We start from the raw sequence: 56951 nt of genomic DNA, 5'->3' as shown, positions 1-56951 counted from the left end.
TCAACTTGAGGAATCACAGTGTAAGCCAAGGTGAGCCTATGCTAGATCTCGATAACACCTTCAAGCAGTGGTACGAGAAGGTGAAGGGTATGACGTTCAAAGACCCTGAAGCGCAGTTGGTGAGGAACATCACTGAGAAGGGGATTCCTATCAAGAAGCTGGATGACCTCCAGAAGCTTTCTGGCGATGATTTCACTAAATCGCGTGAGCTAGACATGCCCAATACCTGGATAGCCCTCAATCCATACGTCAAAGGCTTTAAAAACGAATTCATTGTTCCCAACAGGTTTGCTGATTTTGAAAACTCTTTTGCTAAACGTGTGATGGACGTTTTTTCTGCGCCAGCCCCGGTTGAGCAAAATAAGCCTGATAGGCCAAGATTTAAGTTATGAAATTAATTTGCCTTACGGGTAAATTTTGCTAATTCGGTTTGGTATAATTTGACTCATAAACAAACCTACATTTACTATGAGTAAAATTAAATTCAAGTCTGATGACGAATATCTAACGCATTTTGAAGGGTTGATTGATTCTTTAAGGCATATAGCCCGTGATTACGGTTATTGCGCATATGGATTATCTTACAAAGATTATTCAGGAAGAACTGTAATTTCTTTGGACTACTATGATGTAAAGCTAGATTCGGTGGTTGGCTGGGATTTGGTCAAAGACGTAGGAATCGCTGTGAGAAGGTTCAAGGACAAAGAGGTGCAGATGTTTCGCGGAGAAACGGTAATAACTCATAAACAAATAAAACATTTAAAAGAAATTGAATTGCCAGCCTCCTAAATGGTGGTTTGGTTTTATCAAATGGTATAATTGTTTGTATAACAATTTATCCATTTATGACTAAAAGAAAAGCTACAAAAAATAAAGGTGCGTTACCTGAAAGTTCTCAGCCAGTTGCTGAAATGCAAAATGACGATCTAGATTTTTCATTCCTTATTGAAGAAGATCCAATAGGCGCAAAGAATAATAAGGATGACTGCATTGATTCAAATGATGATTTTGCTATAAACGGTCTTGAATATGACTGGTTAGAAAATTCAGTTAAAGAATATACTAAATTGAAAACAGAATTTTTTAGCTCATATTCTGAATCAGTAAGAGAAGAATTGGTAGAGGTAATTGCTAGTATCCGAAGGATCAAAGCTGAAAATTATGGTTATCAATTTGAGGTTAAGAAGGATCGGGTTTTAGGGTACTCTGAATATATATATGCTAAGTCCTTTTATGTTCCTTGTTTTCTTTTGAGGCTGCTTGAAGAATATGGATTTGAAGCAGAAGTTTCAGAGCTGGAAATCAAAGAGCCTGATAAAAATGTCACTTCGGATGTTATTAGGTTTCGTAAAGATCTGATTTTATCAAGAAAGGATGGTTCGTTTGTTTTTTCTTGCTGCTTTAGAAGGTCGCTGAAAAACTTTTTAGATATTTCTATAAGCTATGGGCACCTCGCATGGAGGTTTCCGGCATTCATAGAGGGTCTGTATAATGATAATTCGTGTAACAATAATTTGATAAAGTGCGATGAGGAATCCATTCGTACTCTAGATGTAGCTGAAGTTTCTCTTTTAAGTTATGAGAGGCTAAATAATAAAATATACGAGGATTGTAAAATTAGGTATAAATAACAATCTTATATTAAAAAATAAGCCTCCTTTTAGGAGGTTTTATATTTACTCATGCTCCCGGTCAGTCCGGGAGGGATCGGGCCTAAACGTGCTGGGCTGTCAGCTTCACACCTAGCGCATTCACAAGCTTCAACACTGTGTCATAACGGGGCTTTGCGCCCGGTGCCAATGCTTTGTACAGGCTCTCACGATTGATACCAGCATCCTTGGCAAGCTGGCTCATGCCACGAGCCTTGGCGACTTCCTGCAGAGCGCGAAGGAACACGTCAGGGTTTGGGTCTTCCAAAGAAATGGTCAGGAATTGAGCAATCTCGTCCTCGTTGGTGAGGTACTGGGATGCATCAAATGCTTTGAGTTCTCTCATTTTACGTCTCCTTGCTCGATCTCATCGAGGATGGATTTGGCAAGCTTGATGTCTCGTTTCTGTGATGACTTATTGCCGCCACACAGTAGCAGGTAAACGACCTCGCCACGGCGCGTGTAGTACACACGGTATCCCGGCCCGACGAAGATCCGCATTTCGCTGATGCCTTCGCCCACCGGCTCACAGTCACCAAAATTACCCGCCTCTGCACTCAAGATCCGAGAAACGATCCGTAGACGTGCCTGTACGTCTTTCAGACCTTTCAGCCAGTTATCAAATTCATGGGTAGTGATGATTGTGTTCATGAGGCAAGTGTAGCCGAACGGCGACACTCCAGCAACGAAAGGATGATCACTTTTGATCAGTTCTGGTGGTGCTTCTCTCTGATCATATCTTCCAGCTCGTTCTTCCTGTCATTGAGTGCCTGGAGAGCCTGTACAGCATCACGAGTCACCTTGTCGTGTGTCATGGACAAAACCAATGCAGTTGCTAAACCCATTTCGACGCAGGCGAGTAGCCCGCCTTCATATCCATAATTGCTGACACCATAGAGACCAATATTTTCAATCAAAGTCATGCCCTGGTCATCGTCAGTGAATCTAGTATGAAGAGTCACCGTCTTCGGATTGGGGTGTGCGCCAAAGTCGATGGTGCTTTCGTATAGCGCATACATCCAGGCACCCAGTACAGGGTCATGCTCATCCACGAGTTTTTGAGCGTCTTTCATAGGTTTATTGAAAGCGTTTTTGCAGGCTTTGAAGCCCTCTGGTGAGCTGTTACGACCTAACCATATGTCACACAGGGAATCGTTCTTCGACATCAGCAGTGCGTAACAAGCGGTTTCCAGTGCCGTGCGTAGAATGGGGAAAATCCCTGAAACGTGGCCTGTCAGGCCAATGCGAAACCCGGTCATCAAAAGAAAACGGGCGTTGATGCGCAATAGGTGGATTATCTGATTATCGATCTCGACGTTCGGGCCGCTCACATGCTGATTCAGGAACGAATCGAGGTCGTCCATCATGGTCAGGAACGGGGAACCTGCTTCAAGGATCTCTTCTAGGTTTTCTGTCCCTGCCGTGAGGTAAGCCCGGAAGGAATCATCACCATTGCTTCTGAACACTTCTTCCATGTGAGTCCCTAATGACAGACGAAAAAAAGCCCCGATAGGCCGGGGCTTCATGCTAGCAGTTTGGAACCATCAAGCGATGGTGTAACCATCGAAAGCGGTTTTCTCAGTGATAGCCCTGATGATGTTTGGTCGGGTAGCTGGAACCTCGGAGCCGTCTGTAAGCTTGATAGTGGCCGGGTTGAGCGTTTCCTTTCCGTCTTCATCCTTGACGATCTTAAAGCCCAAGAAGGTGAATGCTGGTTCGTCTTGAGTTAGGTTAGCAGCAGCACGGCCACGGCGAGAGAACAGCTTTTCAGACTTACCATTGTGCGTCACGGTGTGGAATGTCGGCTCGCCGGATGGGTCTTTCTCGCTGGTTTTGCGAGTGCCCTTTGTTTTGCTACCGGCATTCTTCAACGCTACGTGTGTGCCTTTGATGACCTCGAGGGAAATCTGATAGGCCAAGGCTTTGAATTCGTCTTGGAAAGCCAACAGAACGCGTTCAAAAGAAGTACTTTTCTTCAATTCTGCCAAGGACTTGAGGTTAGCTTTTTCTGCATCTTTCAGCTTTTTCAATTCTTCAAAAAGCTTAACCAGCTTTTCGTCATCGCCCGATGATGCTGCTGTGGCAATTTGAGCGTGGATGTCAGTCAAGGCTGATGAAGTCGTGACAGACAGCAGGTGCTTCAAAACCTTTGCGCCCAGCTCTTTCGCAGGAGCTGCGTGAAGATCAGCAGCAATGGCGGTTTCATATTCAGTTTGAGATGCTTTGTCAGTCATTCACTCGTTCCTTGCGTGCGTGTTGGTGTTTTTAATAAGAATTGCCTGAAGATAATTGATGGAAAACCTATTGTCAATTTGTTTGACGTGGATTTACAAAAGAAAATGATATAATTGTTCATATAACTAACAAGTCTAATATGAAGTATACAAAAGAAGAAGAAAAGCAAGCGCTGGCAAAAAGAAATCAATCCTCTGAAATAGATGATGCACAGCAAGTCAAAGATATTGATGCAATGCTTGCCAAGAAAGGTATCGCTAAGAAACTACCTGAACCAGATCCAGTGCCTCAACCAGAACAACAAGAGGTTATGAGTGGTGGTGTAAATGTTAAACGTACCCTGCCTTTGACTAAGCTTTCCAATGAAGAGGAAGAAGAGCAGCTTCCAGTGGATGAATTTATTTCGGCTCTACTGAAAATAGGTAAAAATTACGATAGAAAAGTAATGCAGAAGAAAGACGACATTCATGACGGCGTAGACCTTTACTTCATAAAAGTAGGGCAAGAACGCGCTATTGATGTGAGTGTAAAGCATAGTGGTGATATACGATTCAATGAGGGCGATTTGAATTGCCAAATGAACCAAGACATAGTGAGAGCAGTAGCCCCATTTAAGTTTCATCAGCCAGACACGGTGCTTGAGGTGTGGGTAGATGATTCCAAAAAAACTCCAGAAGCAATTGCTGCGCAAGAGGAATTCATTAAGAACACTATTGGCACGTTGATAGAGTCTGGCGTTAGCCTCGACCGTATTATTTTAAAAAACGAGCAATTCAACTCTATTCTTGATAAGTACAAAACAGACGCACAGGCAGCTAATCCAGAAGAGCCCGCTGTAGCTGGTGTTAATGTCGTGAGTCAAAACAAGCCTGTTGAAAAGCCAGTTGAACCTGCTGCACCAATGGCTGAATCCTCTCAAAAGGTCTCTCAACCAAAAGAAGAAATTCCTGCGGAGCAGAGCGCCGATGTAGTGAAAGATAGAATTGAAGAGATCTTTTTGGGCGAAGGGTTGTTCAGGAGGGGAGATTCTATATTGGATATGATAAATAGAGGGGTAGAATTAGATAAAACAGAAGGGCTAAAGATTAAAATATCACATGATGGCAGTACCTTTAATGTCACAAAGATTGGGGGTGATGCGAGCATTCCAGATCGAAATTTTCAATTTGATACTTCGAAGATGCCTGATGCTGAAGAATACAGAAGGGTCTTCAATTCGCTTGAAGGTCAAGGGCAACTGGCGATCATAAGATCAGGTATGAATCTCGAAAATTTTGTTAAGCAAAAATCTTATCTAAAGAAAAATGGGATTGATTTGTCATTTTCAGATGATTACCAAGACGTGGTTGTTTCGAAAGTAAATGGTAATACAAAAGAGAGGGAGACATTTCCTCTAAGTAGCATCGTGGTTGGGACTTCAAAATTAGGGGCGGGGTTGTTCAACGCACTGAATAATATTTCAAGCGCAGATAATCAGTTTAAAGAAATAAAGCCAAGCAATGCAGCCAAAGCAGCAAGCGCGGATGCTTTGTTTGAGCCAAAACCTGTGGATGTGGAAGAGAGGCAAACAAGTCGAAGAAACAAACCTTCGATGTGAATGAAATAAGAGAACCTTCGGGTTCTTTTTTTTGCGGATAATTTACTGATTGCGAAATGGTATAATTAAAGCATTAACAAACAAATCTAAAATGAAGTTTATAGACAAAATTAAAGATAACCTGAAAGAGGTTTTTGGCGGAAAAAAAGACAGTGGATTTACAGAAAATACAGTAGATGTCATTCAGTCATTTCAAGATTCAGATTCAACGCCCAGTGTCATCAATGATTTGCCAGAGAATCAAGAGCAGTATAGCGATGATATATTGAAGGCTTTCGCAGAAGAATCTAAAACCTTTGGCATGGGAAGCAATAGTCAAACTAAATATGATTATTTGACTGATACAGACGGGGCATTTCGTGACAAGGTTATTGCTAGTATAAATGTTAAGCGAGTACCAGAGTCTGAGCTGGCTAAATGCCCGGAAAATTCAATGGTTGAGGCAAAAGATTATCTAGCTGAGTTGAAGGTAATTCTAGAAAAATACAATATGTCTATAATGGAGTTTTCTAACTCAAAGATTAAGATAGCGGATGAAAGAAATAGAACTCAATTTGACCTCAATAGAACAGGTGGGGTTAGGTTTTATGTAAATATCAATGGTCCCTGGGTTCAAGAGGTTGTTGACTTTGAAGCAAGACATAATTATACGGGAAGTAAAAAAAGCATTGAGCTTTCAACAGATCCAGATTTAGTAAGCAATGAAGAACGTAAAAAATATTTCGTGTCATGTTATAAAACGCTTCATGCTGCGGGTATTGATCATAAGAGAATTGTCATTCTTGATAAAGATTTCAGATACCTTATGGATGAGTTAAAGCCTAAAATCGAGCCCGTCAAGGTTGGTGCGGAATCAACTAACAACGCAAAGCCAGTGAATTCGCAAGCCCCGCCCCTGACTGGCGGTGTTAAAACTATAACTGCACAAGAAGCATTAGAACAACGCACGTTAAGAATGCTGAAGGTTTTCGGTGGTGATTTGGATTTCTTGGATAGCAAAAGACCAGTCCTCGCAAGTGAACATAATTTAGAAATTACGTTCAGCAATGATGGTCAGCATGTCACAGGTTCGACTGTTGATAAAAAGTTTTCTGCAACCTTTCTTACAGCTACGGTAGAAAAAGGGGAGAGGTATATCGAAGAGCTGAAAATGACTGAAGAGCAAAGAATTGAAAAGGCTATTAGAAATGTAGTGTTAGCCAGCAATGGCAATCTCTCTACTTTTGAAGAACAAGCAAAGAAAGCAAGTGTAGATATGTCGATTACAGATGATTCAAAGAATGTCGTTGGTAAAAAGGTAAAAGACGGAAACATGCACGAAGTTTCACTTGATTTGAGTAAAATCGTAGGAGGTAAAAACCTTTCTGAAATGCACAAGCTTGAAAAGAATGAGCAAGACGACCACACAGTGCGTGAGGCAGTCAAAAGGGGGTACAAGCCATGATTTCCGTTAAGGGGCTGTTCTCCTTCTTCGTGGCTAACCAAGCTCAAAAGCCAAGAAGCAAGGAGGCTTCCAAAGCTGCTGATGAGCTGGTGGCGAAGCCTGAATTCCTCAACAGATGTCGAGAACGATTGATCAGCACCATGATTCGTGCGGCCCGGTCTTTGCCGCTTGTGGTGCCCCATTTAGGGGAAGAAATTGTAGCCCCGGCCAATGGCTTGTCTTCTGTACTTATGATGGGCAAGGGCTTCTGCGTCCTTGACGTGCGTACCCAGTCTGCAGAGCTAGCGCTTTCCCTCATACGTGATGTGCATCATGAATTTTCGGTGGGAGCATCGAACGAAGGCCAGATCATTCTCTCCCTGGTAGCTGATGAAGCTGTAACGCCAGAAGGGGGTCTTGTAAGGCTCTTCACTGACGTAATCCACAATGCGTGCCTAGATCTGCCTGATTCGGTCCTGGAAGCTGGGCGTGATTCCGTGGAGGGACAAGTTCAAGCTGTGATTGCGCGTAAGCTGGCTTCTAACCTCGGGCAGTACTTCGCTGACAATCAGCGCATACCGTTAGCTGTAGCTCGTCATGAAGCCTTGAAAGCACCTCACCTGATGTTGGGTGATGATGACTTGAAAAGCTTTTTGGATAAGAAACTACAGAAGAATGCAGATGTTCTATTCGATGAACTTTACACATTTGATACGACAAGCACCTACATAAAAGGCGATTAAAGGTCGCCCTGCAAATCTGTAAATATCTCGGCTAGCACTGATTTGTTCGTTGGAAATTTCAGGCAGATTGTTAAGATTTCCATGGGCTGTCTGTATTCCCATTTGACCTTTGAATAACCCATCTTGAAAATAATCCTGTCTAACTCGAATAGATTTTCTACAAAGTGAGTGTTGATCTTGTCGTTTTCGAAATGGGTGTACTTAAAAATACTATAGTGGTCGTCCATATGTTTCACAAAAGCCTTTACTTCCTCAAAGCATGTCTTCCATTCAGGGGAGCCGGGTTTGATTTTTGTGTAAGTTCTAATCATGCTCGTGACAAACATTAGAGATGCACATGTTTCGATTGGTTGTTTTAGAAAATTGCTTGTGATGATTTGATCAAATGCAGTGCAGTATTTATCAAGAGGCGCGCCTATTTTCTTCTTGATCCCGGAGTAAGATTTATCTTCTGGTGGAGGGTCGGAGTTAAAAAATTGATCTAGGATGTCAACGTTCGGATTGGGAATGTCTTTTTCATCATCACCATTTATTCCCGTATCTAGGTTTGCCATCATTTGATGTATTGCGTCTTCATCATATTCGTCTGTCATAATAGTCTCGCTATATTTGTTGGTATTGAAAGGATTTTCATAAGTATTCGTTGAGGTTTGGTAGCCTTTAGAAAGGCTCTGTATGACTTGGCTTTTTTATTCAGATACGTTTCATTGTATCTAGCGAAAAGGTGCCCATACCTTTTCAGAAATGGTTCATAAGTGATTAGCATGTCTTTATGAAGTGAGGGGTGTTCTGTCATGTAATCTAATGGGTATCTTAGCCACTCTGGCTTGTTCACGTAATGTGTAAAGTACCTTGCATAGTTTTTCTTTAGCAAAAAAACGATGTATTCATTGATACTATTTGGCCTAGCATTTTCGGCCCACTCATCAAATTGGCATAATTGAAAAGCATCAAATGCCAGCCAGTTTTCTTCATTCGTAGTGAAGTTGTTAAGTGATTCTTCGTTTGGAATCTGTGCCCAGTCATGTCTGATTTTAAAACGGTGATCTGTACAACGGCTGTTAGCTCTATAGCCGCTGACATTGAGTGCGTCAGTAGGAAAAGCGTATAGAACCTTTAGAAAGCCTTTGAGGTCTTTTTCATAGAACCACTTCAACCGAAAAGGCAGAGGTTTGTTAGCCAATCGTTGTGAGTAATCGTCAAAGATAAGCGCGTTGATTAAATCGTTGCGGGTCGGGCAATTCGAAAAGAAAAGTAGAAATTCAATTTCTTTGTTGTACTTGTAGAGAATGAAAGGATTACTCAGCTCTGTGTAATTTTTGGCACTATTGATTTCGTCAAGTGTATTAGGCTTTGGATCGAAGTCGAAAGTCTTGCTGTAAAGCAATTCGTTCAAATCATTGATCGGAATCTCTCGACCTTTAGTTAGGCTGGCTTTAAACATAGTGGCATTGTTTGTTTTTTCTTCTCTAATTATACCATTTGAGCGCGCCGAAACTTTACATATGGGATAAAGAAAATCAGGCATTAAGCCTGATGTTTTTTGTTTCTGTAAATGATTAGGTAGGAGAGGGTAATTGGTACTGCGATGTAAGCAATTGAGCCGCAAATAATTTGAGTTAAATTTGTTTTTTGAGAAACAACCTCTAACCAATTTATGAAACTAAAATTGCCCATGGAATGGCTCATGAAAATTGAGCAAGCTATCAATATAGCAAGCGCAAGCATTGCAAATTTTATGAAGCGTTCAATTTTATAGTATTTGGCATAAGCTTGGATTGTAGATGGTTTTGAATTTTGCATAATTGTTAAGTTTGTTTTTATAGATTATACCATTTTTTTAGGAGGATTCTTTTAGGAAGACGTTACTGAAATATGCGAGGTCTTTGAGATTTGATTCGGGGTAGTGTGCAAACACCTGGCAAGTGATCGCATCCACTGCGACCATGCAATGCAATTCTCCTAATGGGTTTTCAATTGCGACGAATAGCTTATGTGTTCTTGTTTCCATATCTTGCATTAACTCTACAAATGCTTCCTCTCCATTTGGGATGTATTTGATTACTGGGTTTTCAAGGTCTTTTGTTATTGAGCGTAAACCTTGAAGAAGATCTGTTTGGCTAATCTTGATGGCCGTTTCTGAAGGGCTCCTGTACGGCATGAATTTCCTATACGCTTTACTGTAGTCTTCGTTAGTAAAAGAATCCCAAGTGTCGTAATTCACCACAACCTTGAAAAAGCGGCAAAGGTGTAGCTTAAAATAATCTTCATTAGCTGTTTCGGATATACCATTATTGCTAATGTCGAATTCAAAGCAGAAGTGGTGTTCGTGTTCGATGCGTATAGCATCTGGTGCTGTAATACTGATGTGTCGTTCTAGTAGCAAGTCTCTTGTGAAATGCACCTGAATCTTTGTAAAGAAGCGTTTTCTTTGGGCCGTGTAAATCATCAGCTCACTAGTATTCGCTTTGTGCAGATCCGCCAGTGCCTGGATAAGATTCTGACTGATTAAAGGCTTTCCGTTTACTGTGAAGTCTTGAAATGTAAGTCTCGTGGCTGGCTTTAATACGTGAAGGTTTGAATTCGGCATGTGCAGGAATTTATTTATTTAATGTATTATACCATTTGAGCTAATCGCATTTGCTATAATGACAAAAACAACTGTGTAAAACATGAATGAATTAAACTTTAACGAACCGGCTGTGCAGATTGATTTACCAGATCTATTCGGTACAGAAAAATCAAAAGAGAACGTCGCGGAAAGAACTGACTCACTGATTCAAGCTTTAAGCTCAATAACAGAGAGTCGTGGCTTGAATGCATCACTCGCAGGGATCAAGCTCCCAGCACCAGCACCAGCACCAGCACCAGCACCAGCACCAGCACCAGCACCAGCACCAGCATCCACCGCTGCGCATTCAGTAGCTTCTGTTGAGGCTTCACAAGGCGTAGAGGATGATGAATGGCCTATCGGTGAGCCTGACGTGATTGTGCCCCTTGGTGTGAGCGAATCGTATGAGCCTCTAGGCATCGTCCAGGTAGAGGAAGAAGTAAGCTTAGACGTAGCTATAGCAATGCCACAGGCTACGCCAGCGGCAGAGAAGGGCGGTTCCCTGGCTGATTACAAGAGGTGGGCTCTTGAATACAAGAAAGAAGAAGAAGCGCTTTTGCGTGATGCTTTTAAAACAGCGCGTATTTTAGTCAGTTACGATTTTGACCCAGCCGCAACAGAATTCGACTATCTTGAGAATGTCCTGAAAATGGCTTTTATAAAGCGGGGAGTCTACAACGAATGTAGACATGAAATCTCAAGGCGTTTGTTTGACCAATTCATTCACGAGTGAAATCCATAAATTAATAAAAGCCCCATGTGGGGCTTTTTTATACTTCAAGTCCGAGTATTTTCATTGTGGCTTGTACTGTGGCAATTGTATGAACCAAATCGACTATTAATGTAGACGCGCAGAGCTGTCCTATAACGCCTATAAAGCTGCGTTGTCCTGAACCTGTAGAGATTTTGTGAAGGGCAAATAAAGCATTCACAAAAAACAGAAAGCCTACCATCTGTAGGCCAGATATTATGTTTTTAAGATTTCCTTCTAAACCACCAGCATTTTGGGAGTCAATCATTGATTTCACTTTGTCAAATGTTGGTCCAGATATTTGACTGCTTGCAACACTCCAACACATGTCTTTATTTTTACCAATCTTCCAATCTTCAAGTGCATCTTCATTTGTTATATAGCAAGCCCCCTTGGATTCTGAATTGAAAGTCTTAACAACCGAATCCACGGTAGAAGTGATGTTGAGCATTAAAACACCAATGATCAAACCGAATATCATCTTGTTCTTAACTGCGTGTTTGCCCTCTGCGCCGACTTCTGTGTAAAGAACCATGTTTTTAAAAGCTATGACTATAAATATTAGACCCCCGAATACACTGATGGTCTTTGTTAGCCAGATTATTATCGAAATTAAATTTTGATATTCGTCCCCGTTGGGATTATCTACGTCTGCGTCATATGCATCGTCGTTGTCATCTGTTCCTACAAAACTGCTTGTGCTATCTGATGCTGTTTGGCCTGTTATCGGCTCTGCATAGCTAATTTGGATTGTTGTAATTGAAATGCAGATGATTGCTAAAAGAATCATTAGCCATCTTTTTATTGTTTTCATTGTATTAGAAGTTTTGTTTCTCAAATTATACCATTTTGAAAATGCTATAATGGATACAAACAAACAAGCCATATATGAATGAAATAACTATTGAGGATGTGAATAAGTTAAATGCTTTTAGTCTTGAGGTCGAAGGTGATCAGCTAAAGAGACTGTCGATCCTGGTAAAAGCCAGAATCAAGGGAGATAAGTTTTTACGCTTCACCAAGAAGATGCAGAAAATCACTAAAATAAAGGTCATGAATTTCAAAGCGCCTATAGTCATTACGTTCAGCGAGTCAGCAGTTTCTGCGCTCCATGACTTAAGTCTTGAGCTTAACGGTAAGGAGGCTGTTAAATGAAAATAGGGGAAAAGAAGCCATTTAACTATTACGATGATGATTTGGAGCCAATTAAACATAAAAAATCAGATGACGAAATTGACGAATGTTTGAGTCTAGAAATGAACATCCATCTTGAGCGGAAAAAACATAAAGATTTTAGAGAGAATTGGAAACCAATAAATACAGACCTTTGAGTCTGTTTTTTTTATTTTTGCTTAATAGTAAATTTGATTAAAGTGAAATGCTATAATTCGCTTAACAACAAACTTTACTAAAAATGAATACATATGAAACGATTGCGTTAGAGCTGGAAGATAAGAAAGATAATGACTACGTTAAGGCTGTGAGGCTTCACAATCAAGAAGCCAAAAGAAGACGATTAGCAGAGGAATTGGCTAGATATGACTTGGTTGTTGAAGCTGACAGATTAGCTAATCTATATTTCCACAATTTTGAAGATGAATTTGCTCAAAGCCTTCCATCTACCAAGGACGCTTACCTTTTTGCAGTAGGTAAACTGTCTACAATGAATTTAACCCCCGATGAAAAGAAAATCATCAGATTGAAAATCATCGGTGGATAAGGCTTAATCTCGTTGCTTTTTAGAAGGCAGTAGCTTTGTTCTACTGCCTTTTTTGTTCTTAGAAAATCATGTCTTTGTATTTTTCCGTCAATGGAATATGGCGTTTAATCTCATTGACCTGTTGGAGCGGTGTTGTGCTTCCGTTTCTGTTTATCAAGTACAGCTTGTTGTCGGAATCCATTCCTAGGTCAAATTCATAAGGTCTATCATCGTCACGATCCATTTTTACGATTTTGATAGCGTTATTATATTTGCTTGGTGTAAACGAACTCACTTGAGTATGCCCCGGTGTACCATCTACAAAGAATTGCACCTTGATAAAGCGCACACCCTTCATATCAGCAGGGTTGCCAGTGTACTGAATATCACCTTCTGCATAACGAGTAATGGTATATGCGTATTCGGTTTTTTGTTGGTCGAACTTTATGTATTTAGATTTGCCGACTTGATCGATTACTCGGTTGCCAAAGCCCTGAATGTCAGCGCTGACTTGGTTTTCATTGTAGTTTTCGTTTTTAGAAAAGCTTGGAGCAGTTTCAGCATGTGCGAATGATGCTGTACAAAAAACCAAAGCTGAAATCAGAGTGGCGAACTTCATTTTACGATTCCTTTGATCATCATAGTTATTGAAACGACTGCAATAATGATGAGTGTCCACATGAACACTCTGTCCCTTTGTTCTTGCGTAAATTTGTTTACGAATTTGGTGAGAGCGTACAGACCCCAAATCATGGGGAGAAGAAGGACGTACCCCAAGCCACGCTCAAAGCCCTGCGCACCCGCAAACACAATGACGCAGACGAAAAGGTAGATTACTTGGACAAGGTTGCCTTTAAGGCTTACTTCCTTTTGATAGGTCTCACGCATTTCTCGGCCATGGGCTTTGTCCTTCTCGTTGGCCTGAAAATGGGTTTCGTGCTTCTGTCCATCGTGCGACCTGTAAAAACCATCATCATCCTTATCAGCCATTTCCCTAACCCTCGACCTGTCAGCCCCTGACAGACGGCATGGTGGCCGTCTGATACCTGAAGCGGATTCTACGCCAGCCATCGTATTCTTAGCAAAAAATCCGATGGCACAGAGCGTTTGTAGATAGGGATTTTTACTGTGAAGTGCTTGTTTGAAATGCGAACAGGCTGAAAGAACTGTGGTCCTTGCTAAAGCGATAAAGAAATTTCGGGTTGCGAAGGGAATCACACAAGCTGAACTAGGGCACCTCTCGGGTTTTGACCCTAAAACCATCAGCCGTTATGAGACTGGTGAGTACGTCCCAACGGTCGAGGCTGTCTACAAATTTGCTGAAATTCTAGGCGTGCCGGTCAAAGAGTTTTTTGCGGATCTGGATGGGGAGATTGAGCAGAGGGCGTTTCTCTTTGAAGTTATCCACAACGCTGATGCTGATGAGCTGAAAAGACTTGTTGAGCTGGTAGGGAAGGCACGTAAAGCCCCGAAGCCCTAGAGTGTTCCTGGGCGGGTTTTTGTACGGCGAGGCTTTCGTCTACCTCGTCCTCAACACCTGGAAGGAGCGAGCTTTCCAGCAGATCGATTGCTGCTTGCTCATCTCCAGTGGCTTCCATGCTGTCAGCTATGGCGAACAAGTTTTAGCGTTGCCGCAAGCAGAGATGTGCTTTTCATCAATCCCCTGCTTGGGGAGAGGCCCATTGATTACTCAAGAGAATCGGCCAACCCCATTCTATCGAATCCCAAAAGCAGATATGCCGATTAACATGTCTTGATTTTTAAAGTTTATTCATACATAAGATAATGAAAAGAGCTATTTCATGGAAGGCACCTATGTATCATATTGGTTTCGATAAAAAATTTACCCTTCTTTCGCAGGAAGCTCATCTTGCCAAAAATACTCTTCTTTCTGGTTTTGACTTGTTGCTCAAGGCAAATTTTTTAAAAGATACAGAGGGCTATTTTTATTCGGCATTCTTCCATCTATCCATAGGTATGGAAAGGCTTTTGAAGCTTGCTGTCGTTACAAATTATATGCTTGAAAATGATTACAAGACACCAACAATTAAACAGCTAAAAAATCAGTTTGGGCATAATGTTAGTGAGCTTTATCGAGAGTGCAGTAAGCTTTTTCCAATTTATCTAACTTCTTTTGAGTCCTATACGAACCTGTTAGATCAAGACGCCGAGCTTCTCGATTTTTTTGCCGAGTATGGTATCGGCTCCCGCTACTTTAATTTAAATGAAGTCTGCGAAATGAAAATGGATAGAAGCCCACTGATGAAGTGGCTAGATATAGCGCGTGATTTATATGAGGATCATACGAGTTGGCACGTCAGAGAAAGAGCTGCGAGTAATTTGATGTATAAGATGGACAAGAGTGGTCCATCCAATGGATATACATACAATCTTGATGAAGAAGGTCATCCAATGACTGTCTTCGATTGTTTGTATCGCCAGATGGTTGTGACCAAAAGTGCACCAATTGCGATCTGGCGAATCGTTGAATTGCTTCGGCCTATTCACTATTTGCTAGAAGCAATGGCGCATGAAGCTCGATCTTATGAGGAACGTACTAACCATGGTGGGATGGTAATTCCCCATTATGAGGACTTTTTCTATTTTCTTTTAGCGGATAGACAGTCAATTAAAAAAAGGAAACGATGGTTGCAGTCTTTTAACGGTTAATTCAGAGCGCTTTGCAGTCAAGTCGCTCCACGGTATCAACGCGGCAATGCCGTTGACGGACAGCCCGACACTTGAGGATAGATAAGGCAAACCAGCGTTGATTTATGCTTCGGCTCAAAGCCTTGATCAATCATGCAGCGTTGCGCTTTGGCTGTGTCTCCGATACTTGCAACGTCCAGATTTGACCCTAGCGGTTTGGCATAGCCGCATGCGTACATCACTGGCAGGGCTTCACTATCATTGGCTATCTGGACTGAGAAATGCGGTGATGCTCCCGCCTTACGCCAGGTGACTTGCATGCGTTCATCCCTGCCAGAATTCGGCTTGATAGGGTGAAATGCTTCGTCCTCCACAAATGGCAAAGCCTCGAGCTGGGACAGGCTTAGAGGATGTCCCTGCCTTTCCTCGACGCAGGCGGGCATGTCTTTCATTACTTCACAGTATTCAAAACCGTCTTTGCGAATGAAGCCATTACGCTTCATACATTGGAATTGCAGCACCTGTTCGTTGATTGGCAAATCCGTTATCGAAGTGCCTACCGGGTCGCCACATTCTGTCATTGCGGCTTTGACACCCTCAACAGAGGTAGAAGTGCGTTTCCACTGCGTAAATTCAGGTGATGGCGGGCAGCCGGTCAGTAAAAGCGCCGTCGCGATTAGGGCTGGAAAGGTAATGATGTGAGCTTTTCGGAACATGATAATCCTTTAGGTACGTCAGGCTCCCCAACTGCTTCGATCCTTGGGAGCCTCCATTGACGATGATCATGACAGAAACCGAAAGAGCCTGGCAGTGCTGGAAAGGGTGAAGAGTCCATCATGCCTTCCTCGGTTTACTAGACGGTTGTATAGGGGTTCTAGGCTTATCAGATACTAAAGAATCTGGCTGATCCGGCTTTTCCTGCCTTGTGACCGTTGGAGCTGAATGCACAGCCAGGGATGGTTCTAACCTTGCGGAGCAAGTGCCAGCCCATAGGTGTGGTTGTACTTTACGGATGGTCCGTTAGGAGAATCTCGGGCACTCACGAGCCATCTACCTCTGCCTTTATGCCCTCACCTCAAGCAGTCCCTGAAGGGCATCCATTTGGCTGATAGTAGGCTTTCGCCATTACGGGTAAGCTCACAGCTATCATGGCTGCAACCTGAACCTAGGAGGCAGTACCCGGTTGGCGCGCATAAGGATGAAGGTTGATGGTTCAGGTAGGAGCAAGATGGTGGAAACTCGACTTTCATACGCATACGCCTGCCTCGATGGACTATGGGCGCCATGAGCCTCATCTTCGCGACACTGTGACGCCTAGGGAGTGGTTATCATCGTTTGTAGAAAAGGGCATTGAGTGCGTAGCGGTTACCGATCACAACACGGCTTTTTGGGTTGACCGTCTTCAAGTAGAAGCCGCAGCAATGAGGGAAGAGGGAAAGATTATTCATGTCTTTCCTGGTGTGGAAATTACAGCCAACGGTAATATCCACATTCTTGCTATTTTCGACCCTTCAAAATCATCTGAAATTGTGATGGCTGCTGTTGGAGCTGCGAAATTCAGAGGCGAGTACGGCAATAGTGATGCAGTGGCTGGTGAAAGCGCTGAAAATATAGTCGATGAAATCACCAAATTAGGTGGTATTGCAATTCCAGCTCATATCGATATGAAGGCTGGAATGTGTCAAATTCAGTCAAGCCATACCATCAAGCAGATCTGCCATAAGTCTTCTGCTGTAGAAGTCATTTTTCCAGAAGGCGGGCGTGGTCCAGAACATGATGAATGTTTAAGGCGGTACAAAGCCCTGGAGTTGGGTTTGGCCGAGGTCATAGGATCTGACGCGCACCGTCCAGATGAGGTGGGTAGAGCCTATACCTGGGTCAAGATGTCTAGCCCTACTATTGATGGTGTAAGGTTGGCGTTGGTTGATGGTGCTTCCTCAATCAAACGATCAAACACGGTTACAGGCAATCCAAATGCAGTTTCAAGTAATGTGATTCATTCTATATCTATTGATAAAGCAAAATATTGTGGTAGAGGTAAACCATTAGAAATTGTCTTTAACCCTTGGCTCAATTCTATCATCGGCGGGCGTGGTAGCGGAAAGTCATCTATCCTAGAATTCATCAGACTTGCATTAGGTCGGGATAAAGATTTACTAGATATACCTGGCCGTAATGAGGTTAAAGAAACCTATACACGCTTTGCACAAAAGTCAGCAGATCGTGATGCCGATGGTGTTCTGCTCGATGAAACCTGTATCAGTTGTGTTATTCAGAAAGAGGGTGCTTATTACCTTCTGAAATGGGTTTCCAACGTTCCTAACGTGGCTATATTCAAGTGGGATGGTCAGGAGTGGAAAGCAGAACATGGTGATGCGCGAAGCAGGTTTCCGGTAAAAATATTTAGCCAAAAGCAAATATATGATATAGCAAGAAATCCGAGTGCTTTGATAAGAATCATTGACGAAACTGACGTTGTTGATTTGTTCGGTTGGAAAATGGCTTGGACAGAGAAAGAAAATAAATTCTTATCTCTCTGCGGACAGAGAAGGGTTCTCCAAGGTCAGATGGCTAACAAGAATGTTCTTGAAGGTCAGCTATCAGATGTAATTCAGAAGATTGATGTTATCGAGTCATCAGGACATGCCCAGGTACTGTCCGATTTTAATGATGCAATGAAAAAACATACAGCCATTGTAGATTTCAAAGAGTCATATTCAAATTTGGGAGAAAAGCTGTCAGAGCAAATGCGTACTGCTGATCAGCTTAAATTCAATAGTACAGTTTTTGCGGCTACGAACGAAATTGATGTTGAGGTGCTTCAACGTGTTGGTGCAATGAATCAGGCTTATTTGGAAATTAAAAGCCAGATCAATGCCCTTATTGCTGGCTTGAATAGTAGTCTTGATGAATTCAGTCAATGGCAGGCTACAAGTGCTTTTGGTAAGCAGCAAGATTCATCGTTTAGCCAATATGCATCTCTTGTCGCAACCCTCACTCAGAATGGGGTGGATAATCCCGATCAGTATCAACAGCTCGTTGAAACCAAAAATGGTATTGAAAAGAAGCTTGCGGAGATAGAAGCTTTTGAGTCACAAGAGCGCCAAACAACAATTGAAATCAATCTGATTTACGCAGATCTGATTGAGTTGAGAAAATCACTTACCAATAAGCGCAGAGATTTCGTTCGTCAGCATTTATCGAATAATTCCTCTATCAGTTTGTCTATAGAGCCTTTGTGTAATATTGATGATATGGAAGAATCTTTCCGGGCAGTCATTGGTCGGCCTGATGGTGCATTTGCTAGTGACATACTTGATAGGGAAAAACAGATAGGTTTCTTGTATTCTCTGTGGGCAGCACTCATTGCCGAACATAAAAAGAACCCAGCAGTGCCACACGACCTTACTCAGAATTTTACCTGTGTACATGATTTTAAAAGCCAATTATTTATGTACGCAACGGGGCAAATCAACGGCGTACCCATTGGTAAACGATTCTCTGATTTCATGAGCCAATTGCAACCGCAAAATTTTGACAGGCTAAATCTGTGGTTTCCAGATGATCGACTCGTTGTTAAATTTAACGATGGCAAAAGGCTGAAAGATATTTCTCAAGGATCTGCTGGTCAGAAAGCGGCTACGGTACTCTCCTTCCTATTGTCCTATGGGAATGAGCCTCTGATTTTGGATCAACCTGAAGACGACCTTGATAACGGCTTAATTTCCTCGTTGATTGTCTCTAAGCTGCAGGAAAATAAGTCGAGAAGGCAAGTGATAGTAGTCACTCATAATCCCAATATTGTCGTCAACGGTGACTCTGAATTCGTTGTAGCTCTCCAAGACAAAGGAAGTATTGAGGTGGCTGCATCCGGCGGCCTTCAAGAGCCAGACGTAAGGCGTGAGGTATGCGAGATCATGGAGGGCGGTAAGCAAGCCCTAGAGCAGCGATACCGCAGGATGATCGCTGTCTGACTTGGGCCTTACGGCCATTGTCATTGTGGTGGGGATTACATCTTGCCGGGCTGTACCGGATGGCGTCTAGGATCTGTTGGCTTACCCGTGGCTGCAGATCCTGGCTGAACTGGCTTGTCCTGCTCTGATGCTGCTGGAGGCGTGACTATCCCTGGCTTCTGATCTTGCGCAGCAAGTGCCGGCGCCTTCGCAGGTGGTTTTGCCGGTAGGGCGTCTTCTAGTGTTATCCCAGCTCGTATAAGGATGCTGTCCAGCTCGTTGGCTGAAAGCTGCTCATCCTTGCGCAGATCGTCAATGACACGCTTCTTCACTGCCTTCGGCAGATCGTTCAGATGTTGGACGTAGGTGAAGTCATGGGCAGGTATTCCCTTATGGATACCGTATAGGAAGCCATAGAGCTTGGGCCTTGCATCAACCTCGCGATCCATTCTGTTGTTGGTCTGCACAAAGACTTTCTTGCCGGTTGGGTTTGTTGTTCTCATGGCTACCGCGTCTTTGATTCTCTGACGGTTAGCTATCACGAGCTTCTTGTACTCTTTGTCCATCATTGCATCTGCTTCTCTGACAAGCTCTGGAGAAGGCGTGTAGTCCAGAAGCGTTGTCCCGCAGATACGTGATGCAAGGTAGAGATTCGCTTGCGTCCTCGGGTTCGGCTCCCCTGTGCAGCGGATCTTGGTGTGGCCTTTGGCAACGTGGATACTCATAGTGATGAGAGCTGAATTCAGGTCAGTCTGGTAAGTCTCGACGGCATTCCCGACGATTGTGCATACGTCTCTCTGGTTAAATTTCGACACGACCGTGTTGCCCACAATCATCTGTTTAGTGATCGATGGGCCAAACCTACTGTTCTCGTTGAACCTAGTGATGAATTCCTGGAGGGTTTCAGCGTTGTCGATGAACCTGAATTTTATTTTTTTCTTCCTTCCCTCTGCGATGGTGATAGATCCGTTGGCCGTGGCTTCTGTGACCTGCTTTTGAATGTTCTGCTTTTTGATCATCTGGTAGAGGCTGTTGATTGATTCGACCTCATCCATGTCGATTTTCAGCTTGTTATCAATGATGACGCCGGATTTTTTGGCAGAGATTTTGAAGTCGAATTCGTCCAGGTAGATCGACCAACCGCTAACCTTACGTTCGCCGCTTTTGTCTTTGCTGATGTTTGGGACCAGTCGTGCGCCCAGCTCCTGGTACAGTTTTTTGTTCAGCTCATCAAACCCATGGCTATGGTCAGCAGCGTTGATTATCGCCACTGCTTTGGAAACGATTAATGACACATCCGTTTTCGTTTGATTAGCCTTGTATTTGTAAGCTGCATGCAGCTCAAGCACACCCTTCGTTTGATGGGGGAGGGTGTCTATAGAAAGGAAGTCATCGCTATAATCCTTGTGTTTGATCTTGATGTGCTGTTTTCCATTAAGGTAATCATCCACAACCTCAAAACCACTGTCCTGAAGGGCTTGTGTGAATTGCGGGTAAGAAAAATTCTGACCACTGAATTTAGAAGTGATTGACTCAATTCGATTAACCAGCTCAACGTGCTTACCGGAAACCTCCCCGGTGTTTGGGTTGGTCAACACGTCAATCGTTTTGGCTCTGTCCTCATGTTCCATCTGTAAAAGGAATGGATACTTCTCTTCGAGGCGGAATTTTACGTCTCTCATTTTTTTGATTATGCCGCTGTGCTTTTTACCACGGAAAAAGCTAGGTCTATACCCATCCAGTCTACGAGTAGACATTAGGACGTGTGCGTGTGGATTCCCATCTTTCAAGTGAGGAACAATAATGTATTTGAATTCAATCTTCGTTTTTGAATTAGATAGCTCAAGCAAAGTTTCCTTCGCAGAATTGATAAGGAATTTTGCTTTTTCTTCGTCAGTTTTTAATGTGGCTAGCTCGTTATCTGTACAAGAAACGATGAACGAAAAAGCATCCGGTGCTTTGGAGGAAGACTTTTTACCTTGGTTAGAATGTTCCATGAATTCATGTGCGCAAGTAGTTGCGAATTTCAACGTGTAATTATTTTCATCGAAGGCGTTTTTAAAGAGGCCAAGCTTCTTCATTTTGTGCGGTGAATCTAACTGTAAATCAAGATTCGTTTCCGTATATTGGACTCCAACATGAGTGTCTATTCCGTAATCGTTTATCTTTGGAAGGTAAAGGTATGCAACTGCTCCTTTGATCCTGACCTTACCCCTGATTTCAGGATCAGATGATTCAACGTATTGAATCTTCGCGTTAGACGTAATGCTGGCAAATTTTTGTTTTAATGGTGCTGCAATTATCATTTTTATTCTCGTATTCTTATCGTTTTATTATTCCTATATTTAATGTGTAAAAGCTCCAACGCTTTTGATGCTTCAAGCATTGTGCGAACCAAAAGTTCTTTGTATTCCTTTCCGATTTTCACAAGCTCGTTCACGTCTCTGACACGTCGATTCAGAAGGTCGTAAATGCGCTTTCTTTCAACGAAGAACGGATGCTTGGAGCTGACCCCAATCTTGTATATCTTGGCTTCTTCGATTGCCCTCACGATCTGCGTAAACGGATCATCGTCCTTCTTGAAAAACCAGTATGGCTCGTCCTCTAGCAAGGCCGATAAGCGCGTTTCGCTTTCCGTATAAAGCTGGGCGCTGCGTAAGAATTTGCGCCTGGCCACGGCCTCCGTACCAGTGGTTTGTTCCACGTATTCGACGTGGACATACGTGAATTTTTCACTGAGCTGGTTCGCCTTGACGTGATGCTTCAGAAGCATCGTAAGCACGTTGGGGAGCTTGACCGTCCTGCCTTGTTTAGAGGTGTACTGCTTGCCTTCACATAGGTTGAAAAGCTGCTGGATGTTGCTCTGATTTCTGTTGAACGTGTCCTTCAGTCCGGCAAGGCTTTTCTGATCTTTCAGAGGAATGTAGATGTCTTTATCCCTATGAAGATTGGTAAGGAAAAGGCTCACGCCTTTACGATACTTGGCGACAACCTCAATCTCGTTCACCACCTCTGGAAGGCGTGTGTAACCACACGCAAAGACTAGGTTATGTAGGTCTGACTTGAAGCGTTCTGAACACCTAAATCTAAGATACGTTTTCATATATCAACCCTCACTGCTGATGGGGGTTGTTGGTGGAATTTTGAGGTTGGATTTTGGCTTTAAACATTTCCAGAAGTTTAGCTGAATCGGCTATTCCCGTTAGTGATTTCATTTCGGCCAAAAAGGTAAATGATTCTTTGAATTTGGCTTTTAATGGCTCTAAATCTTTTATACCTGTAAGGTCTTGTCCGAAGTCTTGAAACTCAACTGATTCTGCATTTTTTATAGAGGTTTGTAATGAGGTGATCTTTCTTGAAATTTCACTTCTAGCATCTACTTTTTGTTTTTTTAAAGAAGCGTTATTAGTAAGTTCATCGGTTAGGTTGTTATAAGTTTTTTTAGCCGATGATTTTGCATGGTCGCTTTCCGATTCTGCCTTTAAGATGTCGTTGGCCTTATCTCGTTTAGCGCGGATAGAGGTTTCATGATCTTCAAGTTTTTTAATCTCGGCGGCTAGTCTGTTAAAAGAGGTTTGCTGAGTTTTAATCTTGTCATTGAGGTTTGTAATCGTTTCTGAAGTTTTCATTTTTAATGTTGTTTGTTTGTATCTATTATAACATTTTTAATTTCGCAAATTGTTCGATTGGATTTCATTTGAAAAAGGTATATGGCAATAGCGCTGACTATGGTGAAAACGATCAGTTCGTCTAAGTTCTGATGTGCTGTGTATGCGAGAACAAGCATGATTGTTGTAAAGCTGAAATTCAGTTTTAGAAAATCTGAAAAGTCGTTCCCGTAGGTCAATGCCCTTTGCTTAATCTTGTTCGAAAGATAGATCTGTTTGTAATCATAAATAGCGTTGTCGATTTCTATTTTGGAGGTGTTCAGTCTCGCTAAATTCATTGCCTGTGGAGTGTAATCTTCTGCCTTGCTTCGCGCTGATTTGAACAGTGCTTTCCTGAATTTTGTGGGTTGAGTGCGCTCGATTTCTTTAAGGCATAACCGCATGCTGTCTTCTACAGAGTTTCTATGGTCTAAGAGAATTTTGTATATTTCTCCCTGCTTAATTTTTCTAGCTATCTTGAGAAAGCGGAAATAGGTTTTTAGGTGTTTGTATATCATCGTGTTATCAGGTTGTTGTTCTCAGATTATAGCATTTGGGTAGCGCTCAATTTTCTATTAGATACCATTTTGGTGCTTTCACTTTTTTAATGATTCAAACCTTATTTTCGATAACACTGATTCACTGAAAGCTTTATAAAATGCGGTATCCAAACAAGCGGAGCGCGATAGATTGTTGAAATGGACTTGTCCATTACCAACCTGACCTTGCCTGCTCTAAAAAATGCTTAAAAATAGCTTTATTGAATATCCAATACATACCAGAAGACGGGTAGATTCCCGTTGAATCCTCGCTTTGATGGTCATGCAAATGGGGGAGGGGAGTGAGTGAGGCACCCGACCGCTGCGCAGCCGGAATCAGCATCCCTACCTGGTCTGTTGGCCGTGGCCGGAATCGGCTGTGTCTGGATGGTTCGTGTACGTGATCCAGAAGCGGTAAGAGCTTTCAGTCAGATCCAACTTGGAGGTTGGACTGGGTGACGCTGGTGTGCCCTTGGATCGGCTGGTGGGATGTGTGGTTGGCTCTGCTCCTGGGAGAATGGTAATGCTGTCTGTCTGCCATCACATTGGGTAAACTCACGGCTTCAATCGACGTAAAAACAAGGAACGTTAATGAACGAAGCAAACTGCCAATGCAAGCCTAAAAATTACTTTTTGGAAAACCAGAGGGTTTCTATTTATCCATTTCTTTTAACGATGGCTATAGGGTACATCTGCGCTAGTGTCGGTTTCAAAATACTGATTGATAATAATGTATCAGTAGTAAATCTTTATTTTGGTGTCGGCGGTGGGGCTTTATGTATTTTCTTAGCCTCGATTTCTCGATATTTTGATGATGGTAAAGCGCGAAATTTTTTTGTGAAGATTCTTCTTTTCCTATCAAATGTCGCTACTGATATAGGGTTTGGTTCTGCCGGATTCTATGTTGGTAATGAGTTGGTTTATTCCGGTTTGGTAATGAATACCTACATGTGGATTTTAGGTGCATTCGCGCTGTGGCTCGCTCTGAACTATTTATACAAATCTGCACTAACTGAAAACTTAACTCCAGAGTTTAGAAAAATATTCGTCAAGGTGACTATTGGTATTGCTGTTGGTTTTATTTTGTGGTTCTACATTGTATTAATAATGAGGTAATCGTATGTTAAACAAATGGTGGAAAAACATCTGTGAGTACCCATGGATTTCCGGTGTCATAGGTGTTGGCCTATTGTTCATTTTGGTTATCTTCATTACCTATGGGGTTAGCCTCGGACCTCGCTCACATGACCACACAGCGTGGAGTAGCTTTGGCTCGATGCTGGCTGGTGTATTCACCTTGTTTGGAACCACTGCAACCATCGCAACATTGTTGTTCCTCAATGCACAATTTAAGGAGCAGCAGAAGGTCACGAGCAAGCAAATTGAAGCACTCACGTTTGAGCAGTACGTGAATCACCGCAAGCTTTTTTTTGAGCGCCTAAACGAGATTGAAGAGAGCCTAGATAATAAAATAAAGTTCAAAGATCAAGATAAGCTGTACCACAATATTTTCCCTCATAACTCGCCTTTAGAATGCTCGTTCAGGGTTCAGATCGTGAGTGGTCAATTGGCAAAGGTCGGTGACTTATCTGATATGTTTTCAAGCTATGAAATGTTGAAATACATGCTTGAAAAAAATGAGTGGTTCCATGTAGAAACTGAATTCCTTGTGAAGCATTTGATAATGATGCCTAACGCTCTGAGTTTCCTGAATGTTGATGCTGAATATGATGGCGACATGGAGCTTGAAGGGTTCAACTTCGGTATCAATATCTACTCGATGAATGAGTACGTGAACCGTGTTACGACTATCCTGAATGCTTTCCTTGCGTTCACAGGTAATGCGACGGTTCCTAGCATCGATCACAAGGCTGAAAGCTCTCAGTTGCGCAAAGCCTTGATGCAGAATTTTGAAGGCCGCTATGCTGCAAAGCATGGGCTTGTTCCGATCAAAAAAATTAAGATGATTGATGAGCTTGCTAGGCTTCATTTTTGGATTGACCAAGCCAAGGATACAGACGGTCAGCGAATGTTCTTAGAAGCTTGGCAAAAGCTTAATATTCTATTCAGTTCGAAGCTGAAAGTTAACGAGCTAAAAGACTCGCGAGCCTATAAAGAAATGATTCAAAAGTTTCTTGATGAGCTGCATTTAGTAAAGGATAAGGTTTCACTTAACTCTTATGAGTTTACGGTTGTGGATGAATATTTTACTAAGCTGAGAGAGATTGAAAACGGCATAAATAATTAATTTCGAAAATATATCTCCTTAAGGTCAAGTTTGAATTTTCGGCGTGGTATAATTCGCTTATAAAACAAACTTTACTAATTATGAAAATTACAAAAACCCAAGTAATGCAATTATCAGTTGTATCTATTTTTATCGGATTGCTCTCGATTAATACTCTGTTTAACGGAGCAGCAGAAAGAATAGGGCTCGTATCTAATGCTATGGTTGCTGCTTTAAAATATACGCTTCAAAACCTTACTGGGTTTCTGGATGTATTTATTTACCCTGCGTCAATATTCTGCATCCTTGGTTTAGTTGTGGTGTATGTTCCAATGTTGTTTTTAAGCTTTAGGAATGGCCGTTATTCCTGATAAGTTTAAGCAATAATAAAGCCGCCTTAACTGGCGGTTTTGCTTTTAGATAATGGTATAATTAGAGCATAAACAAACTCTGCTATTTATGAAAATTTCCAGAATCAAAAAGTTTCAGTTTTTATTAGTTTCTCTTTTAATAATGCTGTTTGCAATAGGTCTATTGTTTGATGGGGCTAAAGCATTTTTTGCGATTATATATGATGTCATCGGCGGGTCCATTCATTATGTTGCGCATTGTTTGATGATTGCTTCTCAAGATTTAATATATCCTGCATCTGCTATTGTAATTTTGTCTCTTGTCCTTTTGTATGTGCCATTTTTTTCAAAGCTAAAACCGTTCGTTATTCACACGATGATGCTGCCCGTATTTTTTTCAGTCGCGCTTTTCGGCATAGTTTCGTGTTATTTCGGAATCTAAATCTTTGTGTTTTCTCCAGAATTAATTAAATCGCCTTTACTGGCGGTTTTGTTTTTTGGGAATGGTATAATTGGAGCATAAACAAACTTTACTACAAATGAAAAATCAACCAACAGATTCAGAAATCAAAAGTCTACTGCACGTAAAAAGGAATCTCCTTCAAGGGGTAGGCATGAACCTTGTTCGCATCCTGCCTATAGCGTTTCTTGGAGGATTCGTTATCAAGTCCAATATCTCATTCTTCATAAAAGAACCCTTGAACCCCAGCTTCCTTTTCTACATCTTCACGATGACGTTCCTATTGTTCTTGCTTGGTACGTTCTCCTTGGCAGCTCTCAGAACGAAATGCGCTATAAAGGATGCTTGGTATACAGGCGGATTCAGTGGCGCTCTGAAGCAGGCTGGCGAGATCCTATCGGGAGATATTCTTTCACCTGGTGAGTACATCAACGAAAGGAAATTGGTCATCAAGGATGCTGCTGTGTGCTTCCTTGCCCCGTCACTGCTTGTCGCTGCTGTGGGGTTCGTTGGATTGCCTGCTTGGGTCGGCTTGATCGTTTTAGGCGTTCCTGTGTGCTTGTGGTCGGCCAAGCTCAATGGTGTCCAGTCACAGGCATACGGGCAGATTGTAAGCATCACTACTAAGTAATGTGCGATGGAATCAATGGGCTGCATGTGCGGCCTTTTTTTATGAATGAAAAACAAAGAATATGCCTAACAGCTAACTCAAGTGTCCGAAATGGTATAATTAAGAAAACAAATCCAAAACCTAATGCGTCAATTCAAAATTCTGGCAATGCTTTTCCTCATGCTGGTTGGCTCCCAATCACATGCTTTCGAATATTCAAACCTTTGTGAAGTGATGAAAACGGCAACCCCTCAATCTAAAGGGCTTGCCTCACAAATCACACCTGGGTTATTCAGCTGTAATGAAGACCAAGCCTTAAGCGTTATTTATTCTCTTGAAGGTGGGAACTCTACCGCCTTATCTACCATTAAGCCGATTCTTAAAAGCGGCGGTATGAGTGAAGATCATTTTTCCACACCAAACCCAGTGCTTGATGCGTTTACGTCTTATATGTGGAACATGATAATAATCATTGTTGGCGCTTTAACTGGTTATATTGTGTATAGGTTTTTGGTCGACTGGTATCAAAGCCAAAGCATTCAAGCATCGTTGAAGAATAACACTACCCGTATCGTCTCCATCGTCATGTTAATAGTCTCGCCCTGGACATTTAGCATGTTTGCACTACTGTTTGCTACAATATCAATTATGTTTTCCAACAAAGAATTGCTTGCAGACAGTTTGGGCAAGCTTTCAAAGGTCGATGATTACAACGTAATCAGACCTGAAGAAAAAATGGTTTTTTCTGCAAACGTCGAACGTATTAACGATATTGCAACTGAAGACACAAGAACAATAGATGCTCTTTTCGCAAATAATCGTATTGCTCTTGGAGAAGCAGGCTATACGAAAGAAGGGATGCTTAAAATAATCGCTGAAAGCGGATTGGAAATTTCCAAAGAAGAAAACTCTTGGATAGATAGTGTCAATGTTGATGTTACTACAAATATAAAAAATATCGTTAACTTGGTAAATGAAGTCCACAACTATCCAATGAGAAAGACTGCTGATTACTCTATGAGCGATAGGGCATTGAAAGGATACCCAGCGAGCGCAGGTAAATTCGTTATTGGATCAAATGGTGGTGATGTTGAAACTCTTACTGGTCAAAGTCTTAATGACGGCACGATGAAGTCGATGTTCGAAAAAGGGGCAAAGGCTAGTACAGAGATGTTGGGAGGTTCTTCGACATATCTTAATAACGCTTTCAAGCTTGGTAAAAAATACTACGCTCAAATCAATGATGATTATTTTCAAACCTCATCAATGAATGTTGTTGATGGAAAATTTGAGGTAGAAGAACAATCTATAGTAGATGATTCTTATGCTAAAACCAAAGAGCTGATGGGTATTCTTGAGATTGATCAAATAGGTGTTAGTAAATCAGCAGATGCCGAAGTCATAAAAGCTAAGTTTGCAGCCAATATTTTGTCTGGATATATGGGGCATGATTTTGATAAAAATGGTGCTTCGTTTAGAAATATCCTCAATGCGTTTAAAAACACTATTGTCCGGGCGAAGCTTGATGAGTACTGCACTACACATTGGTTTGAGCATGAGGCTTCTAGACGTGCGATTGCAGTATTCAATGAATTGCCAAATGACACGAAAGGGCGTGATTTAAATCGTATGCAAGGCATAGATTTTGATATGCAGTGCGCGACCCTCAATGCCTCATCATTAAAGATAGAAATTCTCGGTAGCCCAAACGAATCTGATGCCAAAAAATTCAAAGCAAAACAATTAGCCTATTTGACGGCATTTAATCGTGCCTATGATCTTTTTTACATTGGCGTGAAGAAGGCTCTACAGGAAAATAAAGAAGGCTTGGATATTCTCACTTATGAAGTGCTTTCAAATGTTCAAAGGGGAATATTAGGTGCTGCTTTGTCTACTCAATCAATTACACAATTCGAAAGCAATAAAAATCTCAGTTCACAAATACTCAAGAATTCTTTCTTTGTGTATTGGGATAATGCTGATGTGAAGAATTATGATTATGTAAACAAAAAGATCTTGTGTGGAATCACTGATGTTAAGCCTAATGGCGCAGATGGTGCCTGTAACCTGACACCTTTCGCACCAGTCGATTACAAAGGTCTTTACCTTTCTCCGATCATGAACATCACGCCTTCGACGTTGACGGAAAACGACAGTTTTCTTAGTAAGATCGATTTATATAAACTGATTTTTGAGATGATAGGATTAGATTTTACGTCAATTAAAGAAATGGCCGGTTTCGATCCTAGCTTGTCTATTCCTAAAGGTCGTGCTCAATGTGCTTCAAATCCTCAAAGCTGCGAGAATAACTACCATATTGGTTTGGCTGCGGGTATGTACAAACTGGGCTCTGAAATGTTTGATTTCGGTGTGAACATTATATTAATCAAGGCACTTACAGGGGCTGCTGATGGTGCGCTTGATGGTTTGATGGAATTAATTGGTAACAGTGATTCGTCGTCTTCTGCTGGAATTAACACAAGTAAGTTTACAGGTAAGCTTGCGAAGTTCTTAGGAACGTTAAGTGGTAAAACCCTTCAGATAGTCGTTAAGTCGATGGATATTATAATGTCGGCGTATTTACCGCTTGGATATGTCTTTGCTGCCTTGGGTTTCTTTTGCAAATACATAATGCCAATGCTCATGTTTTTCATGATTTTGGGGCAATTGATTAAATTCGTCTATTTCGTGATTTTCTTCAAATTTATAGAAGTGCCGGTTCTTCTCAGCTATTCAACCATAAGCGGCGACAGTGAGTTCATCAAAATCATGGGCTGGAAATTCGTTTACCTTATTTCTTTCATGATGATCTTGATGTTGTTTATGCTTGTAATGAATTTCATGGGTAATAATCTAGACGCTAGAGCCGTGATTTGGGGAATCCTTGGCATGAGCGACGGAACATTCATTGGAGATATTCTTTCGATTCTCATGGTTGTGGTTTACGCAATCTACACGTTGTTCATGATTTATAAGCACGGAATCGACTCATTCAATAGAGTGATGAAAACTATATCGAATGAAGATGCCATTCACGATGATTCTGTTTCTAGAATGCAAGCTTTCATCATGCACCCACAATTGCAAAATGCTCTTCACGCAGGCATACCAATGCTAGGTAACGCATTTGATAAAGTGGTGAAGAATAACGCATGGGCTAAAAGCTATGATGTTGAGAATAGAAAAAGAAAGGAAGAAATTCGCAAGCAGTTCTCAGAAGAAGAACGTAAAAACTCAACAACAACAGAAGGTGAAGCATGAGTGAGAAAACAAAACCAAAGCAATATGGCCTTTTTATATTCGTAATTTTCCTAGGTGTTTTGAAGGTGTGGGAGGTCTTCAGTGTTGGTCCAGCTCTGATTACGGCATTCGCTTGCGCGATATTGTTTTTAGTCTTTCTGCTTGGTGTACGCATCAATCAGAATTTAGACAAAAAGATTGAAGAGCATGATGCTAAAAATCGAGCTGTGATTGACCACAATGAGAAGTTGATAGGGTTGGAAATGGCTCGCAAGAATGAGATCAAAAGGCAGAAACTTGAAAAGCTTGGGATAGGTGATTTGTGAAGCACGTTAACGGTTTCACCAGAGCCTTTCTGTGCTGTTTCCTTGCCTTGAGCTTGGCGTCGGCCAGTGCTGGCAGTCATCGACTCTCTAGTGCCGCTGTACAGCCTTGGCCTGTTTCTGTGATACCTAGCGCTGTGGATGTGGCTTCCCTGGTTGGTGTTAATCGTGTGGCATGGCCTGTGAGCTGTTCTGCAGTAGCGTTCACCCTAGGGGAAGGGGAGATGACGAACGTGTTGCGGGCGCTTCTTGGTGAAGATGTTGAACCCTTCACCGTGGCTGGTAGGTAAGCTCCCGTTCGCCCTTTTGTAAGGGCTCGCCCTGGTGTTGTACAGTCCCGCAACAGCTAGTCATTTTTGGAAAGGAAACCCCTGGGTTCAGTATGAAAATTTGGGCTTGTGCAAAAGATGTGAATGGATTTGTCAATCGTGAAGATGGCAGATACAAGCTTTTTTTCATCTGGCAAGCGTTGAAGATCAAGCGTGAGAACTACCAGTATTTTGAGTCTTTGTCCTTCTACAGCACTCACTCACGCGAGCTTAAGCGGAAGCCGATGGTGGCTGTTAAAAACGGTTGGTTCAGATACAAAAACCTCGACAAGGCACCTGGTGGAAATTCGGATAGTGACGGAGAGTCCATTTCCCATGCTTTCGTAATCGCTGCATTGGCGCAACTCGAAACCATCAATTTCGTCTTTGGCAACCAGATGGTGCCGTTCAAGTTCACAAGGCTCGTAGCTGACGAAGCAGAGCTTCGCTTTGGCAATGGACGCACTTACTACCCTGACCTCTACGGAGAGTTCACAGAGGACAACCCCTACTATGATAAATGGGGTGGGAAGGTCGCCATTGAGGTGTGGGTGGAGCATCAGTGCGAACGTCCTAAAATCAATGATTTTGAGGCGCATTGCGTACCCATCATTGAGGTAAAGGTGGGGCCAGGTTTGAGAGTCGAGCAGCACATTCGCCAGGACGATATTGAAGGTAGCCTTGAGAGACGATTTGCCAAGACAAAACAGCTGCTTTCTCAAAAGGTCTTCGCCAAGATTATTTCTGATCCGGTCAGCACCAAATACCATCGTGAATTTGCCTCTGCTCAATCTGACAAGCTCAAGGGGGTGGTGGCTAACGCCCAACTTGCCTGTGCGCTCCTTGAGGAAAAGATTTCTGCCAAGGATGAAGAGCTTAATGTCACTCACAGCAGGCTTGTAAAAGCTCATGGCCTTTGGCAGAAATCGAGTTCAGAACTCACTGAACTGGAGGGCAAATCTTCCGACCTGAAAGCCACGCTTGATCGCAAGGAGCTGGAATTGAAGCAAGCTTGTGATCAGCTAGTCGTTGAGAAAAAGAAGGGCTTTTGGCAATGGGTGAAAGGTCGTTTTAGCCGGGAGTGATTCGGGCAACGCGGGCACAGTGCCGTGAATGCCTGCAAGCCTATAATGCGGTTCTCTTCAATTTTTCTGGATGCCTTGTATGGATGCAAAGACGCTTTACATCATCGGCAACGGCTTCGACAAACAGCATGGAATTCCCTCTGACTACCTGGACTTCAAAGCATTCGTTGAGCTTCATGACGATGACGTTTTTGGATGGGTCGAGGAATTCGTACCAGCGGGGGAAGACTGGGCGCATCTCGAAACTGCGTTGGCTGAATTGGACACAGGTTCCATCATCGAGAGCCTCGAGCATTTCATGCCCTCGTATAGCTCGGATGAGTGGAGTGATTCGGGCCACCATGATTTCCAGTATGAGGTTGAGCGTGTCGCATCCGGCCTTTCATCAAGGCTGCAAACGCTTTTTGCTGAGTGGGTAAGGGGTCTGCCAATACCAAATGCCGCGAGCGCTCCAGTACGGTTTGGTAGCCTCGACTCGCAAGGTTTTTACCTCACCTTCAACTACACACCAACCTTATCGATGGTGTACGAAATTGATGATAGTCGTATTTTGCATATTCATGGACGGGGCGATGACGAAAATGCGGACCTGATTCTTGGTCATGGTTGGGCACCTAGTGAGCGCCAGTCTCTGAACCATAGCTCTGATCTGGAAACGCAAGATACGCGGCTAACCGAGGCCCTGGACGAGCTGGATAGCTACTTTGAAAAGACCTTCAAGCCTTCTGAAAAAATCATTGCTGAAAACGCTGATTTCTTTGAGAGATTGGATTCTGTTGAGGAAGTGGTGGTTCTGGGTCATGGCCTGTCGAAAGTCGATCAGATGTATTTCAAGGCCATTGTGAAAGGACTGAAAGACCGTGGCGTTGTCTGGACGGTTGCCGTCCGGTCTCCTGACTCGTATGAGAAAAATCGACTCGCCTTGCTCGGTTTTGGTGTGCCATCTGAGCAAGTGTTTTGGAAGCTATGGTCTGATATGTGATCTGACGGATGGTTTACAGCTCCTTCTGTTAAGCCAAAAAAAGCCCTGAAGGGCTGTTTTTAATCGGGATGAATTAGTCATTTGACTCTTCTATCATTTTGAAATACTCAAGCTCATGAAGTAAATCTAGCTTTTCCAATTCATCTAGGAAGCTTGATGCTTCTAATGTTTCTATTAAAATGCTTTCGTACTCGGTAATGTCCTCAACCTTAACCTCCCTTTCATAATCATAAAATTCAATTTTGGATTCATTGTATGTTAATTCGACTCTGTGCAATAAATCTGAATATTCACAATTCTTTAACAGGCCGGTTTCCTTATCAATTATGACTATGAATTCGTAAAGCAGCTCAAAGTGCACATCCTCTCTTCTGTGGCCATGAGTCAAGCTGCATGTACCAAAAAGTGCGTTATTTGAACAGTGCGTTTGCTGATCGTCAAATCTAATTGTGCAAATGTACTTGGTATCAGCAAGGTCTTGAATATTTATTGTTTTTAATGGTTTCATGTTGTTGTCTCCGTTTTGAGTAGCTTAATTGCTCCCATGTTGTATTGTTAGCAGGCAAGTGCCTGCAGGTTATAATTCTTCAATTATGTTTCTGTCGAAATGATCATATGGCAAATTCCTCTTATGGTGTCTAATAAGGTCAGCGTCTCTGATTAATATATTTCTGCATATTGTTATGGTTTTGTCATCGTTTATAAATGTAGCGTACTCTACTACCATTGTCTTTTGGCTATTATAATAAATATCTTGGATGCCTACGATGCTGTCGAACAAGTTGGTGTGCTCAGGTTTCGCTTCATTGATGTAGTTTTTAATTTTTTGTTCTTTTGTGGTTCTCATGATTTGTTCTCCTGTTTTTTTGGAATGAGTAATTTCCTTCCATATAAATATAGTACCATTTGCTTTTTCAAAAATTAGGGTTAAGAGCAAAAAACCCTAATTAATTTGATTTTATTTTCAATAGCTGGGTTAGGCTTTCTTCAAATTTCATGTTCAGAGTCTCTGTTTCTTTCCATACCAAGAATTTACGGTAAAGTTCTTTTATTGCTCGGTCAGCATTCCCGTTGACTTTTCTTGGAAATCTTAAGCTTTCTTCAATCCCAATTCCTGTTGAGTACTCTTCAAATATCGGGTCTTTGGTAAGCACTGTTTTGGTTCTTGTCCTTTTTAACTCGGTGTAATAACCGATCCTTTCATCGCTCTGATTCGTGATGTAGGCACGCATATACCCTTTATTGGAATACCTCTCTTCTATTTTGTAGCCTTGATTTACAATCTCGTCATATAGGTTCATGGTTTTAATGGTTGTTTTAATTATCGTACCATTTGATTTTGAAATTGTTAGGGTTCGACAAAAATAACCCTAACTTTTACTTAAAATCCTATTGGTCAATGAATTCATATGTTTGAACAGTTGAAGCTTTTCCTGCATGTGCTGGTCATGAGCGAGCTTGACGTTCAAGAGAACCTTTTCAGGAGTCTTGATGACTACCATCGACTTACCATTAGGTTTCGTCTCTGTGAGCGCATTCGAGCAAATGACTCTCAGCTGATGAAGGTCATGCTCATGGATAACCATGCTCGATACGAACTGCAGGGCCGCTGCGCAACACATCAATGGGTCAATGTCGTTCACCATTAAATTGAGTAATTGCGTGCGGTGGCGTCCTACTCTGGCTTCTCTCTGTGCTGCTGGTAACGTCAAGCTACCTGCCCCACTGCAATCATCATGTATGACATACGACTTGGTGCGCTTATCTTGGTCGGATTCGGACACCTCTATCAGGTTGCCAATCAGATTAGCCAAGTCTGGTGGAGTGAGGTACTGACCTAAACCATTGCCCTTCAGGTCATCAAGCCATATGTCTTCGATGAGCGATTGCAGCACGTCTGAGAACACAGGTAGGGCTTCTACAACCCCTTTGTAGATCTGCGCTGACCTTGCCAACGCTGCCAGGTTGATTGAGCTGAACAGCTTTGCGTCTAGACAGATGTAGGTATCGTCAATGAAGACGTGTTCGGTTAGCTCCAGGTCAGTGGCTCCATAATGACGGTATCGCGCCACAAGCTGATTCAGCATCACTCCAAGGTTGAATTTGATGAAGATGGATAAGGCCAAATCTCGTTTTGCTCGTTTGCCACCGGTTTGATGGCTTGTGATCTGAAAGATTGAGGCTTTCAGGGCTTTGATTTGTTGTTCGATAGGTAGGCTCATGCTGCACCTACCAATTGCTTAGCGCTGTGTAAGCTCCTGGCTTCGCTATCACTAAGAGGTGTGACATTCGCCGGGTAGCCAAATATCTCGTAATAGCCACATGCACGAAGCTTCTCTTCACGAGTCTTGGCGCGAGATTCGTAAACCTTGGCAGGGGTTATGAACCTGAAGAGGTAAGGATTTCCAGAAGTCCACTCTGTAATCACGTTTGAGCAGTGCTGTGTGAACTCGCAAAGGTCTATGTCGTTAATCACGGTGTTGGCAATGATCTGGAGGGTCGTGGTGCAGCACATGAATGGGTCAATGTCGTTCGCTATGACAGTGGCATTTTTCGCGTGATGGGGATTTCGCTTCATCATTTGCTGCAGTGGTGCCAACACTAATGCACCAGCCCCGCAGCACATTTCCATAAGCTTGAATGGCTGGTCTGTCTGCATAGGCATGAGTTCGGAGCATCCGCTTGCGAGGCTTGGAGGTGTCAGACACTGGCCGAGTCCTTTCCCGCGCTTGCCAACCAACAGTATGCTTTCTAGGAGAAGTGACAGAACGTCAGTGTATGCAGGAACTTTAGATACGATTTCAAAGTACTGTGCCACTGCGATACAGAGTGCTTCGGAATCGCAATCATCGATCTGTTTTGAAGAGATTTCGTAAAGGGAAGGGTGGATTACTATGCATTGCATAGTTTCTGCGTCTGACAAACCCAATCGCTTGTACCGTTCGATGAAGCGATTTAGCTGAATATTCAGTGCACCTTTAACGAACAGCCTGAATGAGTTTTCTTGGTTTGTTCTATCGTTTTCAGGATGATTTTCGTAAATCTTAAATATGGTTTTTCTAAGAGTTTCGATTTGGTTTTTTAATTCATTCATTTTTCACCTGTTCAGTAATGACGGCGAAAATATAGATCGAATTAAATGTGGTTGTCAAGATTATTATTATAGTATTGGTTCGGCGTTTGATTATAAGAAAGCCCCACAGGGCTTATTTAATTTTGCTTTGGTAAAACTTCTGATATGCGGTCTTTTGCAGTTTGTAATCTTCGCTATCATATTCACGTAGCTCTATGCTTCTATGATTGTTATGGTGGTTCAATATTGATACCTCTTTAACTAGTCTCATGAATTCAAGTGTATATTTTTCTCCAAGTATTTTTGAATCTAAAATCGTAATTCCTATTTTTCCTTCTTTGTCGGTTTGTATATTTAAATACGGTTCAAGTTCCTTTGGTGTTTTAATTTCTTTTGATGATTCTTGTATGCTAACTATCATTCTTGTCTCCGGCCTGTTGATAAAAGGTTTATTCCTTTTGTAGGCATATTATACCATTTAGTTTTTTTGAATTTTGCGTTAAATAAATAATCTTTCGTCAATTAATTCTTTTCAGCTTTGGTATCGCTGTTCGCGTTTCGTCTGAATACGTCTGTTAGGCTTTTTCGAAGCTCGTCTGTCGGACGGATCTGTAGGTCGCTTGTCGGCTGCTTGCACGTCGCGCCATACTGTTTGCATGTACAGTATGAGCAAGCCCCCATGTTCTCCATCCTCGGTCCTATCAATCCCCCTGTAGATCCTCTGCGAAAGCCCATCGTGGGCAGGGTTTCGTGTGGGTTTCCGTCCCCAGCCTTGGAGTACTCCGAACCGCCTTTGAGCCTGGATGAACTGGTGTGTCTACGTGAGCCGTCTCGCTGGCTGCTACGTGCTGACGGTGATTCCCTGCAGGGGATTGGGATCTACGATGGTGACGTGTTGGTTGTGGACAAGGCTCTAGAGCCTTTGGATGGTGACATTGTGGTCGTGGTCATTGGGGCTGATTTCTGCTGTAAAGAGTACAGAGAGCGGCTAGGCAAATCGCCCGTTCTGCTGGCCCACAATCCCCTCAATGCAAGCATTGAGGTGGGAGAGTGGGAAGACATCGAGCTGTGGGGTATCGTCCTGCACAACCTACACCGTGTGTCTCGATAAATGAGTGCGTTATGACAACCAGGAAAGAAGCCATTGAACGGCTGGCGACGCTTGTACAGGAATCTCGCAGTGAGGTCCGTATTGGGCTGGAATCAGTTGAGAAAGATCTTCGTGAAGCGGTTCATGGAGTGCGTCTTTACGCAAGCGGTTGCCGTGTTGGCTTGGGTAATATCGGACTCGACGATTACGAGTATGGATTTCTGACCTTTGATGGTGAACAAATTCGCGCGCTTTCTTCATCCTCTTTAGAAGATGCTTACAATTACGGTAATGAAGAAGAAAGGTACTATACGTCTAAGCATTTGAGCGAGTTGAGTGAAGAGGATATAGTTAAATATTCCTCTGCTGAATCCATAAATTCGATTTGGTCCGCCGTTGAATCTAAACTGAATGATTTTCTTGGTGAAGCTAAAAGCGCTGTTAGGCAGCTTTCTGAGTTTACGGACGTCCAAGCTGAAGCAATGCAGGAAGATCTGACCGGCCTGATGAAGGGTCAATATTTCGAGAAACAATGGGCACAGGCGCGGCTGAAGGTCGCGACAGATCCGAGCGATTCGCTTAATCACAGCAATAGATTTCTCGAGTCTATATGCCGACATTATTTAGAACAAAGAGATTTGCCTTTGCCAGGGACTAAAACTGCACCTGAATTAGTGGCTGCAGTCGTCAAAGACTTTCCATTTCCTAGCACAGTGGAGGGGAAAGAAGCTAAAGGCGACATCGAAAAACTTTTCGGCGGAATCAAGTCGATCGGTGTAGGCACCGGTTCTTTTAGAACTCATTTTAGTACGGCACATGGCGGCGATAAAAAAGTTAGTCAAAATGATGCTCGATTGGTCAACAATTTAGTTGGTGCTGCTGCAATCTATATTCTTGAAAGACTCAAAGAGCGAATGGTGGCAGACCAAAATGAGTGATGACGGATTTTCTGAGCTGGCAGCTCGATCAGCAAAGGTCAAAAACGAAAACCTGCAACTGTTGCTTGGGTTGAGAGCGTTTGAACGAAAGCTTCTCGATTTGGTTGAAGGTCTTGGCTGTGGTGGTAACAGTGAGACCGTAGTGTTTGATGAAATTCTCGACCAAGAACATGAGCCGATGGGGCACACAGCTTGTTATCTCGCATTCACTGGACGGGAGCTAATGATTGGATGGAAACAGGTTCCTTGTCCAAGCGAAGAGGATTACTGGACCCTTTGCCCATTGGACAAAGCGGACACTGACCTGCACAGGCGTATCAGTGACCATAAGGTTCTGAATTCACTGGTAGCTGATCTCCTGGTTAACCTTGATCGGGAGTACCTGAAAACGGCCTCTGTGGTTCAGTCGCTTTCTCAGTTTGTCACGGTCGAGAAGGCCGCGATGGATGCCGATCTCGATGGGCTCTTCCAGGGCAATAAAATGCTCTCGGATTCCTGGTTGAAAGCTCGGGGATGTGTGCTGACTGATCCAGAGCTTTCCATCACGTTGAGCTGCAGCCACATTGAGACAGTACTGAAAGCGTGTCTCAAATCTCTAGGTGAAACGGGCTACCAGAAAGACGCGATTGAGAAGCTTGGTAGCAAGGTTTTGGACATCCTGAAAAAGTCCTCGGTTATCGACGAAGCCACCTCGCAAATGATGCGTGGAGTAGGCACCATCTTCCTCGGCGTAGGGACCATCCGTAACGCCCAAAGCGTCTCTCATGGCAAGGATGATAAATACACCCCACCTACGTCAGATCTAGCTCAGACAGTGAATCATCTTGCCGGTGTTGCCTCTGTCTTTGTGATGAAGCATACCGACCTTGTGTTGAAGCGGCGGTGATTGATGGCGGTCTTCTGTCTGGTCGATTGTGATTGCTTCTACGTGAGCGCAGAGCGTCTTTTCGACCCTACGTTGATCGGTGTTCCCGTGGTCGCATTGTCGAACTCAGATGGCTGCGTCGTTTCCCGCTGTCCAATAGCCAAAAGCAAGGACACGGCCAACGGCGGGCTGGGGATCAAGATGGGCGCGCCGTTCTTCGAAATTAAGCACCTGATGAAGTCCCATGGGCTTCGTGTGGTGTCATCCAATTACGCCTTGTACCAAGAAGTCAGTAACCGTGTAATGCGGGTTTTAGAGACGTTTGCGCCTCGGATCGAGGTGTACTCAATTGATGAGTCCTGGCTAGATTTCACCGGCGTCCAGGGCGACTTGGAGAAGCTTGGGCGTGAGATCCAGGCTGCGGTGAAAAAGCAAACCGGAATTGGGGTAGGGGTAGGGTTTGGGCCTACCAAGACCTTGGCAAAAGCTGCGAATTTCAGCGCGAAGAAATGGCGGAAGGAAACTGGTGGTGTCGTGGTCCTCATGGATGCAGAGCGCCGTGACAAGCTTCTGAAATGGATGCCTGTAGATGAGATATGGGGAATAGGCCGAAAGCTCTCTAAAAGCCTTCATGGTATGGGAATCAACAAGGCTATCGACCTTGCACGGTATGACCGTAAAAGCCTGCGCAAGGTGTTCAACGTGAACGTGGAAAAGACTTCGATGGAGCTTGAAGGGGTGAGCTGCTACGCGCTTGAAGACTCCCCTGAACCCAAGCAAACCATTGCAAGCACTCGATCCTTTGGTGAGCGTGTTACTTCGCTGCAGGGGCTGCGTGAAGCTGTTGCCACATATGCGAGTAGGGCATGCGCAAAGCTCCGGTCGGAAGTGCAGCTTGCTTCCTGTCTCCAGGTCTTCATCCAAACCTCCCGCTTCGATGACAAGCCCTACAGCCGTGCTTCGATCTGTGGCTTGCCGGTGCCGAGTAACGATACTCGTGAGTTCGTAGCACTGGCTCTGGAGGGATTACAGAAGATCTACGTGCCAGGCTATCGCTATGCCAAAGCTGGAATCGTGTTGAGCCAGTTCGTCAGCGGTGACGGCTATCAGCCGGATCTGTTTGCACCGGAGCCCAGGCGAAATTCAGAGACGTTGATGAAGGTGTTGGATGGGATCAACGCTCGCTATGGTCGGGGTAGCATCAGGCTCGCTGTGGAACCACCCATTCCCCAGTGGGGAATGAAAAGGGATTATCTGTCAGATAGTTTTGTCACTGACTGGAATCAGCTCAAAAGGGTTAAATGCTGAAGCCTTTAAGGCTTCATTTTTCGGCGGTTTTTTGAATTGGCAATGGTCAGCTCTTTATCAATTGCTTGGTCGAATTTATCAACAGTGAGTTGATTGTTCATTTTGAAAAAGTCGTTTAAAGCAATTTTGAATGGACCAACACCATCAAACACTCGGTCGGCAAACGCTTTATCAGCCTTGATAATCGCCTTGTAGTCATCCCCTTTTTGTTCATATTTTCTCTGCAAATCCCAAAAGCCAGTGTGGGGGATTCCTGATTGCTTGAAATAATTAGCAGTGATTCCTTCGATATTGTCTGTGTGCTGTAAATTGCCCAATGAGCGAACTGCTTGTTTGGTCAAATAAGTGTTGCGACCAATAGCATCAGCTATTGTCTGTATGGCTTTATGCAGAATATTGGTGTTATCTATGCTGTCAAAAACAGCAAAGTCGTTGCCATTTATAATCAGGTTCTTAAATGGTTGAACGGATTGAATGTCGCTTGTTTGAAATCCCAGCTTTATAAAGCTCGTTTTGATGAGCTCGGGAACAAGCTTTTGACATGGTTGGTTGTCGAATTTTGCTCTCAGATCTTTTAGTTCTTTTACTATATCCATGTTGGTGTTGGTTGTTATGTTTGAAGTATACCATTTAGCTTCTTAAAGAAAGGTTTTCAAATGGTATAATTAAGTAAACGAACTCTATATAAATGAACTCCAAAAAGATAATTTCTTTGATATTTCTGCTTATGGCATTTCTTTCGCCATCATCCCAAGCAGAAACGTATCAAGACGCCCAACAAGCTGACTGCTACTACGCCACTTCTGACATGGTTGGCAAATGCGCAGGTCATGAGAGTAAGCGAGATTTCGCATTTAGCTCAATTGCAAAGATGATTACGCCCCAATCAATAATGGTAGCTGGGCTGGTCCTTGCGCCATATCTCGGGGATAACGACACATTGTCAATTGTAGCTGACAAGTCAAAAGAGGGCGTCGCAATACAAGGAGTCATGAAAGACGCAGTAGGGATATTTGGGATAGTCTCTATATTCGTTTGTGGTTTAAACATATTGGCTAGGTTATTCAAGAATGCTGCCAATGCTGAATATGGCCTAAAGGAGAATAAATTCCTGGTCTTTTTAACTTTGGGTGCGGTTTTGTTTTTGGTGGGTAACGGGTGGATTATTCATTTGGTTCTTGCGGCCTTGATAGTCAATTTCGTCTTATTGAAATCGACCGTTATGTTTTTCATGCCTTTCTATATAAACGCTTCTATTAAAGATGAATCGGCCTACGTCACTAGAGGCATTGTTCAGGCTGAAAGCATTTATAAAATGGAGATTATCAATGCCATTCAGATGGCATCAAATGACTTGGCGATTCGTAGGCAGCTTTTAGTAAAGCACAATTTGGTAAAAGACGTTCAGTCTGGCAAGTTTAGATTCGTAGAAACTGATTTTTCTCGCTGTCTCGAAAATCAAGCACCAGCATCTAAATATGATGGAAGCTCTTTAAAGGTTGGTGAGATTACTAAGACGGCCCAGTGCCTAACGAAGCTTCAAGTGAATGTTTATAGCGCTGGTAGCATCAATTCATCAGGTCAATTAGATGTAATCAAAGATGCCAATCTTAAAATATTTGACATGGCTTATAAAGAAGCTAGAAAAATGCAGATGTTCATGTGCAGCTCAGGGCTTGATAAGGCTGATAATCGCGTGAGATACGCTGATAGTGAATTGCTGCTTAATGACTGCCTGGATATGAATGAAGATGGAACAGTGGCTGACAAGGATTCGTTCGTCCATGAATTTAGAGACTCCGTTTCTATAGAAGAGCTTCACAATGGACGTGACCAAATGCTGAATGTTGTGAGGGCCACTGTTGATCCTGTGGTTCAAGTCCTCTTGCAGGGAATCACACCAGAAAAATTCACGTCAGATATTTTCGCTTCATTCATTGGCTTGATGAATCTCAATAACTATCAAAAGAAAATGACTAACGCCATTGATGCTCAATACTCAATTTTCAAAATCAGCGTTAATCAGAATTTCAACGCTTCGGATTCAGCAGAAGCATTGAATGAAAATGATAAGAATCAAATGAATCAAGAAATGATAGACACTATGAAGGTGCAAAAGCTCTTTGATATAAATAAGTCTATTTATGAAGTCTATTTTTCGCAGACAGAAAATAAACTGGGCGCTCTCGCACTGGATGGGATTCAGGCACTGCTAAATAAATTAACGGCGCGTTATTACGAAAATTTGGGGTTTCAATTTAAGTCTTGCTTTAATACAGATTCGAATTGTGTATCCCCGGTTCTAAACGTCCCGGCTTCACTTTGGAGCAATGCGTCAGAATATACACAGGTCTCATTGGTTGTTTACTATGGTTCTGAAATAGTAAGAAACGGAATTTTGACCTTTAATAAAAACGAAAGGTACATGACAAACCTTATTTCCTATATATCGACAGCTTCGATGTTTATGTATGCGTTCTTCATGGCTAACCAGATATTAATAGGTCTGCTGCCTCTTCTATTGCTTTTGGGTGAGATTGGCGTGGTGGTTGCTAGTGCGCTTGAAATAATAGTGACAATGAGCGTCAGGCTGGTTAAGTCGATTTTTATTAATAGAAATGAACAGGAAGCATTTGACGTACTGAAAAATATTATGCTTCAACTGGTTTGGATTTGTTTCAGTGGAACAATTGTAGCCACCTTATTCTTTGTCGGGATGACGTTGGTGTCAGTTGTCATTGTCATAGTAAACGAGTTTGTTGTTTATTTGTCTTCGATATTTTTCTCGGGCGGAACAGGGTTCATGTTCGATGTGATGAGATTGTTCGTGATGCTTTTCTTGCATTGTACTATTACCATAATGATGTTCATCGTTTTATACAGTGGAATTAAATCTATCTCGGCTGCATTCAAAGATATGCTCGTTGCAAAAGATTTATTTACAGATAAAGCCATGGGTGAGCAAGCGAATACTCAAGTTAACTCAATGAGCGAGAAATTTAAAGGTGTGCTACCGTTGCAACGAACAAGGTAAAGTGGTTATATCCTTTAATTTATATATTTCTAAAGAGTTAGATCTGTTTGTCGGCTAACTCTTTTCTTTGCGGAAGTAAATGCTATAATGGCAATAACTAGAAGAAGGTGAACGACATGAAATGGATGAAGAAGGAAAAGATAAGGTTAAATTTCTTACAAAGATTTATCTTCTTTTATGCTGTCATTGGTTTTTTACCATTGCTCAATGGTTTGCTTTATAGCGGCATGGCTAAAATAAACTCTACCTATTTCGATGATCACCTTACCCTAATACGTCTCGGGCCGATGATCTTCTTCTACCTGACGTTACCTGTTTTCTATCTGATCAACCAGATGGACTACAAGCCTAACTACTTCAATCCAGACGTGTGGGACAAACGCATCAAGACGTTTAAGCTCATCATGAGTGTCATTGTTTGGGTATTCATTTACAGGTCGATGGTTGTCTTCTTTTTCGGTATTAGGTTTTGGGATTTCACTGGCGAGCTTTCTACCGTGACGTACCTTCTCCATGGTTATTACACAAGCGAAATTGTCCATGCTCGTGCAGAATTCTCCTTGAGCGATCCATCAGCAATGTTCGGCTCTATGTTTGCGTTTACAATAATCTGGCCGATTACTCTCCTGGTTGGAATGTTCACTTTGGTGCTGATGAAGAATAGATGCTTACGCAATGACAATACAAGAACAGCATGAATACAAATGTTTGGATATGAAAAGGCCACTCTTCAGTGGCTTTTTTATTGGGGGATGATTTTTCGAGGTGCATTACGGCTTTGCCGTAGAGGGGAGATTTATTTGGTTTTGCACGTTGATAATTTATTGAGTGCGCTCGTTGGTAGGGAAGTACAGTAAAAATCCAACAATGCATTTATCGGCGGTTTAGACAGAATCAACACTTGTTCATTGGGGATAATCAATTTCTGGTCAGGTAGTATTAATCGGGCTTGGTTAGGTAAAATCAATTCATGTGAGTTGTTCATAGTGGCAATGGTTTGTTTAGTCTAATTATACCATTCTGGTATTTCCTTATTTGCTATTAACGAAAACATTCATAATTATTTATTAAATGTTTATGAAGTAGATATGAATTACTTAATAAGTGGTTATGAAATACTTATTAAGCATTTCTTAAATTATTGGGTTTTTACGGGTTGGATACGGATTGGTGAGGCTTCCACACGCGTCCCGTGTTGAAATTGGCAGGGCAATGCCACGCAAAAAAGACCAGAATTCAACACAGAGCGCCTATGCTTGAGCGCTAATAGGCGGTTTCCACGGTTGAAAAGGAGAGGGTGGGTGATGAAGGAGTCGTACAAGCTGTTGGTGACACTCAACAAAAACGAGCTTCGCCCTTTGCTGGATGAGAAGAAGATCCTGCTATCTAGTTTGTACAGTCAGGCAATAGCGCACTGCATTGACCACGCGACCAAGCACCGTGACTACACGCTATTCGTAGCTTTGGTTGAGGTCTTCGATACCCGCGACTACAAATTGTTCGTGTCAGGTTGGGTTTGTGAACGGCTTGGGTTGTTGAGCAAGATGGGACCGAACGGAGCTGTCTTTGCTCGCAGTGGGAATCCGCCGAACGAGCGCATGAGCTGGAAGGTAAGTCTTGAAGAGTTCGCGGCAAGGAAATTCAAGATTGCTTTGCCCGCGAAAAAGCTAGTCCACGACACCAAGCCGGTCGTGAAGGGTAAGAAGAGCCCCAAGAAAATAGACATGCTTGATTCCTGGGCGCGGCTACCTGGGAGTTACGGTAGCGGTAAACGCTAAAATCTGTTTCTGATACATTTATGAAGTAGATGTGAAACCCCTATGAGGCTCTTCATAAGCATTGAGCAAATGGCTATGAGCTGGTTCTGAGCTGTTGATGAAACGCATGTAAAATGGTTCATAAGGATTTATTAACCACGTCAGAACTGTTTCATAAGTGTTTATGAAGTGCTTATGATGTAGATCAGATCCAGTTCAGATCGGTGATTATGAACCTCCAGGCGAAAAAAAGCCCCGGTTAAGGGGCTTGGGTTTTTTGAGTCTCTATCAGTCGATGGTGCGTCTGAATTCTGCGTCTACGTCATCCAGGTAGGATTTCAGAACAGGGTCTTTCAGAGCCTTCAAGCGCAGAATGCACATGCGCTCAACGTCAACGCTGACTGAACTGCTCACGTACCCTTTGCCATAGCGCTTGTTGTTGGTGATGGACTCGAAAGCCTTGATAGCGCTATCGGTCTTGTCTGTGAACGCAAAGCTGCGAACGCTCAATTTGTTGCCTTCTGGCAGGGCTTTGTGTTCCTTCAAAGCTTGGTCGATTTTGAAAGCCAAGACCTTTTGATCGTGGATAGCTTTTTCAGCGGCTGCTTGCTCGATCTCTGCTTGAATCTGTTCTGGTGATTTTGGAGCTGTCTCTACCAAAGTGATTTCAGATTCTGGTGGTGTAGTAGGTGCTTCCGCTCTTTTAGCTTCTGCACGGGCTTTTGCTGCTTGTAAGTCAAATGTCATGATTGTTATCTCCTTTTAGTTTGTGATTGATTCGTTTTGGGCAGTGGCGACCACTGATGTTTCATCAATGGCTTCAAGAATCGCTTTCACCACAAGATTGAATTCAGCTTGGGCAATTTTGGCCGATTCAGTCGTGGCGTTATAAATAGTCTGCCCTTTGTTGAATTGGTTAGGGTATATCGAGCGGAAAATCAAAGGTGCTTCCAACGGCTTCTGGTGTTCACCAAACGCATCACCGAATGCCCTAATATCTGCATCAATCTGGTTCTTACGGTCGATTTCCTTCAAGGCTTTACGTTCTGCATTTCGGGCAAGTCTTGCTGCAGTCGTAGATGTATCCGTCAAGGTGAGGTTAGCGCTGACCTCTTTGGAATTTGCCTTGATGCGTGCTGGATCGAAAGCCAGCAGAGAGCGTACCTTTGTGGTGAATTTTCCACCTAGGCTCACAGCGTCGTATTTCAAATCCTCAATGATTCCCGACACGGTAACGGCAGTCACTGCGTTCTGCGTGTCGCCCTTGTAAGGTGTAATCACCAAGTCACTAAAGCTGATGAGCCTTTTAATTTCCTTGATTGGGTTGTTTTTCGAGTCGAGAACCTTGGCTGGAACATCTACAATAATAAAGTCAAAGTGAGCGTAGTCACGTTTGATTACATCAAATTGTGCGTCCAGCTCATAAAGGCTGCGGGCAATAACGATAGGACGGTTTTCAAGTGCGAATTCATCGTACTCAAGTTGATCCAGCAAGGACTGGTTTATAGCTCTACCTTTATTTTTAAGCAATTCCACCTTGGCTTTGTTTTTGATAATGCGTTTTTCCGTTACTTCTTTGTTCTGTTCGATATGCATTTGAATTGCTGGTACGCCATCAGTGTCGATAATCAGCGTGCGATAACCCTGAAGCGCCAAGGAGTGGCTGAGATTTGAAATGGTCGTGGTTTTAGTAATGCTTTTATGACTGATTAAGGCCAAGATTTTAGCTGGTTGGTTCATGATTAAAGTCCTTTAGTTTTTGGTTGTTTTTAAAACAATAACATTTGAAAAAAGAAAACAAGCCGTTAGTGCGAAATATTTCATAAATAGTTATGAAATACTTATGAGATGCTTCATAAGTGTTTATGAAGTGCTTAATAACGTGGTGGATCATGAATTAATTTTTAGCTTCAGTAAAATGATTGATCGCTGGTTTTTAGACTGAAGGGATATAAAAATCTTTCATTTACTGATTTGCGGATATCAAAACCAAAAAAAACAGGAATCTCTTCCTGTTTATTTTCTAAGATCACATTTTATTTTCTTAGTAAATCCTTTCTGGCGGAATTTCTTTATACGGTTCATTTGTGGATTCCTCCACAAAGCATTCCTCCGTAAGCATTCCTTGCTCGTAAAGATCTATCAGCTCTACGTCTCCATCGATTAGATCTTCAAAAGCTTGTTTTCTGGTTTTCTCGAAATTATTCATATTTTCAATGTCCTCTTTTTTTGTTGTATGGGTGTGGCAGTCTCTACCTGGATGTCGTGGCTGCTGATGGTCGGCGGCTTCACCTGTGGCGTGGAATCCACTTCAGAGCGAGATAGGCGCTGTTTGATGAAGTCACAGACGGGTAGGGTGGGGTCGAGTTCGTACTTTGCTTTAAGGTCATTCTCAAGCTTGTAGATGATCTCGTTCGCTGTGCGGTCTGCATCTGCTGCGGCTTTGAAAACCTGATCAGGCTTGTCTCTCAAGCCCTTTAATGCCCAACCCACATCGTAGGTCTGGTGGTTCTTGAAAAAGGCATCGTCTAACTGGTCGCGCATGCCATCGGTGATGTTGAAGTTCAGGTGCTTAATCACGGCTTGAGCTGACAGATTAGCTACCAACTCTTCATAGGCCCTGTGTTCATCACTCAGAGCATATTTTGCGAGGCTTTCACGGTTCTTGCGACTGGGTACTCCGTATGAGTGACTGACCTCATGCAATAGAGTGGATAGCTCGTGTAGGTCGCTCTTGAAGTAGCTAGACGGGGCAAGGTAGATGGTGTCTTCACCTGGGGAGAAGTAATTGCTGTGTTCCGCCCCTGCGTGCCTTTTGAGCGGTGTGGGCATCGTATCCATAACTGACTGAAGCACGGTCTTTACTTCTGACGGGGTAGGGATCTTGGCGCGTTGCGCCATCTGCGCTTTTATCTTGTTTGGTAGCTCACCCGTGAACTGCTGCAGGTTGAACACCGGGGATAGCTTTGAACCACGTCTATAGATGGCCTTGCCTTCCGCATTGGGCTCCTGGTCATCATTACATGCAGAACCTGGCTTTTGGCCGTCTTTTACAAAGCCAATCTGCATGCCGAAGTGGTGAACAACGAAGTCTCCCTTCTCGCCCTTGTTTGACAGGCCAGCGTCGTAGCCCTGTTTCGCTGTGAGGTAGTAGGGCAGTTCAAAGCCTTTCTCTTTGCCTAGCATAGACAGGAGCATTGAGTTTTCGAGGTTGTAGATTGTTCCTGACACGGGATTCAGGTATCGGATCTTGAAGCATGGTGAATTCCACACCGGCACGTCTGGATTTTCAGACTTGAGCATCGCGTGAATGCTATCGACCTTATCCGCAAGGAATCCCTCGAGCTTCTCTTTGCTGTTGTCGATGTACTCCTTTTTTTCTTTGTATGATTTTCGTTTAGGTAACGCCATGTAATTTTTAGTTGTTATATGACTGATTTTACCATTAAATTTTTAGAAGTCATTCGCTACGCGAAATAAAGGCAGGTGCACTGTGTTGAGAAGAAATGTGAGTCACCGCAGGGAAAAAAATTTAAGTTATATCTGCCGGAGTTTTGTAGGCTCAAAATATATCTTTAGGATTGATCTTGATTGAACTTCAAGACTGGAGCTATGGTTTTGCCTCAAACAAACATCGAATGATTAAAATGAAAAGGATTTTGTCTGCTGTAGCTCTCTCCCTGTGTAGCTTCTGCTAGCCATGCTGATGACCGTTTCACCTTTGAGAAGTACCCAGCTTCTGCGGTTTCCAACAAGGCTATTGCAAAGTTAATTGGTCGAGTAACAAAGCTCCACAAGGGCAGTTGCGTATCAAAGAGTCAATTGAAGGTGCTGTAGGTCAAAAGCCTGGCTTTACTGGGCACTTTTTTGTGGCTACCATACGGATATGGTACGGGACGTCAAGCAATGGCATTAGCCGAGGTGCACAAAGGGAAGCTTCAAAAGGCAATTTAAAGATTTCAAGAGAAGGTGATAATTAATACTGATAGTTTTTCTACGGCCAGGACTGTTGCTTTGTATAAGAAGCTATTCAGGGCCAAGTATTGAGTTTGAATGCATCAGATTCGAAATTTTTAAACGATGACAGAAGAAATGAAAATCTCATTGATATGACATATACTGTCTGCTGGGAAATAAGTGATTTACCTCCAAGAGACGTAGATATCGGGTGATGGCTAAAAAACCAAACTAGGAACTCGTATCACAAATTCAATGGTGAATGAGAAATAAGCACCTAGTCTTATAAGGCAGATATATCACTCGTAATTTCTGTTTGATGTTCTAGGAATTACTCTCGTTTAGAAAATCGTTATTTATTTTCAAAAAAATTAATTCTGCTAGCTTTTCCTCTTCTTTTCTTTAATTCAACAAGAGCTAAATCACCAATCAGTTTGCAATATTGCAGAGCGGCGGGAAAATTTTTAACAATCCACAGCATAGGTACATAGACATGATTGGCGTAGATTAAAAAAGGCGTTCTATCTGCAAGTGTACAGGTCGAGACTTTTTTTTCGCTGCCTCCAAGTGCAGCCGCTACATACACTTTACCGTCTTTAGCTAAGTAAATAGCTCGCTTCCAACTAGGAAAAAGTTTGATATCATTGCCATTAACAATTAACCAAGTCATATACACCCCTCAAAAGGTTAGTATATTACCGTCAGCAAGTAAAATCATTAGGACAATTCTTAAAGTGATGTTGTATAGCTGCTACGCTTTGAATGTAACGAGGAAAAAAATAACGCGATAGCGTAGCGACACTGTTAAATCATCCAAAAAGATTTGTATGAACACAAAAAGAAATTAAAGCTTGATCATTAACAAAACCTAGTTTTTTCATAGCTGATATCTTCTGGTGACTCACAGTTTTGACACTGCGATTAGTTCTAAGTGCTATCGAACTGATATTTAAGCCTGAAACGAAAAGACGTAAAACCTCATACTCCCTAATCGTGAGCTTTTCGATTAGCTCATTGCGTGAACTATTTTCGGCATGCATAGTTTGAGTTGTAGAGTTGTTAGCCCTACTAGGGCTTGATAAGATCTCATTAAGTGTTTCTGTAATTTGTTCATAAAAGTTCGTCTTGATAAGGACTCTGGTTACGCCTATATCAATCAATTTCTCGATAATGACGCTATTGGTGATCATTGTAAGAACCACTACTTTCGTATTAGTATAATTGCGGAGTATGTAGTCGATCATTTTTAAACCGTCACCGTGAACAGGATCACCGGGCATATTGAAATCAGTAATTAAAAGTTCGGGCTTATACTCATCCAGAAGAGACATCGTATGGCTTGGGCAATTTGCTTCACCTACCAATAGAAGATCTTTGTTTTTTTGTATAATCTCTTTTAGACCGAGTAAAATAATTGGATGATCGTCAGCAATTACGACTCTAACTTTATCAATCATGATCTATGCCTTGTTAAAAATTGAAAATAATAGTAAGAATGTATTATAGCGCCGGATATATAAGTTTATCTTTTTAAAAGCTGCAGATCTTTATCCAATTCAAGTAAGAATTCCTTGACTTCCTTATCTAAACTAGAGTTGAGATGTTCGGTTTTTAGTCGATTTTCATAAGCCAGAAATTGCTCAGCGATATTCTTTTCACCTATCGCCGCGTAAGCGCCACAGATTTTGTGCAGCTGTATAATAAGTGCGTCTTGGCGATTATTATTGAGCGCATCCAGCGCTTGATTAATGTCTTGTGTAGTAGTTACATAAAACAAAACTTTCATTTCATTTGAAAGATTTGCAATTGTTAGACTGCTGGAATCCTGGGGTGCTAACGTTGATGGATAAAGCACCTTATCGAACAAAAGTTCACTAATGGAATGTTTAAGATTTTCAATTGATATTGGTTTCACAATGCAAGCGTTCATGCCCGACTCTATGCATAGTTGCTTTTCTTCAAGCATAGCATTAGCCGTTACGCCTATTATGGGTACTTGAGCTCCATGCGCTCTTAACTCTCTTGTCAGTGCATATCCATTTAGATTCGGCATATTAACATCAGTGATAACTAAGTCGAATTTATCTTGATGCCATGCATTCAAAGCATCTTTACCATCTATAGCAGAAGTTACTTGTAAACCCAAAATTTTAAGTTGTGTTTCAAGGATCGAACGATTGATATCGTTGTCTTCAGCTATGAGCACTTTATAACTTTCATTAGTGAAACAATTGATTGATGGTTTTGAATGAATATTTTGTTCAGGAAGTGAAATATCCAATATTTTCAAGGGTAATTTAAGGAAAAAACTACTGCCTACACCGACATCACTCAAGACTCTTAAATTGCCTCCCAGAAGCTGACTTAATTTAGCACAAATTGCAAGCCCAAGACCCGCTCCACCTAGTTTGCCCCCGCCGTTAGCTTGGTAAAAAGGTTGAAACAAAAATAGTTGTTGATCTTTGGGTATACCTACTCCTGTATCTGTAACCTGCCAGCATATAGTAGACATCTCCTTACATTGGTTTACCACATTGATGTGTAGGTTGACGCGACCCTCTTCAGTAAATTTTATGGCGTTATTTAACAGATTTAACAATATTTGTTTAATACGAATATCGTCACCAAGTACACATTTTGGGAGCCTAGGATCCAGAGTCAAATCTAGAGAAATATTCTTCAGATCTGCAGAGGCTTTTAGTGAGCTGACAACTTCCTCCGCAAGCAACGTTGGTGAAAATGGAGAAACCTCTATTACGAATTGACCTGATTCGATTTTAGAAACATCCAAAACATCACTTATTATACTCGATAAAGCGCTCGACGAATTTTGTATTAATTTCAAGTATTCTTTTTGTCTTGTACCTAAGTCCGTTAAGCTGAGCAGTTCTAAATTACCGAGTACCCCGTACAGTGGAGTACGAATTTCATGGCTCATAGTAGCTAAAAATAAAGTTTTGGCATTACTAGCTTGATCAGCAGAATTTTTGGCTTTAGCAAGCTCTGTATTGTCATGTCTATGCTGGGTAATGTCGATAAATGCGCACAAGATAACTTGTTCACCACGGTATCTCGTGGGAACGAAGAATACTTGAAGATACATTTGTTTTACTTTAATACAAAGTTCAGTAGACTCTGGTTGATCATAGATTAAATCAAGAAGTTCAGTGGTTCCGCCCCATGTTCTCGCACTTTGATTTTCTAACAATATAGTTCGATCCGCGCGCCTTACAATAGAAAGTCCGGTAGGAGCGCTATCGATTACATCAGTAATAAATTTTTGACTTTCTAAAAGTTTTGAGTGCGCCGTTTCTGCGGGTTGAACAATATTTTTATTATACCAATTGTTTATCATTAATATGAGAACGGTGCTAATCAAGGCAATAAAAATAATGCCGATCAAGGGGATTTGCAGCATTTGGAGAAAACTTATGAAACCAATAGAATATATGCCTTTCCAACTGTTCTGCGAGTCACTGGATACCGTAAAATGAAATCCGGCGGAGTCAATAGTAAGTCCATCTGCAGTCAACGAAGTTGGTAATTTTGGACCAAATATTGTTGCTCCCGTGGGTGAAATCAATGTAAATTGATCATAAAACAATCTTTCATTTTTACTTGTTAAATAGTTTGATTCTTTGATATTGAAACTAGTTGATAAAATTGTAAACTGCTTAAGCGGGTCAGTAATATTGCCATTTTTCATATTTACTAGAATCAGACCAAACAGTGTATTTTGATCGTCCTTACCAATTGTTGACCACCAAACACGAGAATCATTAATTGACAGGCGCTCGCTGAGCATTCGGTGTCTAAGTGTATTAATAAAATCGAGATATTTATCTTGCTCAAGTGGAGAGCCAATTTTTGTATAGTCAGTAGCTGGTATTGCAATTGAAAAATCCGGATCCTGGGAAACAAGAATCAATTGTGGTGCTCTTGAGTCGGAGCTTGACCAAAAATTAGCATAATAAGCTGCGATACGGACGGTGAATTTAACACTTGAATCAAACCGACTTTGATCAATGATTTCGCTAGTAGCTAAAGTGAATGGGATCGAAACATTGAGTCCGCTACCTCTAAAAAGCCTTTTCCGATCTAAATGTTGAACTTCATGAATTATTACCGACTGCGACCCTCCTGGTACATATAAATCATCAGTCGGCAGCCGATATTGATTACTAATATCAAGTAAAAAGTTTTCATTCTCTTGTAATGAATTGATAACTTCTGAAAAGTGTATATTTAATTTGTTCTTTTCTTCATTTACGAGTCGTTCACTTGTTTTAAAGAGAAGAATAAGACAAGTAACAACCAAAAAACCAAGGACAAGCAGATTTCTATTTTGCCTTACAGAACTAATTGCTAAAGCCCCGAGGGGGTGTGGGTCGTGATCCATGACTAAGCTCCAACATTTAGTTAAAAATTTTGACAGTAGAAAATAATGACATCCAGCTGTGAGATAGGTTCAGTTAATTGATAGAGTTTAAGAGCGCCTCGAACTGCCATTCTGTTACTGCTCCAGAATAGTAGTACCCTTGAGCCTCATCACACCCCATTTTCCGAAGATACATAAGTTCATTAATAGTTTCAACTCCTTCAGCAATGACCTTCAAACCTAACATATGACCTAATCGAACTATGCTAGCTAAAACGTTTTTTTGATTGTGACTCGTCAAGCAATTATGAGTGAAGGATCTGTCAATTTTCAATTCCGTGAATGGCGTTTTTGATAGATTGGCGTAAGAGCTATATCCTGTACCAAAATCATCTTGTGCTAAACCGAATCCTTTCATTCTCAAATGCCAAGCCGATGCATAGTAATTGCTTAAGCATTTGGGCGGGCTCGATTCAATCAGCTCAAAGGTAATCCTTTTAGGATCCGAACCATGATTGGTAACAAATTTTTCTAAGTCATCAGCAATTCCGTCTATTTCCAATAGCGGTATAGGGAGGTTAATCGAAATATTAATAGAGTATCCGCTAACCAGCCAATTGGCTTGAGCCTGCAATGCTCTACCGAGCATAAAATAAAGCAATTCTTTATCAAGTTGGTGCTTTTCAAAACTTTTGATAAATGAGCCAGGTAGTAAAAGGCCGTATTTAGGATGAACCCAGCGTACCAAAGCCTCTGCACCTACAATTCTTGATGAATTAATATTTACTTTTGGTTGAAACCAAGCCTGGATTTCACCATCTGCTAACGCAGATGAAAGGTCAGCATAAGTTGGATCTTGGAATCGTACGGGGTTATTCATTTGACCAAATTGAGAAGTATGAGCGTTTTTAATTTTTGATGTAATTTCTTGTAGATGTCTGTTTTGAACTGGCTTTGAGATCAAATCAATAACAGTAAAACCGTTGGTTTTAGCAACCAACCCTGCACACTCAAGCATACCTACTGGCAAAGAGCTCATTAATACTAGGTTAGGCTTATGATTATTTTTACTCATGAGTTGTAAAAGTTTTACCCCGTCAAACTCTGGGAGCATCAAGTCTAAAAAAACTAGTTGATAATTATTATTACTTAAAAGCTCTAAAGCTTTGCTGCCACAATAAGCCGAATCTATCTCAAAATTGCCTAGGCGACGCATATTTTCTCGTAGAAAACCGTTTAGAAACACCTGATCTTCAATGATTAAAATTTTCAATTGTTTAAGCTCCACTATTCCAAGAATTCCCTTGGCACAAATCCATCATTTGCAAAAGCAATAAAACTTAAAATGGTGGATGATAAAAATGAAATGGATGTGTGTTTAGATCCTAATATGATATTGGATAATCAGTTTGAATCATATGAGAAAGTTCTTATTCTTGGGGGGGGAGGGGCTCAGTTTGAATAATCAGGTCATTTGATTTTAAGATTCTTCTTAAGTCTTTTCTGGTTTTTTTCAGATACAATAGATGTGATCGATATGTAGATTAGATTAGCAATGGGGTTGTTATGCTAATTCAATTGTCTTAAGGAGGTATGATGATGTTTGCTCCTAAAGTTTCGCGTGAATGGTTCTTGCAGCAATGTGTCTTTATTGTCGTAGCAATATTGATCTTGGCTGTGCTCTTCAATGCTTTTATCCAAGAGGCACATGCTGATTTAGCGTTCAATAATAAGACAAGATACGTTTTAAAGAGCGCTCGAATGCCCATAGTCATCCAAAACATTTCACTTGAGGAAACACTTGTACAGATCTCCTTAGAGCGCCCAGGTTTTAGCAATAGTGAAACCCCAATCGCCCTTAACAATCCACTTATTAAAATTGGTGCACATACGTCGAAAACGGTCGAAGTAATCTACAAAGGTGCTGGTTTACCCGAAGATAGGGAAAGCTTGTTTATATTGAGTGTTAGGGAAATACCACACAAAATTAGATCTGATAATCTTGTACATTTATCACTCAATCATAAATTCAAATTATTTTATAGGCCTTTATTGATATCACCTTCTGAAAGAAAAACACCTATAGTGTGGGCTAAAGACTCGAGTAATAATAAGCTAATTCTTAATAATAAAAGCCCGTATTATGTGACTATTAGTCAGCTTAAAGGCGCGGGGCTAGGATTAAACTGTAACCTATCAATTGATCACATTATGGTTGCGCCCTTTACACAAGAAAAAGTTAGTGCTGGATGTGAAATACACTCAATGAATTATAGTCAAGTAACAGATGAAGGTAATCTCAGACCTTTTAAAGTGGATTTTACGGAATCCGAAAATTTGCCATATGCAATGTGAGTATTATGAATAAGGTTATCTTTATAATTGTCACCTTTATATTTTTAGGTTCAACTCACTGTTACGCAACTAAGTGTGAGAGTGTTAGTGGACCAAATGCTGAAACCGTTAGCGTAACCCAAAATGTAGCTGTTTTGCAGTCGTTGGCTAAAGGCACAAAACTTTGGATAGGTGACGAGTTTAATCTTACAATGGCTTGCTGGCAGAATGGTGTGGCAAAGTCACCTGAAAACGTACATCTTTACCTTAATCCCGCTGACAAAGCTAACAACATGCTTGGCGACGATATTGAGGTGGGATTGACAGTTAATGGCCGTGATCTAATTTGTAGTGATACTGGTTCAAGCAATTGCAAAGTGGATATGGGTGTGGAACTGGGTACCTGTAACAGTTGGTTTGGATGTAAAAATGCTACAAAAAAAGAGTTCAGCGTCAAGTTACGTCCATTTGTATCCAAGAAAAGCGAACCAAAAGGAAATAAAGAGGGGGCATTGACTACTGTAAGCTCTTATCAATTGCTAACATTTGATGGGGTAGGCGGGGTGTATGCACCAGCTAATAGCTACAAGTTTTATATAAATAATTTGAATAATTTCAGGTACGTTTCCTGTGGTTCAACTTTATCCATATCTCCGCAAAGTATAAACTTTGGGGAGGTTTCAGGTAAGCCTACAAAAGGTGAAGTAATTAAAGAGGTCCAGTTTTCTGTAAGCTCTACTAAGCAATGCAGTAGTGTTTATGCAATCGGCTCAATGCTTTCACCACTCAATGGTATTGTCGAAGATAATATCCTTATTCCTTCTAATAATGACGCCGTAGGAATTAAAATACTATCAAACGACACTCGAGCCATCATTCCTTATAATTCTGAATTTCTGTTGATGGAAGCTACTGGAGATCTACATTCTACTAAGCGTTTCATAGCTCAATTATTGTGGAATAAAAGTAGTTATCATACTGGACCGTTCAACGCTGGGGCTTCGATAGATATATATTATAGATAAATCGACAAAATTCTAATTGATACAGCCTTCCTATTCAGATTTATCGACTCAATGCTGGATCGATACGCATTTATTTAAATATCAATAGTTGTAATATCTAAATACCGGCAA

Annotated in this window: 55 protein-coding genes (1 of these 55 running past the window's edge); 28 read left to right on the top strand and 27 right to left on the bottom strand. The window is 42.0% G+C overall.

Translation table 11 applies throughout. The features are described from left to right. The 3 genes from J5M57_RS04385 to J5M57_RS04375 all read left to right on the top strand — a co-directional run. On the top strand, positions 1 to 392 hold the 3' portion of the coding sequence (locus tag J5M57_RS04385) for a hypothetical protein (RefSeq protein WP_207847665.1). 340 nt of this gene lie to the left of the window's left edge; 392 of the gene's 732 nt are visible here — the last part of the coding sequence; its start codon lies beyond the left edge, outside the window; it ends in the stop codon at positions 390 to 392. Positions 393 to 468: 76 nt separating this feature from the next. Further along, positions 469 to 789: a hypothetical protein gene (locus tag J5M57_RS04380; protein ID WP_207847664.1), complete on the top strand. Its 321-nt coding sequence runs from the start codon at positions 469 to 471 to the stop codon at positions 787 to 789. A 56-nt stretch (positions 790 to 845) separates the two neighbouring features. Beyond that, entirely contained in the window at positions 846 to 1631 is a 786-nt protein-coding gene (locus tag J5M57_RS04375) for a hypothetical protein (protein WP_207847661.1), read from the top strand. An 82-nt stretch (positions 1632 to 1713) separates the two neighbouring features. Here J5M57_RS04375 and J5M57_RS04370 read toward each other — a convergent pair whose 3' ends face one another. From J5M57_RS04370 to J5M57_RS04355, 4 genes are all read right to left on the bottom strand, one after another. Continuing rightward, complete coding sequence (locus J5M57_RS04370; RefSeq protein ID WP_056788879.1) at positions 1714 to 1995, bottom strand: addiction module antidote protein; 282 nt, start codon at positions 1993 to 1995, stop codon at positions 1714 to 1716. Continuing rightward, a complete protein-coding gene (locus tag J5M57_RS04365) occupies positions 1992 to 2300 on the bottom strand; it encodes a type II toxin-antitoxin system RelE/ParE family toxin (protein ID WP_056788882.1) in 309 nt (102 codons plus the stop codon). Before J5M57_RS04365 ends, J5M57_RS04370 begins: the two co-directional genes overlap by 4 nt. A 56-nt stretch (positions 2301 to 2356) precedes the next feature. Further along, entirely contained in the window at positions 2357 to 3124 is a 768-nt protein-coding gene (locus J5M57_RS04360) for a hypothetical protein (RefSeq protein WP_207847660.1), read from the bottom strand. A gap of 69 nt (positions 3125 to 3193) precedes the next feature. Then, complete coding sequence (locus J5M57_RS04355) at positions 3194 to 3883, bottom strand: hypothetical protein (protein WP_243435061.1); 690 nt, start codon at positions 3881 to 3883, stop codon at positions 3194 to 3196. A 140-nt stretch (positions 3884 to 4023) separates the two neighbouring features. On the opposite strand from J5M57_RS04355, the gene J5M57_RS04350 reads away from it, so the two are divergent. The 3 genes from J5M57_RS04350 (at position 4024) to J5M57_RS04340 (ending at position 7647) form a co-directional block, all read left to right on the top strand. Then, on the top strand, positions 4024 to 5481 hold the full coding sequence (locus J5M57_RS04350; protein WP_207847658.1) for a hypothetical protein: 1458 nt from the start codon (positions 4024 to 4026) through the stop codon (positions 5479 to 5481). A 91-nt stretch (positions 5482 to 5572) separates the two neighbouring features. Then, complete coding sequence (locus J5M57_RS04345; protein ID WP_207847655.1) at positions 5573 to 6925, top strand: hypothetical protein; 1353 nt, start codon at positions 5573 to 5575, stop codon at positions 6923 to 6925. Further along, the gene (locus J5M57_RS04340; protein ID WP_207847654.1) at positions 6922 to 7647 is read left to right on the top strand and encodes a hypothetical protein; all 726 of its coding nucleotides are present in this window, start codon (positions 6922 to 6924) and stop codon (positions 7645 to 7647) included. Before J5M57_RS04345 ends, J5M57_RS04340 begins: the two co-directional genes overlap by 4 nt. Here J5M57_RS04340 and J5M57_RS04335 read toward each other — a convergent pair. The 3 genes from J5M57_RS04335 to J5M57_RS04325 form a co-directional block, all read right to left on the bottom strand. Further along, positions 7644 to 8240 (bottom strand): hypothetical protein, encoded by a 597-nt coding sequence (locus J5M57_RS04335; protein ID WP_207847653.1) that lies wholly within the window; start codon positions 8238 to 8240, stop codon positions 7644 to 7646. The genes J5M57_RS04340 and J5M57_RS04335 overlap by 4 nt on opposite strands. Further along, positions 8237 to 9175, bottom strand: coding sequence for a hypothetical protein (locus J5M57_RS04330; protein ID WP_207847652.1), 939 nt, complete (start codon positions 9173 to 9175; stop codon positions 8237 to 8239). The genes J5M57_RS04335 and J5M57_RS04330 overlap by 4 nt, the downstream gene beginning before the upstream one ends. 312 nt (positions 9176 to 9487) lie before the next feature. Next, complete coding sequence (locus J5M57_RS04325) at positions 9488 to 10237, bottom strand: hypothetical protein (RefSeq protein ID WP_207847651.1); 750 nt, start codon at positions 10235 to 10237, stop codon at positions 9488 to 9490. 82 nt (positions 10238 to 10319) lie between these two features. Between J5M57_RS04325 and J5M57_RS04320 the strand changes: the two genes are divergently transcribed. Further along, positions 10320 to 10991, top strand: coding sequence for a hypothetical protein (locus J5M57_RS04320; protein ID WP_207847649.1), 672 nt, complete (start codon positions 10320 to 10322; stop codon positions 10989 to 10991). A 37-nt stretch (positions 10992 to 11028) separates the two neighbouring features. Here J5M57_RS04320 and J5M57_RS04315 read toward each other — a convergent pair whose 3' ends face one another. After that, a complete protein-coding gene (locus J5M57_RS04315; protein ID WP_207847644.1) occupies positions 11029 to 11799 on the bottom strand; it encodes a hypothetical protein in 771 nt (256 codons plus the stop codon). 98 nt (positions 11800 to 11897) lie between these two features. Here J5M57_RS04315 and J5M57_RS04310 point away from each other — a divergent pair, with 98 nt between their 5' ends. The 3 genes from J5M57_RS04310 to J5M57_RS04300 all read left to right on the top strand — a co-directional run bounded on the left by J5M57_RS04310 (position 11898) and on the right by J5M57_RS04300 (position 12729). Further along, positions 11898 to 12164: a hypothetical protein gene (locus J5M57_RS04310; RefSeq protein WP_207847641.1), complete on the top strand. Its 267-nt coding sequence runs from the start codon at positions 11898 to 11900 to the stop codon at positions 12162 to 12164. Further along, positions 12161 to 12340 (top strand): hypothetical protein, encoded by a 180-nt coding sequence (locus J5M57_RS04305; protein WP_207847639.1) that lies wholly within the window; start codon positions 12161 to 12163, stop codon positions 12338 to 12340. Before J5M57_RS04310 ends, J5M57_RS04305 begins: the two co-directional genes overlap by 4 nt. 83 nt (positions 12341 to 12423) lie before the next feature. Next, positions 12424 to 12729, top strand: a complete 306-nt coding sequence (locus tag J5M57_RS04300) for a hypothetical protein (protein ID WP_207847638.1) — start codon at positions 12424 to 12426, stop codon at positions 12727 to 12729. A gap of 58 nt (positions 12730 to 12787) precedes the next feature. Here the strand turns inward: J5M57_RS04300 and J5M57_RS04295 are convergent, their stop codons facing one another. Further along, complete coding sequence (locus J5M57_RS04295; protein ID WP_207847636.1) at positions 12788 to 13327, bottom strand: hypothetical protein; 540 nt, start codon at positions 13325 to 13327, stop codon at positions 12788 to 12790. After that, the gene (locus J5M57_RS04290) at positions 13324 to 13698 is read right to left on the bottom strand and encodes a hypothetical protein (protein WP_207847634.1); all 375 of its coding nucleotides are present in this window, start codon (positions 13696 to 13698) and stop codon (positions 13324 to 13326) included. Before J5M57_RS04290 ends, J5M57_RS04295 begins: the two co-directional genes overlap by 4 nt. Before the next feature lie 151 nt (positions 13699 to 13849). Here J5M57_RS04290 and J5M57_RS04285 point away from each other — a divergent pair, with 151 nt between their 5' ends. Both J5M57_RS04285 and J5M57_RS04280 read left to right on the top strand, forming a co-directional pair. Continuing rightward, complete coding sequence (locus tag J5M57_RS04285) at positions 13850 to 14188, top strand: helix-turn-helix transcriptional regulator (protein ID WP_243435060.1); 339 nt, start codon at positions 13850 to 13852, stop codon at positions 14186 to 14188. A gap of 335 nt (positions 14189 to 14523) precedes the next feature. Beyond that, complete coding sequence (locus tag J5M57_RS04280; RefSeq protein WP_207847631.1) at positions 14524 to 15378, top strand: hypothetical protein; 855 nt, start codon at positions 14524 to 14526, stop codon at positions 15376 to 15378. Positions 15379 to 15413: 35 nt separating this feature from the next. On the opposite strand, the gene J5M57_RS04275 is transcribed toward J5M57_RS04280, so the two are convergent. Continuing rightward, positions 15414 to 16073, bottom strand: coding sequence for a hypothetical protein (locus tag J5M57_RS04275; RefSeq protein ID WP_207847630.1), 660 nt, complete (start codon positions 16071 to 16073; stop codon positions 15414 to 15416). A 492-nt stretch (positions 16074 to 16565) separates the two neighbouring features. Between J5M57_RS04275 and J5M57_RS04270 the strand changes: the two genes are divergently transcribed. Further along, a complete protein-coding gene (locus J5M57_RS04270; protein ID WP_207847628.1) occupies positions 16566 to 19331 on the top strand; it encodes a TrlF family AAA-like ATPase in 2766 nt (921 codons plus the stop codon). 35 nt (positions 19332 to 19366) lie between these two features. Here J5M57_RS04270 and J5M57_RS04265 read toward each other — a convergent pair whose 3' ends face one another. The 3 genes from J5M57_RS04265 to J5M57_RS04255 are packed head-to-tail and all read right to left on the bottom strand — an operon-like array spanning position 19367 to position 22939. Then, entirely contained in the window at positions 19367 to 21616 is a 2250-nt protein-coding gene (locus J5M57_RS04265; RefSeq protein ID WP_207847626.1) for a hypothetical protein, read from the bottom strand. A gap of 2 nt (positions 21617 to 21618) precedes the next feature. Continuing rightward, complete coding sequence (locus tag J5M57_RS04260; RefSeq protein WP_207847622.1) at positions 21619 to 22413, bottom strand: hypothetical protein; 795 nt, start codon at positions 22411 to 22413, stop codon at positions 21619 to 21621. Between the two features lie 10 nt (positions 22414 to 22423). Then, the gene (locus J5M57_RS04255; RefSeq protein ID WP_207847620.1) at positions 22424 to 22939 is read right to left on the bottom strand and encodes a hypothetical protein; all 516 of its coding nucleotides are present in this window, start codon (positions 22937 to 22939) and stop codon (positions 22424 to 22426) included. A 1148-nt stretch (positions 22940 to 24087) separates the two neighbouring features. Between J5M57_RS04255 and J5M57_RS04250 the strand changes: the two genes are divergently transcribed. The 7 genes from J5M57_RS04250 to J5M57_RS04220 all read left to right on the top strand — a co-directional run bounded on the left by J5M57_RS04250 (position 24088) and on the right by J5M57_RS04220 (position 33081). Beyond that, the gene (locus J5M57_RS04250; protein ID WP_207847618.1) at positions 24088 to 24612 is read left to right on the top strand and encodes a hypothetical protein; all 525 of its coding nucleotides are present in this window, start codon (positions 24088 to 24090) and stop codon (positions 24610 to 24612) included. 4 nt (positions 24613 to 24616) lie between these two features. Then, a complete protein-coding gene (locus J5M57_RS04245; protein WP_207847616.1) occupies positions 24617 to 25744 on the top strand; it encodes a hypothetical protein in 1128 nt (375 codons plus the stop codon). Between the two features lie 841 nt (positions 25745 to 26585). Continuing rightward, positions 26586 to 27164: a hypothetical protein gene (locus tag J5M57_RS04240; protein WP_207847614.1), complete on the top strand. Its 579-nt coding sequence runs from the start codon at positions 26586 to 26588 to the stop codon at positions 27162 to 27164. A gap of 123 nt (positions 27165 to 27287) precedes the next feature. After that, positions 27288 to 30404 (top strand): hypothetical protein, encoded by a 3117-nt coding sequence (locus J5M57_RS04235; protein ID WP_243435059.1) that lies wholly within the window; start codon positions 27288 to 27290, stop codon positions 30402 to 30404. Beyond that, the gene (locus J5M57_RS04230; RefSeq protein ID WP_078472300.1) at positions 30401 to 30709 is read left to right on the top strand and encodes a hypothetical protein; all 309 of its coding nucleotides are present in this window, start codon (positions 30401 to 30403) and stop codon (positions 30707 to 30709) included. The genes J5M57_RS04235 and J5M57_RS04230 overlap by 4 nt, the downstream gene beginning before the upstream one ends. Before the next feature lie 379 nt (positions 30710 to 31088). Next, complete coding sequence (locus J5M57_RS04225) at positions 31089 to 32099, top strand: hypothetical protein (protein ID WP_207847612.1); 1011 nt, start codon at positions 31089 to 31091, stop codon at positions 32097 to 32099. 79 nt (positions 32100 to 32178) lie between these two features. After that, complete coding sequence (locus tag J5M57_RS04220) at positions 32179 to 33081, top strand: bacteriophage abortive infection AbiH family protein (protein ID WP_207847611.1); 903 nt, start codon at positions 32179 to 32181, stop codon at positions 33079 to 33081. A gap of 73 nt (positions 33082 to 33154) precedes the next feature. Here J5M57_RS04220 and J5M57_RS04215 read toward each other — a convergent pair whose 3' ends face one another. From J5M57_RS04215 to J5M57_RS04195, 5 genes are all read right to left on the bottom strand, one after another. After that, complete coding sequence (locus J5M57_RS04215; protein ID WP_207847610.1) at positions 33155 to 33589, bottom strand: hypothetical protein; 435 nt, start codon at positions 33587 to 33589, stop codon at positions 33155 to 33157. A 439-nt stretch (positions 33590 to 34028) separates the two neighbouring features. Then, positions 34029 to 34382: a hypothetical protein gene (locus J5M57_RS04210; protein WP_207847607.1), complete on the bottom strand. Its 354-nt coding sequence runs from the start codon at positions 34380 to 34382 to the stop codon at positions 34029 to 34031. A gap of 69 nt (positions 34383 to 34451) precedes the next feature. Then, positions 34452 to 35303 carry an N-6 DNA methylase gene (locus tag J5M57_RS04205; protein ID WP_207847605.1) on the bottom strand — a complete coding sequence of 284 codons (852 nt, stop codon included), beginning with the start codon at positions 35301 to 35303 and terminating at the stop codon, positions 34452 to 34454. After that, positions 35300 to 36175, bottom strand: coding sequence for a hypothetical protein (locus J5M57_RS04200; RefSeq protein WP_207847601.1), 876 nt, complete (start codon positions 36173 to 36175; stop codon positions 35300 to 35302). Before J5M57_RS04200 ends, J5M57_RS04205 begins: the two co-directional genes overlap by 4 nt. Before the next feature lie 112 nt (positions 36176 to 36287). Beyond that, a complete protein-coding gene (locus J5M57_RS04195; protein ID WP_207847599.1) occupies positions 36288 to 36575 on the bottom strand; it encodes a hypothetical protein in 288 nt (95 codons plus the stop codon). Positions 36576 to 37276: 701 nt separating this feature from the next. On the opposite strand from J5M57_RS04195, the gene J5M57_RS04185 reads away from it, so the two are divergent. From J5M57_RS04185 to J5M57_RS04175, 3 genes are read left to right on the top strand one after another with little or no spacing between them, the layout of a single operon-like run. Beyond that, positions 37277 to 38182 carry an abortive infection family protein gene (locus J5M57_RS04185; protein WP_124399783.1) on the top strand — a complete coding sequence of 302 codons (906 nt, stop codon included), beginning with the start codon at positions 37277 to 37279 and terminating at the stop codon, positions 38180 to 38182. Beyond that, positions 38175 to 39068, top strand: coding sequence for an abortive infection family protein (locus J5M57_RS04180; RefSeq protein ID WP_207847596.1), 894 nt, complete (start codon positions 38175 to 38177; stop codon positions 39066 to 39068). Before J5M57_RS04185 ends, J5M57_RS04180 begins: the two co-directional genes overlap by 8 nt. A 3-nt stretch (positions 39069 to 39071) precedes the next feature. Beyond that, the gene (locus J5M57_RS04175) at positions 39072 to 40355 is read left to right on the top strand and encodes a Y-family DNA polymerase (RefSeq protein ID WP_207847594.1); all 1284 of its coding nucleotides are present in this window, start codon (positions 39072 to 39074) and stop codon (positions 40353 to 40355) included. Between the two features lie 5 nt (positions 40356 to 40360). Here J5M57_RS04175 and J5M57_RS04170 read toward each other — a convergent pair whose 3' ends face one another. Further along, positions 40361 to 40951, bottom strand: coding sequence for a hypothetical protein (locus J5M57_RS04170; protein WP_207847592.1), 591 nt, complete (start codon positions 40949 to 40951; stop codon positions 40361 to 40363). Positions 40952 to 41043: 92 nt separating this feature from the next. Between J5M57_RS04170 and J5M57_RS04165 the strand changes: the two genes are divergently transcribed. The 3 genes from J5M57_RS04165 (at position 41044) to J5M57_RS04155 (ending at position 45167) form a co-directional block, all read left to right on the top strand. Next, positions 41044 to 43389 (top strand): hypothetical protein, encoded by a 2346-nt coding sequence (locus J5M57_RS04165; protein WP_207847589.1) that lies wholly within the window; start codon positions 41044 to 41046, stop codon positions 43387 to 43389. A 116-nt stretch (positions 43390 to 43505) separates the two neighbouring features. Further along, on the top strand, positions 43506 to 44087 hold the full coding sequence (locus J5M57_RS04160; RefSeq protein ID WP_207847586.1) for a hypothetical protein: 582 nt from the start codon (positions 43506 to 43508) through the stop codon (positions 44085 to 44087). Positions 44088 to 44693: 606 nt separating this feature from the next. Then, the gene (locus J5M57_RS04155) at positions 44694 to 45167 is read left to right on the top strand and encodes a hypothetical protein (protein WP_207847585.1); all 474 of its coding nucleotides are present in this window, start codon (positions 44694 to 44696) and stop codon (positions 45165 to 45167) included. 267 nt (positions 45168 to 45434) lie between these two features. On the opposite strand, the gene J5M57_RS04150 is transcribed toward J5M57_RS04155, so the two are convergent. The 7 genes from J5M57_RS04150 to J5M57_RS04120 all read right to left on the bottom strand — a co-directional run bounded on the left by J5M57_RS04150 (position 45435) and on the right by J5M57_RS04120 (position 54754). Further along, entirely contained in the window at positions 45435 to 45893 is a 459-nt protein-coding gene (locus tag J5M57_RS04150) for a hypothetical protein (RefSeq protein ID WP_207847584.1), read from the bottom strand. Between the two features lie 15 nt (positions 45894 to 45908). Further along, positions 45909 to 46886, bottom strand: a complete 978-nt coding sequence (locus J5M57_RS04145; protein ID WP_160049620.1) for an AAA family ATPase — start codon at positions 46884 to 46886, stop codon at positions 45909 to 45911. 465 nt (positions 46887 to 47351) lie between these two features. Further along, the gene (locus J5M57_RS04140; protein WP_207847583.1) at positions 47352 to 48557 is read right to left on the bottom strand and encodes a zincin-like metallopeptidase domain-containing protein; all 1206 of its coding nucleotides are present in this window, start codon (positions 48555 to 48557) and stop codon (positions 47352 to 47354) included. A gap of 898 nt (positions 48558 to 49455) precedes the next feature. Continuing rightward, positions 49456 to 49773 (bottom strand): hypothetical protein, encoded by a 318-nt coding sequence (locus J5M57_RS04135; RefSeq protein WP_207847580.1) that lies wholly within the window; start codon positions 49771 to 49773, stop codon positions 49456 to 49458. A 139-nt stretch (positions 49774 to 49912) separates the two neighbouring features. Continuing rightward, positions 49913 to 50560: a response regulator transcription factor gene (locus tag J5M57_RS04130; protein WP_207847578.1), complete on the bottom strand. Its 648-nt coding sequence runs from the start codon at positions 50558 to 50560 to the stop codon at positions 49913 to 49915. A 65-nt stretch (positions 50561 to 50625) separates the two neighbouring features. After that, the gene (locus tag J5M57_RS04125) at positions 50626 to 53502 is read right to left on the bottom strand and encodes a response regulator (protein WP_207847576.1); all 2877 of its coding nucleotides are present in this window, start codon (positions 53500 to 53502) and stop codon (positions 50626 to 50628) included. A 73-nt stretch (positions 53503 to 53575) separates the two neighbouring features. Next, positions 53576 to 54754 (bottom strand): EAL domain-containing response regulator, encoded by a 1179-nt coding sequence (locus J5M57_RS04120; RefSeq protein WP_207847566.1) that lies wholly within the window; start codon positions 54752 to 54754, stop codon positions 53576 to 53578. A 326-nt stretch (positions 54755 to 55080) separates the two neighbouring features. Between J5M57_RS04120 and J5M57_RS04115 the strand changes: the two genes are divergently transcribed. Together J5M57_RS04115 and J5M57_RS04110 are read left to right on the top strand one after the other, a co-directional pair. Continuing rightward, on the top strand, positions 55081 to 55836 hold the full coding sequence (locus J5M57_RS04115) for a molecular chaperone (RefSeq protein WP_207847564.1): 756 nt from the start codon (positions 55081 to 55083) through the stop codon (positions 55834 to 55836). Positions 55837 to 55841: 5 nt separating this feature from the next. Continuing rightward, positions 55842 to 56840: a fimbrial protein gene (locus tag J5M57_RS04110; protein ID WP_207847562.1), complete on the top strand. Its 999-nt coding sequence runs from the start codon at positions 55842 to 55844 to the stop codon at positions 56838 to 56840. The last annotated feature ends 111 nt before the right edge of the window (positions 56841 to 56951 follow it).

The organism is Pseudomonas sp. 86_A, assembly GCF_017491705.1.
Taxonomy (GTDB): domain Bacteria; phylum Pseudomonadota; class Gammaproteobacteria; order Pseudomonadales; family Pseudomonadaceae; genus Aquipseudomonas; species Aquipseudomonas koreensis.
Note: the sequence above shows the minus strand (reverse complement) of the source record. Positions and strands in the feature narration are given on the sequence as shown.

Excerpts from the sequence above, each read along its gene's own strand:
- J5M57_RS04380 (WP_207847664.1), top strand. The coding sequence starts at position 469 with ATGAGTAAAATTAAATTCAAGTCTGATGACGAATATCTAACGCATTTT.
- J5M57_RS04375 (WP_207847661.1), top strand. The coding sequence starts at position 846 with ATGACTAAAAGAAAAGCTACAAAAAATAAAGGTGCGTTACCTGAAAGT.
- J5M57_RS04370 (WP_056788879.1), bottom strand. The coding sequence starts at position 1,995 with ATGAGAGAACTCAAAGCATTTGATGCATCCCAGTACCTCACCAACGAG.
- J5M57_RS04365 (WP_056788882.1), bottom strand. The coding sequence starts at position 2,300 with ATGAACACAATCATCACTACCCATGAATTTGATAACTGGCTGAAAGGT.
- J5M57_RS04360 (WP_207847660.1), bottom strand. The coding sequence starts at position 3,124 with ATGGAAGAAGTGTTCAGAAGCAATGGTGATGATTCCTTCCGGGCTTAC.
- J5M57_RS04355 (WP_243435061.1), bottom strand. The coding sequence starts at position 3,883 with ATGACTGACAAAGCATCTCAAACTGAATATGAAACCGCCATTGCTGCT.
- J5M57_RS04350 (WP_207847658.1), top strand. The coding sequence starts at position 4,024 with ATGAAGTATACAAAAGAAGAAGAAAAGCAAGCGCTGGCAAAAAGAAAT.
- J5M57_RS04345 (WP_207847655.1), top strand. The coding sequence starts at position 5,573 with ATGAAGTTTATAGACAAAATTAAAGATAACCTGAAAGAGGTTTTTGGC.
- J5M57_RS04340 (WP_207847654.1), top strand. The coding sequence starts at position 6,922 with ATGATTTCCGTTAAGGGGCTGTTCTCCTTCTTCGTGGCTAACCAAGCT.
- J5M57_RS04335 (WP_207847653.1), bottom strand. The coding sequence starts at position 8,240 with ATGACAGACGAATATGATGAAGACGCAATACATCAAATGATGGCAAAC.
- J5M57_RS04330 (WP_207847652.1), bottom strand. The coding sequence starts at position 9,175 with ATGCCTGATTTTCTTTATCCCATATGTAAAGTTTCGGCGCGCTCAAAT.
- J5M57_RS04325 (WP_207847651.1), bottom strand. The coding sequence starts at position 10,237 with ATGCCGAATTCAAACCTTCACGTATTAAAGCCAGCCACGAGACTTACA.
- J5M57_RS04320 (WP_207847649.1), top strand. The coding sequence starts at position 10,320 with ATGAATGAATTAAACTTTAACGAACCGGCTGTGCAGATTGATTTACCA.
- J5M57_RS04315 (WP_207847644.1), bottom strand. The coding sequence starts at position 11,799 with ATGATTCTTTTAGCAATCATCTGCATTTCAATTACAACAATCCAAATT.
- J5M57_RS04310 (WP_207847641.1), top strand. The coding sequence starts at position 11,898 with ATGAATGAAATAACTATTGAGGATGTGAATAAGTTAAATGCTTTTAGT.
- J5M57_RS04305 (WP_207847639.1), top strand. The coding sequence starts at position 12,161 with ATGAAAATAGGGGAAAAGAAGCCATTTAACTATTACGATGATGATTTG.
- J5M57_RS04300 (WP_207847638.1), top strand. The coding sequence starts at position 12,424 with ATGAATACATATGAAACGATTGCGTTAGAGCTGGAAGATAAGAAAGAT.
- J5M57_RS04295 (WP_207847636.1), bottom strand. The coding sequence starts at position 13,327 with ATGAAGTTCGCCACTCTGATTTCAGCTTTGGTTTTTTGTACAGCATCA.
- J5M57_RS04290 (WP_207847634.1), bottom strand. The coding sequence starts at position 13,698 with ATGGCTGATAAGGATGATGATGGTTTTTACAGGTCGCACGATGGACAG.
- J5M57_RS04280 (WP_207847631.1), top strand. The coding sequence starts at position 14,524 with ATGTATCATATTGGTTTCGATAAAAAATTTACCCTTCTTTCGCAGGAA.
- J5M57_RS04275 (WP_207847630.1), bottom strand. The coding sequence starts at position 16,073 with ATGTTCCGAAAAGCTCACATCATTACCTTTCCAGCCCTAATCGCGACG.
- J5M57_RS04270 (WP_207847628.1), top strand. The coding sequence starts at position 16,566 with ATGGTTCAGGTAGGAGCAAGATGGTGGAAACTCGACTTTCATACGCAT.
- J5M57_RS04265 (WP_207847626.1), bottom strand. The coding sequence starts at position 21,616 with ATGATAATTGCAGCACCATTAAAACAAAAATTTGCCAGCATTACGTCT.
- J5M57_RS04260 (WP_207847622.1), bottom strand. The coding sequence starts at position 22,413 with ATGAAAACGTATCTTAGATTTAGGTGTTCAGAACGCTTCAAGTCAGAC.
- J5M57_RS04255 (WP_207847620.1), bottom strand. The coding sequence starts at position 22,939 with ATGAAAACTTCAGAAACGATTACAAACCTCAATGACAAGATTAAAACT.
- J5M57_RS04250 (WP_207847618.1), top strand. The coding sequence starts at position 24,088 with ATGAACGAAGCAAACTGCCAATGCAAGCCTAAAAATTACTTTTTGGAA.
- J5M57_RS04245 (WP_207847616.1), top strand. The coding sequence starts at position 24,617 with ATGTTAAACAAATGGTGGAAAAACATCTGTGAGTACCCATGGATTTCC.
- J5M57_RS04235 (WP_243435059.1), top strand. The coding sequence starts at position 27,288 with ATGCGTCAATTCAAAATTCTGGCAATGCTTTTCCTCATGCTGGTTGGC.
- J5M57_RS04230 (WP_078472300.1), top strand. The coding sequence starts at position 30,401 with ATGAGTGAGAAAACAAAACCAAAGCAATATGGCCTTTTTATATTCGTA.
- J5M57_RS04225 (WP_207847612.1), top strand. The coding sequence starts at position 31,089 with ATGAAAATTTGGGCTTGTGCAAAAGATGTGAATGGATTTGTCAATCGT.
- J5M57_RS04220 (WP_207847611.1), top strand. The coding sequence starts at position 32,179 with ATGGATGCAAAGACGCTTTACATCATCGGCAACGGCTTCGACAAACAG.
- J5M57_RS04215 (WP_207847610.1), bottom strand. The coding sequence starts at position 33,589 with ATGAAACCATTAAAAACAATAAATATTCAAGACCTTGCTGATACCAAG.
- J5M57_RS04210 (WP_207847607.1), bottom strand. The coding sequence starts at position 34,382 with ATGAACCTATATGACGAGATTGTAAATCAAGGCTACAAAATAGAAGAG.
- J5M57_RS04205 (WP_207847605.1), bottom strand. The coding sequence starts at position 35,303 with ATGAGCCTACCTATCGAACAACAAATCAAAGCCCTGAAAGCCTCAATC.
- J5M57_RS04200 (WP_207847601.1), bottom strand. The coding sequence starts at position 36,175 with ATGAATGAATTAAAAAACCAAATCGAAACTCTTAGAAAAACCATATTT.
- J5M57_RS04195 (WP_207847599.1), bottom strand. The coding sequence starts at position 36,575 with ATGATAGTTAGCATACAAGAATCATCAAAAGAAATTAAAACACCAAAG.
- J5M57_RS04185 (WP_124399783.1), top strand. The coding sequence starts at position 37,277 with ATGACAACCAGGAAAGAAGCCATTGAACGGCTGGCGACGCTTGTACAG.
- J5M57_RS04180 (WP_207847596.1), top strand. The coding sequence starts at position 38,175 with ATGAGTGATGACGGATTTTCTGAGCTGGCAGCTCGATCAGCAAAGGTC.
- J5M57_RS04175 (WP_207847594.1), top strand. The coding sequence starts at position 39,072 with ATGGCGGTCTTCTGTCTGGTCGATTGTGATTGCTTCTACGTGAGCGCA.
- J5M57_RS04170 (WP_207847592.1), bottom strand. The coding sequence starts at position 40,951 with ATGGATATAGTAAAAGAACTAAAAGATCTGAGAGCAAAATTCGACAAC.
- J5M57_RS04165 (WP_207847589.1), top strand. The coding sequence starts at position 41,044 with ATGAACTCCAAAAAGATAATTTCTTTGATATTTCTGCTTATGGCATTT.
- J5M57_RS04160 (WP_207847586.1), top strand. The coding sequence starts at position 43,506 with ATGAAATGGATGAAGAAGGAAAAGATAAGGTTAAATTTCTTACAAAGA.
- J5M57_RS04155 (WP_207847585.1), top strand. The coding sequence starts at position 44,694 with ATGAAGGAGTCGTACAAGCTGTTGGTGACACTCAACAAAAACGAGCTT.
- J5M57_RS04150 (WP_207847584.1), bottom strand. The coding sequence starts at position 45,893 with ATGACATTTGACTTACAAGCAGCAAAAGCCCGTGCAGAAGCTAAAAGA.
- J5M57_RS04145 (WP_160049620.1), bottom strand. The coding sequence starts at position 46,886 with ATGAACCAACCAGCTAAAATCTTGGCCTTAATCAGTCATAAAAGCATT.
- J5M57_RS04140 (WP_207847583.1), bottom strand. The coding sequence starts at position 48,557 with ATGGCGTTACCTAAACGAAAATCATACAAAGAAAAAAAGGAGTACATC.
- J5M57_RS04135 (WP_207847580.1), bottom strand. The coding sequence starts at position 49,773 with ATGACTTGGTTAATTGTTAATGGCAATGATATCAAACTTTTTCCTAGT.
- J5M57_RS04130 (WP_207847578.1), bottom strand. The coding sequence starts at position 50,560 with ATGATTGATAAAGTTAGAGTCGTAATTGCTGACGATCATCCAATTATT.
- J5M57_RS04125 (WP_207847576.1), bottom strand. The coding sequence starts at position 53,502 with ATGGATCACGACCCACACCCCCTCGGGGCTTTAGCAATTAGTTCTGTA.
- J5M57_RS04115 (WP_207847564.1), top strand. The coding sequence starts at position 55,081 with ATGTTTGCTCCTAAAGTTTCGCGTGAATGGTTCTTGCAGCAATGTGTC.
- J5M57_RS04110 (WP_207847562.1), top strand. The coding sequence starts at position 55,842 with ATGAATAAGGTTATCTTTATAATTGTCACCTTTATATTTTTAGGTTCA.